At 70.1% G+C, this 56,117-nt stretch carries 54 protein-coding genes (1 of these 54 running past the window's edge); 29 read left to right on the top strand and 25 right to left on the bottom strand.

Going from position 1 to position 56,117, the window contains the following annotated elements:
* Positions 1–128 carry the end of an alkaline shock response membrane anchor protein AmaP gene (gene amaP, locus ABZX79_RS27465; protein ID WP_355263119.1) on the top strand. 451 nt of this gene lie to the left of the window's left edge, so only the last 128 of its 579 coding nucleotides appear in the window; its start codon lies off the left edge, out of view; the stop codon is at positions 126–128.
* A 339-nt stretch (positions 129–467) separates the two neighbouring features.
* Here the strand turns inward: amaP and ABZX79_RS27460 are convergent, their stop codons facing one another.
* The 7 genes from ABZX79_RS27460 to ABZX79_RS27430 form a co-directional block, all read right to left on the bottom strand.
* Positions 468–1,223, bottom strand: coding sequence for an SDR family oxidoreductase (locus tag ABZX79_RS27460; RefSeq protein ID WP_355263116.1), 756 nt, complete (start codon positions 1,221–1,223; stop codon positions 468–470).
* A complete protein-coding gene (locus ABZX79_RS27455; protein WP_355263113.1) occupies positions 1,213–3,018 on the bottom strand; it encodes a glycoside hydrolase family 15 protein in 1,806 nt (601 codons plus the stop codon). Before ABZX79_RS27455 ends, ABZX79_RS27460 begins: the two co-directional genes overlap by 11 nt.
* Positions 3,019–3,108: 90 nt before the next feature.
* The gene (locus ABZX79_RS27450; RefSeq protein WP_355263110.1) at positions 3,109–3,906 is read right to left on the bottom strand and encodes an SURF1 family protein; all 798 of its coding nucleotides are present in this window, start codon (positions 3,904–3,906) and stop codon (positions 3,109–3,111) included.
* Between the two features lie 87 nt (positions 3,907–3,993).
* The gene (locus ABZX79_RS27445; protein WP_215132086.1) at positions 3,994–4,227 is read right to left on the bottom strand and encodes a hypothetical protein; all 234 of its coding nucleotides are present in this window, start codon (positions 4,225–4,227) and stop codon (positions 3,994–3,996) included.
* 63 nt (positions 4,228–4,290) lie between these two features.
* Positions 4,291–5,286 carry a DEDDh family exonuclease gene (locus ABZX79_RS27440; RefSeq protein WP_355263107.1) on the bottom strand — a complete coding sequence of 332 codons (996 nt, stop codon included), beginning with the start codon at positions 5,284–5,286 and terminating at the stop codon, positions 4,291–4,293.
* 35 nt (positions 5,287–5,321) lie between these two features.
* Positions 5,322–7,919 (bottom strand): MXAN_6230/SCO0854 family RING domain-containing protein, encoded by a 2,598-nt coding sequence (locus ABZX79_RS27435; protein ID WP_355263104.1) that lies wholly within the window; start codon positions 7,917–7,919, stop codon positions 5,322–5,324.
* Between the two features lie 152 nt (positions 7,920–8,071).
* Positions 8,072–8,704, bottom strand: a complete 633-nt coding sequence (locus ABZX79_RS27430) for a TetR/AcrR family transcriptional regulator (protein WP_355263101.1) — start codon at positions 8,702–8,704, stop codon at positions 8,072–8,074.
* Between the two features lie 119 nt (positions 8,705–8,823).
* Between ABZX79_RS27430 and ABZX79_RS27425 the strand changes: the two genes are divergently transcribed.
* Genes ABZX79_RS27425 through ABZX79_RS27405 form a run of 5 tightly spaced genes read left to right on the top strand, consistent with a single transcriptional unit; the run spans position 8,824 to position 13,771 of the window.
* Entirely contained in the window at positions 8,824–9,624 is an 801-nt protein-coding gene (locus ABZX79_RS27425) for an acetoacetate decarboxylase family protein (RefSeq protein ID WP_355263098.1), read from the top strand.
* Positions 9,624–10,508 (top strand): SDR family NAD(P)-dependent oxidoreductase, encoded by an 885-nt coding sequence (locus tag ABZX79_RS27420; protein WP_355263095.1) that lies wholly within the window; start codon positions 9,624–9,626, stop codon positions 10,506–10,508. Before ABZX79_RS27425 ends, ABZX79_RS27420 begins: the two co-directional genes overlap by 1 nt.
* A 12-nt stretch (positions 10,509–10,520) precedes the next feature.
* Positions 10,521–11,807 (top strand): amidohydrolase family protein, encoded by a 1,287-nt coding sequence (locus ABZX79_RS27415; RefSeq protein WP_355263092.1) that lies wholly within the window; start codon positions 10,521–10,523, stop codon positions 11,805–11,807.
* The gene (locus tag ABZX79_RS27410) at positions 11,804–13,033 is read left to right on the top strand and encodes an amidohydrolase family protein (protein WP_355263089.1); all 1,230 of its coding nucleotides are present in this window, start codon (positions 11,804–11,806) and stop codon (positions 13,031–13,033) included. Before ABZX79_RS27415 ends, ABZX79_RS27410 begins: the two co-directional genes overlap by 4 nt.
* Positions 13,034–13,057: 24 nt before the next feature.
* Positions 13,058–13,771, top strand: coding sequence for a VIT family protein (locus ABZX79_RS27405; RefSeq protein WP_355263086.1), 714 nt, complete (start codon positions 13,058–13,060; stop codon positions 13,769–13,771).
* Here the strand turns inward: ABZX79_RS27405 and ABZX79_RS27400 are convergent.
* Positions 13,768–16,860 carry an NACHT domain-containing protein gene (locus tag ABZX79_RS27400; protein ID WP_355263083.1) on the bottom strand — a complete coding sequence of 1,031 codons (3,093 nt, stop codon included), beginning with the start codon at positions 16,858–16,860 and terminating at the stop codon, positions 13,768–13,770. The two genes, ABZX79_RS27405 and ABZX79_RS27400, sit on opposite strands and share 4 nt — an antisense overlap.
* A gap of 42 nt (positions 16,861–16,902) precedes the next feature.
* Here ABZX79_RS27400 and ABZX79_RS27395 point away from each other — a divergent pair, with 42 nt between their 5' ends.
* The 3 genes from ABZX79_RS27395 (at position 16,903) to ABZX79_RS27385 (ending at position 18,824) form a co-directional block, all read left to right on the top strand.
* Positions 16,903–17,157 (top strand): Clp protease N-terminal domain-containing protein, encoded by a 255-nt coding sequence (locus tag ABZX79_RS27395; protein WP_355263080.1) that lies wholly within the window; start codon positions 16,903–16,905, stop codon positions 17,155–17,157.
* Positions 17,158–17,247: 90 nt separating this feature from the next.
* The gene (locus ABZX79_RS27390; RefSeq protein WP_355263077.1) at positions 17,248–18,138 is read left to right on the top strand and encodes a sterol desaturase family protein; all 891 of its coding nucleotides are present in this window, start codon (positions 17,248–17,250) and stop codon (positions 18,136–18,138) included.
* Positions 18,135–18,824 carry a lysoplasmalogenase gene (locus ABZX79_RS27385; RefSeq protein WP_355263074.1) on the top strand — a complete coding sequence of 230 codons (690 nt, stop codon included), beginning with the start codon at positions 18,135–18,137 and terminating at the stop codon, positions 18,822–18,824. The genes ABZX79_RS27390 and ABZX79_RS27385 overlap by 4 nt, the downstream gene beginning before the upstream one ends.
* 78 nt (positions 18,825–18,902) lie before the next feature.
* Here ABZX79_RS27385 and ABZX79_RS27380 read toward each other — a convergent pair whose 3' ends face one another.
* On the bottom strand, positions 18,903–20,465 hold the full coding sequence (locus ABZX79_RS27380; protein ID WP_355263071.1) for a S8 family serine peptidase: 1,563 nt from the start codon (positions 20,463–20,465) through the stop codon (positions 18,903–18,905).
* Positions 20,466–20,505: 40 nt separating this feature from the next.
* A complete protein-coding gene (locus ABZX79_RS27375; RefSeq protein WP_355263068.1) occupies positions 20,506–22,044 on the bottom strand; it encodes a S8 family serine peptidase in 1,539 nt (512 codons plus the stop codon).
* A 250-nt stretch (positions 22,045–22,294) separates the two neighbouring features.
* Between ABZX79_RS27375 and ABZX79_RS27370 the strand changes: the two genes are divergently transcribed.
* The 3 genes from ABZX79_RS27370 to moaA all read left to right on the top strand — a co-directional run bounded on the left by ABZX79_RS27370 (position 22,295) and on the right by moaA (position 25,472).
* Positions 22,295–22,660 (top strand): DUF485 domain-containing protein, encoded by a 366-nt coding sequence (locus ABZX79_RS27370; protein WP_355263065.1) that lies wholly within the window; start codon positions 22,295–22,297, stop codon positions 22,658–22,660.
* Positions 22,657–24,300: a cation acetate symporter gene (locus ABZX79_RS27365; protein WP_355263062.1), complete on the top strand. Its 1,644-nt coding sequence runs from the start codon at positions 22,657–22,659 to the stop codon at positions 24,298–24,300. The genes ABZX79_RS27370 and ABZX79_RS27365 overlap by 4 nt, the downstream gene beginning before the upstream one ends.
* 182 nt (positions 24,301–24,482) lie before the next feature.
* Positions 24,483–25,472, top strand: a complete 990-nt coding sequence (gene moaA, locus ABZX79_RS27360; RefSeq protein WP_355263059.1) for a GTP 3',8-cyclase MoaA — start codon at positions 24,483–24,485, stop codon at positions 25,470–25,472.
* An 8-nt stretch (positions 25,473–25,480) separates the two neighbouring features.
* Here moaA and ABZX79_RS27355 read toward each other — a convergent pair whose 3' ends face one another.
* On the bottom strand, positions 25,481–25,741 hold the full coding sequence (locus tag ABZX79_RS27355) for a hypothetical protein (protein WP_355263056.1): 261 nt from the start codon (positions 25,739–25,741) through the stop codon (positions 25,481–25,483).
* 183 nt (positions 25,742–25,924) lie between these two features.
* Positions 25,925–26,296 (bottom strand): DUF3099 domain-containing protein, encoded by a 372-nt coding sequence (locus ABZX79_RS27350; protein ID WP_355263053.1) that lies wholly within the window; start codon positions 26,294–26,296, stop codon positions 25,925–25,927.
* A gap of 221 nt (positions 26,297–26,517) precedes the next feature.
* On the opposite strand from ABZX79_RS27350, the gene ABZX79_RS27345 reads away from it, so the two are divergent.
* Entirely contained in the window at positions 26,518–26,796 is a 279-nt protein-coding gene (locus tag ABZX79_RS27345) for a GlsB/YeaQ/YmgE family stress response membrane protein (RefSeq protein ID WP_355263050.1), read from the top strand.
* A gap of 94 nt (positions 26,797–26,890) precedes the next feature.
* Here ABZX79_RS27345 and tyrS read toward each other — a convergent pair whose 3' ends face one another.
* The 3 genes from tyrS to ABZX79_RS27330 all read right to left on the bottom strand — a co-directional run bounded on the left by tyrS (position 26,891) and on the right by ABZX79_RS27330 (position 31,143).
* The gene (gene tyrS, locus ABZX79_RS27340; RefSeq protein WP_355263047.1) at positions 26,891–28,159 is read right to left on the bottom strand and encodes a tyrosine--tRNA ligase; all 1,269 of its coding nucleotides are present in this window, start codon (positions 28,157–28,159) and stop codon (positions 26,891–26,893) included.
* Between the two features lie 72 nt (positions 28,160–28,231).
* Positions 28,232–29,623, bottom strand: coding sequence for a metallopeptidase TldD-related protein (locus ABZX79_RS27335; protein ID WP_355263044.1), 1,392 nt, complete (start codon positions 29,621–29,623; stop codon positions 28,232–28,234).
* Positions 29,620–31,143: a TldD/PmbA family protein gene (locus ABZX79_RS27330; RefSeq protein WP_355263041.1), complete on the bottom strand. Its 1,524-nt coding sequence runs from the start codon at positions 31,141–31,143 to the stop codon at positions 29,620–29,622. Before ABZX79_RS27330 ends, ABZX79_RS27335 begins: the two co-directional genes overlap by 4 nt.
* Before the next feature lie 183 nt (positions 31,144–31,326).
* On the opposite strand from ABZX79_RS27330, the gene fabG reads away from it, so the two are divergent.
* The 3 genes from fabG to ABZX79_RS27315 all read left to right on the top strand — a co-directional run bounded on the left by fabG (position 31,327) and on the right by ABZX79_RS27315 (position 33,396).
* On the top strand, positions 31,327–32,046 hold the full coding sequence (fabG, locus tag ABZX79_RS27325; RefSeq protein ID WP_355263038.1) for a 3-oxoacyl-[acyl-carrier-protein] reductase: 720 nt from the start codon (positions 31,327–31,329) through the stop codon (positions 32,044–32,046).
* Positions 32,047–32,050: 4 nt separating this feature from the next.
* Positions 32,051–32,818 carry an enoyl-ACP reductase FabI gene (fabI, locus tag ABZX79_RS27320; protein ID WP_355263035.1) on the top strand — a complete coding sequence of 256 codons (768 nt, stop codon included), beginning with the start codon at positions 32,051–32,053 and terminating at the stop codon, positions 32,816–32,818.
* Positions 32,819–33,027: 209 nt separating this feature from the next.
* Entirely contained in the window at positions 33,028–33,396 is a 369-nt protein-coding gene (locus ABZX79_RS27315) for a hypothetical protein (RefSeq protein WP_355263032.1), read from the top strand.
* Between the two features lie 35 nt (positions 33,397–33,431).
* Here ABZX79_RS27315 and ABZX79_RS27310 read toward each other — a convergent pair whose 3' ends face one another.
* Positions 33,432–34,106 (bottom strand): FadR/GntR family transcriptional regulator, encoded by a 675-nt coding sequence (locus ABZX79_RS27310; protein WP_355263029.1) that lies wholly within the window; start codon positions 34,104–34,106, stop codon positions 33,432–33,434.
* Between the two features lie 74 nt (positions 34,107–34,180).
* Here ABZX79_RS27310 and ABZX79_RS27305 point away from each other — a divergent pair, with 74 nt between their 5' ends.
* The 4 genes from ABZX79_RS27305 (at position 34,181) to ABZX79_RS27290 (ending at position 36,595) form a co-directional block, all read left to right on the top strand.
* Positions 34,181–35,473, top strand: a complete 1,293-nt coding sequence (locus tag ABZX79_RS27305) for an MFS transporter (protein WP_355263026.1) — start codon at positions 34,181–34,183, stop codon at positions 35,471–35,473.
* A 42-nt stretch (positions 35,474–35,515) separates the two neighbouring features.
* A complete protein-coding gene (locus ABZX79_RS27300) occupies positions 35,516–35,632 on the top strand; it encodes an SGM_5486 family transporter-associated protein (RefSeq protein WP_251060054.1) in 117 nt (38 codons plus the stop codon).
* Between the two features lie 138 nt (positions 35,633–35,770).
* Positions 35,771–35,983 (top strand): hypothetical protein, encoded by a 213-nt coding sequence (locus ABZX79_RS27295; RefSeq protein WP_355263022.1) that lies wholly within the window; start codon positions 35,771–35,773, stop codon positions 35,981–35,983.
* Between the two features lie 93 nt (positions 35,984–36,076).
* Positions 36,077–36,595, top strand: a complete 519-nt coding sequence (locus tag ABZX79_RS27290) for a histidine phosphatase family protein (RefSeq protein WP_355263019.1) — start codon at positions 36,077–36,079, stop codon at positions 36,593–36,595.
* A 66-nt stretch (positions 36,596–36,661) separates the two neighbouring features.
* Here ABZX79_RS27290 and serB read toward each other — a convergent pair whose 3' ends face one another.
* On the bottom strand, positions 36,662–37,888 hold the full coding sequence (gene serB / locus ABZX79_RS27285; RefSeq protein ID WP_355263016.1) for a phosphoserine phosphatase SerB: 1,227 nt from the start codon (positions 37,886–37,888) through the stop codon (positions 36,662–36,664).
* Between the two features lie 326 nt (positions 37,889–38,214).
* Positions 38,215–39,900, bottom strand: a complete 1,686-nt coding sequence (locus ABZX79_RS27280) for a streptophobe family protein (protein ID WP_355263013.1) — start codon at positions 39,898–39,900, stop codon at positions 38,215–38,217.
* A 245-nt stretch (positions 39,901–40,145) separates the two neighbouring features.
* Between ABZX79_RS27280 and ABZX79_RS27275 the strand changes: the two genes are divergently transcribed.
* Complete coding sequence (locus ABZX79_RS27275; protein WP_355263010.1) at positions 40,146–42,743, top strand: FHA domain-containing protein; 2,598 nt, start codon at positions 40,146–40,148, stop codon at positions 42,741–42,743.
* An 85-nt stretch (positions 42,744–42,828) separates the two neighbouring features.
* On the opposite strand, the gene ABZX79_RS27270 is transcribed toward ABZX79_RS27275, so the two are convergent.
* From ABZX79_RS27270 to ABZX79_RS27260, 3 genes are all read right to left on the bottom strand, one after another.
* Positions 42,829–43,557, bottom strand: a complete 729-nt coding sequence (locus tag ABZX79_RS27270) for a transglycosylase SLT domain-containing protein (protein ID WP_355263007.1) — start codon at positions 43,555–43,557, stop codon at positions 42,829–42,831.
* Positions 43,558–43,819: 262 nt separating this feature from the next.
* The gene (locus tag ABZX79_RS27265) at positions 43,820–44,908 is read right to left on the bottom strand and encodes an S-adenosylmethionine:tRNA ribosyltransferase-isomerase (protein ID WP_355263301.1); all 1,089 of its coding nucleotides are present in this window, start codon (positions 44,906–44,908) and stop codon (positions 43,820–43,822) included.
* Positions 44,909–45,480: 572 nt separating this feature from the next.
* Positions 45,481–46,221: an SDR family NAD(P)-dependent oxidoreductase gene (locus ABZX79_RS27260; RefSeq protein WP_355263004.1), complete on the bottom strand. Its 741-nt coding sequence runs from the start codon at positions 46,219–46,221 to the stop codon at positions 45,481–45,483.
* A 220-nt stretch (positions 46,222–46,441) separates the two neighbouring features.
* Here ABZX79_RS27260 and ABZX79_RS27255 point away from each other — a divergent pair, with 220 nt between their 5' ends.
* From ABZX79_RS27255 to chpE, 3 genes are all read left to right on the top strand, one after another.
* Entirely contained in the window at positions 46,442–47,626 is a 1,185-nt protein-coding gene (locus ABZX79_RS27255; RefSeq protein ID WP_355263001.1) for a GAF domain-containing sensor histidine kinase, read from the top strand.
* Positions 47,619–48,284 (top strand): response regulator transcription factor, encoded by a 666-nt coding sequence (locus tag ABZX79_RS27250; RefSeq protein ID WP_355262998.1) that lies wholly within the window; start codon positions 47,619–47,621, stop codon positions 48,282–48,284. Before ABZX79_RS27255 ends, ABZX79_RS27250 begins: the two co-directional genes overlap by 8 nt.
* 137 nt (positions 48,285–48,421) lie before the next feature.
* On the top strand, positions 48,422–48,670 hold the full coding sequence (gene chpE, locus ABZX79_RS27245; protein ID WP_355262995.1) for a chaplin ChpE: 249 nt from the start codon (positions 48,422–48,424) through the stop codon (positions 48,668–48,670).
* A gap of 84 nt (positions 48,671–48,754) precedes the next feature.
* Here the strand turns inward: chpE and ABZX79_RS27240 are convergent, their stop codons facing one another.
* A complete protein-coding gene (locus tag ABZX79_RS27240) occupies positions 48,755–49,540 on the bottom strand; it encodes a hypothetical protein (protein ID WP_355262992.1) in 786 nt (261 codons plus the stop codon).
* Between the two features lie 124 nt (positions 49,541–49,664).
* Between ABZX79_RS27240 and ABZX79_RS27235 the strand changes: the two genes are divergently transcribed.
* The 4 genes from ABZX79_RS27235 to ABZX79_RS27220 all read left to right on the top strand — a co-directional run bounded on the left by ABZX79_RS27235 (position 49,665) and on the right by ABZX79_RS27220 (position 52,846).
* Positions 49,665–50,462 (top strand): ABC transporter ATP-binding protein, encoded by a 798-nt coding sequence (locus tag ABZX79_RS27235; protein WP_355262989.1) that lies wholly within the window; start codon positions 49,665–49,667, stop codon positions 50,460–50,462.
* Between the two features lie 70 nt (positions 50,463–50,532).
* On the top strand, positions 50,533–50,961 hold the full coding sequence (locus ABZX79_RS27230) for an NfeD family protein (RefSeq protein ID WP_355262986.1): 429 nt from the start codon (positions 50,533–50,535) through the stop codon (positions 50,959–50,961).
* A gap of 120 nt (positions 50,962–51,081) precedes the next feature.
* The gene (locus ABZX79_RS27225) at positions 51,082–52,011 is read left to right on the top strand and encodes an SPFH domain-containing protein (protein WP_355262983.1); all 930 of its coding nucleotides are present in this window, start codon (positions 51,082–51,084) and stop codon (positions 52,009–52,011) included.
* Between the two features lie 67 nt (positions 52,012–52,078).
* On the top strand, positions 52,079–52,846 hold the full coding sequence (locus ABZX79_RS27220) for a sulfite exporter TauE/SafE family protein (RefSeq protein ID WP_355262980.1): 768 nt from the start codon (positions 52,079–52,081) through the stop codon (positions 52,844–52,846).
* 60 nt (positions 52,847–52,906) lie between these two features.
* On the opposite strand, the gene ABZX79_RS27215 is transcribed toward ABZX79_RS27220, so the two are convergent.
* The 3 genes from ABZX79_RS27215 to ABZX79_RS27205 form a co-directional block, all read right to left on the bottom strand.
* A complete protein-coding gene (locus tag ABZX79_RS27215) occupies positions 52,907–53,410 on the bottom strand; it encodes an HNH endonuclease (protein WP_355262977.1) in 504 nt (167 codons plus the stop codon).
* 144 nt (positions 53,411–53,554) lie between these two features.
* Entirely contained in the window at positions 53,555–54,091 is a 537-nt protein-coding gene (locus tag ABZX79_RS27210) for a YbhB/YbcL family Raf kinase inhibitor-like protein (RefSeq protein ID WP_355262974.1), read from the bottom strand.
* A gap of 48 nt (positions 54,092–54,139) precedes the next feature.
* Positions 54,140–54,922 (bottom strand): sporulation protein, encoded by a 783-nt coding sequence (locus ABZX79_RS27205; RefSeq protein WP_214980873.1) that lies wholly within the window; start codon positions 54,920–54,922, stop codon positions 54,140–54,142.
* A gap of 148 nt (positions 54,923–55,070) precedes the next feature.
* Here ABZX79_RS27205 and ABZX79_RS27200 point away from each other — a divergent pair, with 148 nt between their 5' ends.
* Positions 55,071–55,712 carry a DNA-3-methyladenine glycosylase gene (locus ABZX79_RS27200; protein WP_355262971.1) on the top strand — a complete coding sequence of 214 codons (642 nt, stop codon included), beginning with the start codon at positions 55,071–55,073 and terminating at the stop codon, positions 55,710–55,712.
* The last annotated feature ends 405 nt before the right edge of the window (positions 55,713–56,117 follow it).

The raw sequence follows: 56,117 nt of genomic DNA, 5'->3' as shown, positions 1-56,117 counted from the left end.
CGGCCGAAACCCTGTCCGGGCTCACGCACGGGGCGCTGGCCCAGGCGCGGGATTCAGCGGGCCTGGACTCCCTCCCGACGGAGGTCCGCCTGCGCGAGGTGAAGCACGGGGCGCGGCGGGTGAGTTGAGCGGGTGCGGCTTGCTGCCCTCGGTCGGCGCGGCCCCGCGAAACCGGGGCAAGCCCCCGGGCCCCCGGGACGCCCTTCGGGCGTGTCCTCAAACGCCGGACGGGCTGGATTTGGCTGCGCTGGATCCGCGGCGTGCGGCAACCGCGAGCTGGGGCGAAGCCCTCGGCTCGGATGAGCCCTCTGGGCACCATCCAGCCCCTCCGGCGTTTGAGGAGCGGGGTCTGGGGCGGAGCCCCAGCTACCCCCGGCCGACTTCAGCCCGTCCGGCGTTTGAGGACCGGGGGGTCTGGGGCAGCGCCCTCCACACGGCGGAGCCGCTCCGCTCGGCCGGGCCGTGGCCTAAAAGCCGTGACGCGCGCCGCCGTCGACCGGGAGCATGATGCCGGTCAGGTACGACGCCGCCGGCGACAGCAGGAACGCCGCCGCCTTGCCGAACTCCTCCGGCCTCCCGTACCGCCGCAGCGGGATACGCGACTCGTTGGCCGCACGCGCGGCCTCCGCGTCGCCGGACAGCGCGTCCAGCTGCCGCACCCGGTCCGTGTCGATCCGGGCCGGGAGGAGCCCCACCACCCGGATGCCCCGCGGGCCCAAGTCGTCGGCGAGCGACTTCGCGAAGCCCGCCAGGCCCGGCCGCAGGCCGTTGGAGATGGTGAGGCCGTGGATCGGTTCGTGGACCGAACCGGACAGGACGAAGCCGATCACGCCGCCCTCGGAGAGCTCCGCCGCCGCCGCACGGGCCAGCCGTACCGCCCCGAGGAAGACGGCTTCGAAAGCCGCCTGCCACTGCTCGTCCGTGTTCTCGGCGGCGACGCCCGGCGCCGGGCCCCCGACGCTGATCAGGATGCCGTCGAAGCGCCCGAAGTGCGCCCGGGCGGCGCCGATCAGGCGCTCCGCCGACGCCGGGTCGGCATTGTCCGCGGCGACACCAACCGCGTTCGGCCCGAGTTCCGCCGCGGCGTCGGCCACCGCCTTCTCGTCCCGGCCGCTCACCACGACCTTCGCGCCGTCCGCGGTCAACTGCCGCGCCGAGGCGAAGCCGAGCCCGCGGCTGGCACCGGTGACGACGTACACCCGGTCCTTCAGTTCAAGATCCATGGGGCCATCCTGCCGCCTCTTCCCCGCCGAGAGCGAGCGCGGACCCCACAAGTCCGATATGACTGAATGCCTGGGGGAAGTTGCCGAGCTGCCGCCCGGTGGACGGGTCGTACTCCTCGGAGAGCAGCCCCACGTCGTTGCGCAGCGTCAGCAGCCGCTCGAAGAGCTCCCGGGCCTCCTTCGCGCGCCCTGTCAGCCGCAGCGCGTCGACGAGCCAGAACGAGCAGGCCAGAAACGTTCCTTCGTCGCCGGGCAGCCCGTCCACCGTGAGGCCGTCCGTGCTGTAGCGGCGAATGAAGCCGCCACGGCCGAGCTCGGCCTGCACCGCGTCGACCGTCCCCACGACCCGCGGATCGTCCGGCGGCAGGAAGCCGACCCGGGGGATGAGGAGCGTGGCGGCGTCCAGCTCCTTGGAGCCGTAGTACTGCGTGAAGGTGTTGCGCTCGGGGTCGTACCCCTTCTCGCAGACCTCCCGGTGCACCTCGTCGCGCATCGCCCGCCACCGGTCCGCGTCGCCGCGCAGTGCCGGGTCGTCCTCCAGGGCGTGTACGGCGCGATCGGCCGCGACCCACGCCATCACCTTGGAGTGCACGAAGTGCCGACGCGGCCCCCGGACCTCCCACAGGCCTTCGTCCGGCTCGCGCCAGTTGGACTCCAGGAAGCCGAGCAGGCTGAGCTGAAGATTCCAGGCGTGCGGTTTGGCGCGCATGCCCCAGGCTCTGGCCAGATGGAGCGTGTCGATGACCTCTCCGTACACATCGAGCTGGAGCTGCTTGACGGCCGCGTTGCCGATACGAACGGGCTTCGATCCCTCGTAGCCGCTCAGCCACGGCAGTTCCGTCTCGGGCAGCCGCCGCTCGCCGGCCAGGCCGTACATGATCTGGAGGTCGGCCGGGTCGCCCGCGACCGCCCGCAGCAGCCAGTCGCGCCAGGCAGCCGCCTCGTCGATGTAACCGGCGGCCACGAGCGCGCCGAGGGTGAGGGTGGCGTCGCGCAGCCAGCAGTAGCGGTAGTCCCAGTTGCGTACGCCGCCGATCTCCTCCGGGAGCGAGGTGGTGGGGGAGGCGACGATGCCGCCGGTCGGGGCGTAGGTGAGTGCCTTGAGGGTGATGAGCGAGCGCACCACGGCCTCGCGGTAGGGGCCCTCGTAGCAACAGAGGGCGGCCCAGTCCTCCCAGTCCTGGAGGCTGTGTTCCAGTCCCTCGTACGGGTCGGTGAAGGCGGGCTGCGGCTCGTGCGACGGATGCCAAGTCAGGACGAATGCCACCTTTTCGCCCTTGGCTACGGTGAAGGACGAGAAGGTGGTGTACTGCTGGCCCCAGCTCTTCACCCGGTCCACGGGGTCACAGCGCAGCCAGACGGCGTCGGGGCCCGCGACGGCCACCCGGTGACCGGTCGTACGCCGCATCCACGGCACGATGTTGCCGTAGTCGAAGCGCAGCCGGAGCGTGGAGCGCATCGTCACCTCGCCGGAGAGACCCTCCACGATCCGTACGACATCGGGGGCCTTGTCGCGCTGCGGCATGAAGTCGGTGACCTTGACCTTGCCGGAGCGGGTCTCCCAGACCGAGTCCAGGATGAGGCTGTTGCCGCGATACGAACGGCGCGAGCAGGCGCCCGCGCCCGCGGGGGCCATGCGCCAGTGGCCGTTCTCCTCGTCACCGAGCAGCGCGGCGAAGCATGCTGCCGAGTCGAAGCGGGGCAGGCAGAGCCAGTCGATGGAACCGTCTTTGCCGACCAGTGCCGCGGTCTGGAGGTCCCCGATGAGCGCGTAGTCCTCGATGCGTTGGGTCACGCACACTCGTGTTCCCGCACTGGCGTGGCATTAAGCCGCCATGAGCTGTGGCGGTGCCGGTGCCGGTGGCGATGCCGCTGGCGCGCCGGGTCAGGCGTCTGCCGTGGCGGGTTCCGCCGACGTGGTGCCGAGGGTCCCGGCGGCCTCCGCGCGGTCGCGCAGTTCGCGGCGTACGAGCACGACCCAGCCGAACGGCACCGCGGCGGCGAACAGCCACCACTGCACGGCGTATGCCATGTGCGGGCCGATGGAGTCGGCGTCGGGATCGGGCACGAGCTCCGGCTTCGGGCCCGCGGGGACGGGCTCGGTCTGCTCGATGTAGCCGCCGAGGACGGGCCGCGCGAGTGTCTTGGCCTGCTGCGCGCTGTTGATCAGCATGACCTGCCGGGGCGGCAGACCGCTCAGGTCCTTGATGCCGCTGCCCGCTGTGGTCTCGTCGGCCTTCAGGCGTCCGGTGACGGTGACTTCGCCCTTGGGAGCGGCCGGGATCTTGGGGAAGGCCTGCTGGTCGGCGTCGAAGGGAATCCAGCCGCGGTTGACGAGAACGGCGCGGCCGTCGTCCATGATCAGCGGGGTCAGAACGTGGTGGCCGACCTTGTCGTCGGCGTTGGTCCTGCGGCGTACGACGACTTCGCGCGCGGTGTCGTACGTGCCCGTGGCGGTCACCCGGCGCCAGTAGTCGGCGCGCGGAACGGTGTGCCCGGGGGAGGTGATGTCGCCGACGGGGAGGGGCTTGGCCCTGAGGTTTCCGGAGATCAGCTTGTTCTGCGCGACCCGGTGCTCGTGGCGATGCAGCTGCCAGAAGCCCAGCTCGGTCATCGTGGGAATGAGGACGAGCATCAGGAGGGTGAGGATCACCCACTGCCGGGACAACAGGAAGCGGTACACGTCCCTGACGTTACCTGGCGCGCGGTGATCCCCGGCGGGTGGGTCCGAGTGGCCGCCCGCCGGGGGCTGTGGCTCGAATCTCGCGGATCAGACCTTGTCGACGATGCCCACCTTCCCTTCCGCGCGTGCGCAGTGAGCGCCGCAGAACCAGCGGCCCTCGACCTCCACGCCCTGGCCGAGGATCTGGACCCTGCAGTGCTCGCAGATGGGTGCCATCCGGTGGATGGCGCAGGCGAAGCAGTCGAAGATGTGCACCGCGCCCTGCGCGTGCACCTCGAACGACATGCCGTAATCATTTCCACAGACCTCACAACGTGCCATGCGCCACAGGGTGGGACTGCGGGCGGCGGCAGGGCGAGCGGTCGGCGGGCGAGTCGCCGCCAATCACCCGTCTGCCTCAGACACGTCCCGCAGCAGTTGCGTGAAGGCGGCCTCGTCGACGACGGGGGTGCCGAAGGACTTGGCCTTGACGGTCTTGGATGTCGCCGAGTCGGGGTCGTTGGTGACGAGCAGACTCGTGAGCCGCGACACACTCGTCGCGATGTGCAGTCCGGCCTCGACCGCCCGGTCCTCCAGCAGTTCGCGGTCCACGGACGTATCACCTGAAAACGCTACTCGCATGCCCTGCTTGAGCAATTTGCCCGGTTCGTACCGCCCGGGGTTCGGGTACGGGCACGCCGGCCGCTTGCGCGACGGGCGCCAGCTCCCGCCGCCCCCGCCCATGCCGCCCCGGTACGAGGCCTGGTAGCCCACGCGCGGCGTCGCGGGGGAGTCCGACCACTCGGTGAGCGGCAGGCATTCGAGCAGCGGCAGTCGTACGCCGCCCTGCGCGGCCGCGTGCAGGCTCGGGCGGAACGCCTCGGCGAGCACGCGCGCGTCGTCGAGCGCGTGGTGCGCACGCTGCTGTACGACGCCGAAGTGCGCGGCCAGCGACTCCAGCTTGTGGTTGGGCAGGGGCAGTCGAAGCTCCTTGGAGAGCGCGATGGTGCACAGCCGCTGCTGGACGGGCGCGGTGCGCTGGGCGCGTGCGTACTCCCGGGCGATCATCGACCAGTCGAACATGGCGTTGTGCGCGACGAGCACGCGGCCGTCGAGCCGCTCGGAGAATTCGGCCGCGATGTCCGGGAACAGCGGGGCGTCCACGAGCACATCGCTGGTGAGGCCGTGGATCCAGACCGGGCCGGGGTCGCGCTCCGGGTTGACCAGCGTGTACCAGTGGTCCTCGACGTCCCCCCGGTAGTCCAGCCGGTAGACGGCAGCGGAGATTATCCGGTCGTCGCGCGCGAGTCCGGTGGTCTCCACGTCGACGACCGCGTACCCCTTGGGGTAGGCGGTCGGCCACGCTGTTGGCGCTGCTGCTGTCTGGCGGTCGTCGAGCATGGTCACAGAGAATACGGGCCCGGACTGACAGTCCCCTATTCACCCAGGTCCGCGCTCATGCCCGGGCTCAGGTCCGGGATCAGCTCCGCGACCAGGTCTCCGGCGGTGACCCGCTCGAATCCGGGGTGCCCGTCGACCGGTCCGGGGAAGAGGCGGTAGACCGTGCCGGTCGCTCCTGCGGGCGCGGCCGAGCCGTGCACCTGGGCGAGCAGCACCCGCCCGCCCTCCGGTGAAGTACCGGTCCCGTCCGGGGTGTTGAGGGCGGATATCCGGGCGGCGAAGGACCGCGGGTCCTCGCCGGGACGCAGGTGATACGTCCACCGCTCACCGTCCCGCCGCACCACGCTGACCACGCGCGTGCGCGCGGCGGCGTGCCAGACGGCGAGGTCCCACAGGGTCGTCCGGCTTCCGGAGCCGAAGTACGCGGACAGGTCGCGGCCGATCCTGCCGAGGTCCCCGGTGTGCGAGTGGATGCTCTGGAAGCCCGCGGCCGACGGCAGATGGAGGTCCGTCCACAGGGCCTCGCGGGTCCTCAGATCGACCAGCATCGGCACACAGACGAGTGACGCTCCGGCCAGGTCGAAGCGCTGACGGACGGTGCGCGGATGGTACGAGGAGTCGCGCGGGCGGTCGGAGTGGAGCTCCATGAAGCCCGCGAACGCGTCGAGCAGCTCGTCGAAGTCCACGTTGTTGAAGCTGAAGACGATCGGCATCGCGTACACCGCGCCGCTCGCGGCGAGCGCGGGCAGGTCCAGATCGACGTACTCGGTCGCGCCGTCGGGTGCGGGCGCCGACGTGAGGTCGCCGGAGTGGACGGCGGCCCGGTCGGCGTGCACCAGGTTCGTGTAGTCGCAGAACCCGGCGAACTTCCACTCCGCGTCGAAGAACGCGACCGACAGGTCAAGGTCGATGCGGGTGCCCGAAGGCTGGGTCCAGTGCAGGAACAGCCGCAGGATGTCGCCGTCGGGCAGCGGCTGCGTGCTCCCCCTCGGTACGGCGACGAGCGTCTTCGCACAGGCGTGCTCGGCGAACGGGACGGTGAGGTCCGCGAGACCGTGGTCGATCACAGCGTGGTCGTACGGTTCGCGGCTGCCGAGTCGCCTCAGCACCTCCGCCTCCAGGAGCGCGCAGGCCTGCTCGGTCAGCGTGCGCGGCAGCGGCGCACGGCTGTCGTCCTGTACGAAGGCGTGGGTGACCTCCCCGCGCGGGAAGAACACCCGCCGCCCGCCGGGGCGGTGGCGTACGCGCAGCGAGCCGAGCGCGGAGAGCAGCGGCCCCACGCCCGCCTTGGGCAGGGCGTGCGCCAGGGCTTCGGCGAGCTCGGTGGGCAGTGCGTCCTCCCCGTACAGCCGCAGGACATGGTCGAGGCGGCGCAACAGCTCGCCGGGCCGCCCGCGCAACAGGCTTACGGCGGTGGACAGCTCGCGCTCGGCCAGGGCGACCTCGAGCCGGCCGTTCCAGGTGACGGCGCGCAACCGGTCGCCCTCCGGCTTCACCCACTGCGGGTGTTCGGCGGCGAGCTCCAGCAGCTCGGGGAAGGCCGTGGTGTCGGTCTCGCGGAGCACGGCGAAGGCGAGCGTGGCCTTGGGGTGGCGGGTGTGCTGCTCGTACGGGTGGAGGCTTTCGGCGGCGCGCTTCCAGACGCGCGGGTGGCGCCCGAGGTCCTCGATGAGCGAGGCGAGGTGCAGTCCGTCGAGCACGGAGAGGAGTTCGCGGCGCAGTGCGCGGGAGAGGCTGCGAAAGCGCGGCGGCTTCAGCAGGGCCGCGGAACCTCCGGAGTGTACGGCGAGGAGCCGGAGCACATCGGTGGCGGTGGTGAGCCGTTCGCGCAGCAGTGGGCGCACGGCGGCCGAGGTGCGGGGGTCGCGGAGCAGGGTGCCGAGGACGAGCGCTTTGGTCTCGCGTACGGGAATGTCGTCCGGCAGCCAGCCGAGGTCCGCCGGCGCCTGCTGGAGCAGTACGGACAGGTCTTCGCTGTCCTGCGCGGAGAGCGGGGTGAGGCGGGCCGCCAACAGGCGCACTTGGGCGGCGGTTTCGGCGGCCCGGTCGGTGCCGAGGGTGAGCAGCCGCAGCGTACGGGCCGGGGCTTCGCTCCGGCGGCCGGTGGGGCGCACGGGGCGCACGGGACGCACGGGGCTCAGGAACGGGTCGTCGCGATGGATCCTGCGGTGGCAGATCGGGCAACCGGAGTAGTCAGATCCGTCCCAGCAGCCGCGGCACACCAGGTGCGCGCAGGGGGACACCGGGTGGACGCTGCCGACCGCGCCGCACAACACGCAGGGCTGCTCCGGAAGCTGGAGGAGCAGGCTGAACACGCGGTCCACGAAGAGCCGGCCGGTGTCGGCCGGGGTGGAGAGCGGGAAGCGCTCGAAGAGCGGGGTGTGGGTGCGGTTGGAGCCGAGGAGGTCGTCGACCTGGGCCAGCAGTCGGCGGCCCGCCTGGGCGAGGTCGAGGTGGTCCAGGGCGGCGAACGCGGCGTGCAGCGGCGCGGTGAACGCATAGCCGCGGTCGAGGAGTTCGGTCTCGAGGACCACCAGGCGGGGCGCGGTGAGCGGGTCCTTGAAGGACGCCGGGCGGTGGTCGAGATGGACAGTCTGGGTGCGTCTGAGCAGCACGGACTGAAGGGTGGGCATGGGGCCTTTCCGCGGGTGAACAGCGAAGAGGGGGGCGGAGAGTGGGCGCGCTACGGTCGTCGGAGGATGAGAAGGAAGCGCGCGGCGGAGCCGCCCCCGCTGCGGTGATTCTAGGCAGGAGTCCGGCGGCGGTTCCAGCGATTTAATGGGGGTTAATCCGGGCTGCTGTCCGGGGTGAGCAGCGCGCTCACCAGGGCGCGTACGGATGTGGTGAACAGCTTCTCAGGATCGGCGGGCCGGGCCAGTGCGCGGGCGAGTGCCGGGTCGTGTTCGGCGGTGACGGCGGACCACAGATCGCCTTCGCCGGGGGACTGCACGGGGGCGCGTTCGCGGTTGCGCTCGACCAGCAGGAAGCCGACGACCTGGAACTGGACGGCGCGTACCGCTTCCGCGGCCCGGGCGCCGCGCAGGCCGGCCGCGTGCACCTCGTGGACCAGGGCCTGCTGGGCCGGGAGGAACATCCGTTCCGTCAGGCCGCGTTCGTGGACCATCGCGATCAGGTGCGGGCGGGCGCGCAGTTCGCGGCGGAGGGTTCGGGCGACGGAGACGACGCGGTCGGCGGGGGTGCGGCCGCGCGGGGTGATGGCGCCCATCTCCTCGACGGTCCGCTCGACGAGGGCGTCCAGGAGCGACTCGCGGTTGCCGACGTGCCAGTAGATCGAGGTGACCGCCGTACCGAGCTCGGCGGCGAGCTTGCGCATGGTGAGGGAGGCGGGGCCGTGCTGTTTGACGAGAGCCGTGGCGGCCTCCAGGACCTCTTCGCGGGTCAGGGCGGTGCGTGGCATGGGGCCCCCAATTCTCGTGCGTGCACGCCTATTTACCCTTCATGTCCCTCGGTGTAACTGTGTTACAGACTACCGAGCTGCAGGCTGCCGACGAGAGCGAAAGCGAAAGGCGGTACGACATGGCACGCGTACGGTACGGCGCGCGGACCGAGGCCGAGATCACGGCGGCGCGCGAATCCAGCACCAAGCTCCCCGACATCTGGTCGACCGGTGTGGTGGCCCTCTGGGAGAGCGACCCGGACGCGGTGGCGGCCGTACTGCCGCCGCCGCTCAAGCCCGCCGAGCGGCCGCTCGTACGGGCCAACATCAGCAAGGTCGACCTGCCCGGCTACCCGCTGGGCGCCGGTTCGGTGGCGGTCGCCGCCGTCCACGACGGGATCACCGGCTGGTACCCCCTGGTCATGCCGATGACCCACGAACGGGCCCTGATCGGCGGCCGCGAGGTCTTCGGTGAGCCGAAGAAGCTGGGCGAGGTGACCGTCGACCGCGACGGCCTGGTCGTACGGGCGGCGCTCGCCCGGCACGGCATCGCCTTCGTCGAGGTGCGGGGCGCTGTGGAAGGCCCCCTGCCGCTGCCCGAACCGGCGGAGAAGGTCGACTTCTACTTCAAGTTCCTGCCGGCGGTGGACGGCCGCGGCTTCGACGCCGACCCGGTCCTCGTGCACTGCGTCCGCAACGAGAAGGTGCGCAAGCTGGAGCGGATCACGGGCGACGTGGTGCTGCGCGAGTCGATGTACGACCCGGTCGCGGATCTGCCCGTACGCCGCGTCGTGGAGATCACCATCGGCGAGAAGACCACCGACCAGAAGGGCAGGGTGGTGGAACGGGTGAGCGCGCAGGCCCTGCTCCCGTACATCCACCAGCGCTACGACGACCCGCAGCAGATCCTCGACGGCCCGCCGGAAGGGAGCGTCGTCTGATGCGGCTGCGCGAGGGGCAGGTCGCCGTCGTCACGGGCGCGGCGAGCGGCATCGGGCTGGCGATGGTCCGGCGGTTCGCGGCCCAGGGGCTCAAGGTCGTACTCGCCGACGTGGAGGAGGGGGCGCTGGACAAGGCCGCCGCCGAACTCCGGGCGGAGGGCGCACAGGTGCTCGCCCGTGTCGTCGACGTCAGCGAACGGGAGTCCGTCACCGCGCTCGCGGACGCGGCGTACGACACCTTCGGCGCGGTGCACGTGCTGTGCAACAACGCGGGGGTCGGCTCCGGCGCGGAGGGCCGCATGTGGGAGCACGAGGTGAACGACTGGAAATGGGCGTTCGCGGTGAACGTCTGGGGCGTGTTCCACGGCATCCAGGCGTTCGTTCCACGGATGCTCGCGGGCGGCGAACCCGGGCACGTCGTCAACACGTCGTCGGGCGACGGCGGAATAGCCCCGCTGCCGACCGCGTCCGTGTACGCCGTCACCAAGGCGGCCGTCGTGACGATGACCGAGTCGCTGTACGCACATTTGCGGGCGGAGAGCGTTCCCGTGAGCGCTTCCGTGCTGTTCCCCGGACCCCACATGCTCCGCACGGGGCTGTGGGAGTCGCACCGGAACCGGCCGTCGCGCTACGCCAAGGAACGGCCGCGCAGGACGCCGTACCGCAGCCTCGGGCAGTGGGAGACGGCGATGAGGGAGGCGGGGCACGAGATCGAGTTCACGCCGGTCGAGGAGGTCGCCGAGACCGTCGTGGAGGGGATCACCGCAGACCGTTTCTGGATGCTGCCGGCGAGCGAGCACAGCGACCGGCAGATCCGCGCGAGGGCGCAGTCGATGCTCGACCGCGCCAATCCGTCGTACCTGGAGAACTTCATTCTCGACTGAGGGGGACATGCGATGACAGAACAGAGCGATCCGTACCTGATCATCTCCTCCGACTGCCACGCCGGTCTGCCGACCGAGCAGTACCGGCCCTACCTGGACAGCGCCTTCCACCGCGACTTCGACGAATTCCTCGGGCAGCGCGACGCCCGCCGCGAGGAGATGACGCGCCTCGGCGTACGCAACGAGGCCTTCGCCGCCAAGTGGTTCCAGGACAACGAGGAGGGGCTGCGCGGCGGCTGGGACACGGCCCAGCGGCTCAAAGAGCTCGACGGCGACGGGGTGGCCGCCGAGGTCGTCTTCCCCGACGCCGATGCCGTAGACAGCCAGACCGCCGCACCCTTCGGCGTCGGCCTCGGCCTCTCCGGCGACCAGGACCCCACCCTGGGCATGGCGGGCGCGCAGGCGCACAACCGGTGGCTCGCCGAATTCGTTTCCCAGAACCCCGAACGGCACTGCGGCGTAGCGCTCCTGCCCATCACGGGCGAAGTGGAGAAGGTCGTCGCAGAGATCCACCGGGCCAAGGAGTCCGGGCTCGGCGCGCTGATGATCCCCTCGATGTGGGTCGACAGGCCGCCGTACCACGACCGCCGTTACGACCCGGTGTGGGCGGCGGCGGCCGAGACGCGCATGCCGATCGTGACCCACTCGGGCGCCGCGCCGCGCCACGAATACGGCGACCACCTGGGCATCTACGTCTCCGAGGTCACGTGGTGGCCCGCCAGGCCGCTGTGGTTCCTGCTGTGGTCGGGCGTCTTCGAGCGCCACCCCGGGCTGCGGTTCGGTGTCGCGGAGTCCGGCTGCTGGTGGCTGCCGAACCAGCTGTGGTTCATGGACCGTCTGTACCTGGGCGCGCACGGGGGCAAGAAACTCTCCCCCTTCGCCGAGCTGAAGCGGCCGCCGAGCGAGTACCTGGACCGGCAGGTCTTCATCTGCGCCACCAACACCAAGCGCCGCGAACTCGCCCAGCGGTACGAGATCGGCGTGGACAACATCCTGTGGGGCAGCGACTTCCCGCACCCCGAGGGCACCTGGCCCGACACGCGCGCGTGGCTGAAGCGCACCTTCCACGACATCCCCGTCGGCGAGACCCGCCGCATCCTGGGCCTGGCGGCGGCGGACGTCTTCGGCTTCGACACGGCGAAGCTCACCCCGCTCGCCCGGCGCATCGGCCCGACGCCGCAGGAACTGGGCCAGCCGGACGACCAGCCGGCCGTCGAGGCGTCCTGGGCGAGGTCGCGCGAGGTGGGCCGGCACTGGCTGACCGACCACGACTTCCCGCAGCTGGGAGTTTCACCATGACCGACGACCGCTACACCGTCATCTCCGCCGACTGCCACGCGGGCGCCGATCTCCTCGACTACAAGCCGTACCTGGAGAAGCGGCACCACGACGACTTCGACGCGTGGGCGGCGACGTACGTCAATCCGTACGAGGACCTCCTCGCCGACACCGCCGACCGCAACTGGAACTCCGCCCGGCGCCTGGCCGAGCTGGAGGCGGACGGCATCGTGGCGGAAGTGGTGTTCCCGAACACCATCCCGCCCTTCTTCCCCAGCGCATCGCTGATGGCCCCCGCGCCCACCCGCGAGGAGTACGAGCAACGCTGGGCGGGCCTGCGCGCGCACAACCGCTGGCTGGCGGACTTCTGCGAGGACGCTCCCGGGCGGCGGGCAGGCGTCGCGCAGATCCTCCTCAACGACGTCGAAGAGGCGGTACGCGAGATCCGCCGCACCAAGGCGGCAGGCCTCACCGGGGGCATCCTGCTGCCGGGGGCACCGCCGGGCTCCGGCATACCGGAGCTCTACTCGTCGACGTACGACCCGATCTGGGCGGTCTGCGAGGAGCTGGAGGTCCCCGTCAACCACCACGGCGGGTCCGCCTCCCCACCGCTCGGTGACGAGCCGGCCGCCCGCGCCGTCTTCATGGTGGAGACGACGTGGTTCTCGCACCGGGCCCTGTGGCACCTGATGTTCGGCGGGGCGTTCCGCCGCCACCCCCGCCTGAAGCTGGTCCTCACCGAACAGGGTTCGGGCTGGATCCCGGGCGTGATCGAGATGCTCGACTACTACCACTCCCGTCTGGTGGCGGCAGCGACCCGCGCGTCCACCGCCGAGTCGAAGTTCGGCGCGGGACTGGCCGCTTCGATGGGCAACAGCCCCAGCGACGTCTGGCGTGACAACTGCTACGTCGGCGCGAGCTTCATGCGGCCCCACGAGGTGCCGCTGCGCGACCGGATCGGCCTCGACAAGATCATGTGGGGCAGCGACTACCCCCACGACGAAGGTACGGCGCCGTACTCCCGCGAGGGCCTGCGGATCGCGTACGCCGGACTGCCGCGCGAGGAGATCGCGGCCATGGTCGGCGGCAACGCGGCCCGCGTGTACGGCTTCGACCTCGCCCTCCTCGACCCGATCGCGGCGAAAGCCGGCCCCACCGTGGGGGAGATCCACGAGCCCCTCACCGAGATCCCGCCCGACGCGACGAGTCCGGCCTTCGCGCCGGGCGGGTCGGTACGCGTCTGGTGACGGCGCGGGTGAGACCCTCCCCGGGTGACCGAGCAGCAGACTCATGACGAAGCCCACGGGGGAGCCCTCGGCGCGCGCCTGAACTGGCTGCGCGCGGGGGTGCTCGGGGCGAACGACGGCATCGTCTCCACCGCCGGCATCGTCGTCGGCGTCGCCGGGGCGACCGACGAACGGTCGGTGCTCCTGACGGCGGGCCTCGCCGGGCTGCTGGCCGGGTCGATGTCGATGGCGGCGGGGGAGTACGTATCGGTGTCGACGCAGCGCGACTCGGAGGAGGCGGCGCTGGCCCAGGAGAAGCGGGAGCTGCGCGAGGAGCCGGAGGCGGAACTGGCGGAGCTGACCGAACTGCTGGCCGCGCGTGGCCTGTCCGAGGAGGTGGCCCGCGAGGCCGCCCAGCAGCTCACCGAACGCGACGCGCTGCGCGCGCACGCGCGCGTGGAGCTCGGCATCGACCCCGAGGACCTCACCACCCCCTGGCACGCGGCGGCCGCCAGCTTCGTCGCCTTCACGGTGGGCGCACTGCTCCCGCTCCTGGCGATCGTCCTCCCGCCCCCGTCCTGGCGACTCCCGGTCACGGTCGTCTCGGTCCTGCTCGCCCTGGCCCTGACGGGCTGGAGCAGCGCCAGGCTGGGCGCCGCGCCGCCGAGGCCGGCGGTGCTGCGGAACATGGCGGGCGGGGCGCTGGCCATGGCAGTTACGTACGGGGCGGGGTCGTTGTTGGGGGCGGCGGGGGTTTAGGGGCGGTGAAGGAGCCGCTCGGGGGGGATGAGGTGCGTACCGTGCACGGTCGTGGCGAGGTTCGTGTGAATCACGAGGTTCTCCAGGCCGGCGAGCGGAGACAGGTCGATGGGACCTGCGCAGTTACCCAGGGAGATCAACGTCAGGTGCGGCAGGTCCCGCAGAGCCTCCAGCCCCGAGACGAGCCGACACTTGTGCAAGCGCAGCATTTCGAGGTCCTGGTAATGCACCACGGATGCTAGGTCGAGGGCGGACTGGTCGGCCATCTGCAAAGTGGTCAGTCGGATCGGGGTACGTCGCCGGGCCAGTTGTGCGCCCTGCGTGTCGCCCGTGATGCTCAGCGTTTGAAGGCGGGGCCACCGTTCGAGCCCGTCGAGCCCGATGGTGCCCGCCTCTCCGAGAAGGTTGAGAGACCGGAGTTCGGGACCGGCCGGGATGTCCCCAACCCTCCCGACTGCAGGGAGGAAGAAGGAGATCACCAAGGAATGCAGCGAGGGGAGTCCCGCAAGCGGGGCCAGCGACAGTCCTTCGGAGAGCCGGATGAGCATCAGTTGCTGGAGAGGTAACGACCTGAGTGGCGCGAGATCCGTCACCGACAGGCACTCCTCGATGCCGAGCGACTCCAGGCGTGGCAGTGCGGCGAGGGGGGACAGGTCGCGCAGCCCGTGGTCCCTGTTGAGGAACAGCGCTTCGAGTGAGGTGTGAGCGGTGAGCTCCGCCGGGAGGCCGTGATCGCCTTCGAGCCAGACGTAGGAGAGGTGACGCAGCCTGGGAAGCTCCGCCACCTGTGCGGGCGTACGCACCTTGAGGTACGTCTTCGGCAGTGTGGCGCCGGACAGCACCTCGTCCACGTACTCTCCGGTGTCGAAGGCGCTCCACTGGCTGGAGATCTCGAACGCGACCGGGAACCGACCGTCCTCGCGGAACCTGGCGATGACCTCCAGTGCCGCGTCACCGCCGACCAGCCCCGCCGTCCGGATGACCGCGCCGGCACTTGCCTCGTCCAACCCCTCCGGTCCGGGCAGCAGCTCCAGTACCAGCTCCCCTACTTTGGCCAGTTCCTCCGCCTCCTCCACCCGGCGCGGCGGCAGCAACTCCTCCGTCCTGGCTTGCACATCGGCCCGCACCACCGGATCCAGCTCCGGCGCATGCTCCAGACACGCCGCCGCCAGCAGCACCAGCCGATGCCGCCACCGCTTGGCCTTGTCCGCTCGGCGCAGTAACTGCCGCAGCAGCCGTGCCCGTTCCTCTACGCGCGCGTGACCGACCGCCATCCGGACCACGTCGTCCCACTGGTCGTCGTGCGCGTTGCTCACCAGCACACCGAAGTCCCGAGCCTCTACCGCCGCCTTCGCGCCCAGGTAGTCCTGGAAAGTGCGGTGTACGAACTCCCACTGGCCCGGAATCGGTTCGCGCAGTAACCCGCTGCGGATCAGCAGATGGGAGAAGACCTGGTCGGCGTCCCCCTGGATCTGCGGCATGGCGGTCAGACACTCGCCGATCACGTGCATGCCGTCCTGGCGAGCCACCTCAGTCAGGCCGTTACGGATCAGCCAGTACGCGAGCCGTTGCAGCAGTAGCGTCTGTTCGTCGCGGGAGAGGTCGACGCCCTCGGTGCCCGTGATCTCGCGTTCCGTGTCGCGCCGTACGAGCAGCATGTCCAGCGCCGCGTCGTACAGCTCCTTCCGCGCACGCGGGAGCTGCATCCGGCGGTCGCGGTTCAGGGCGCACAGCAGAGCGCACATCAGCGGGTTGGTGGCGATCCGGCTCAAATCCCGGCGACTGGTGATGGCCCGCACCAAGGACTGCTCGTACGTGTCGAGCCGACCCCGTTCCGCGTCCGACACGCACTCCTCGCGTGCCGCGTCGTGCCAGTGCACGACGAACGCACGGATGTCCTCACGCTCCATGGGGAGCAGGGTGTGCGCGACGAAGTCCTGGCCTGCCAGCCAGTCCTCCGGTACGGCCGACGGCCGCGTCGTCACCACGTACCGTGCGCGCGGGAAGGCCGCGATCAGCGACTTCAGCCATGTTGCGGTATGGCTGCGCAGCCGCATAGGGACCTCGTCCACGCCGTCGACCAGCACAAGCGCCCGCCCGCTGCTCAGCAGGGATTCCGCCCACCCTGTCGGCGCGGAACCGTGCAGTGGCACTCCCGCCGCCCGTAGGAAATCCTCCGGCATCGGCAGCGTGTCCGGTGTGTTGAAGGACCGCAGCCGCAGTACGAACGGAACGCACCGGTTCCAGTTGTCCAGCTCCTGGCCGAAGGTGCGCCGCGCCGCGTTGAGTGCCAGCCACTGCACCAGCGTGCTCTTCCCGGATCCGGCGGGCCCGCGCAGGAGCAGCCGGTCCGTTGCGGACAGTGCCTGCTCGGCCTTCACCACGCTCTGGCCCGGGTGCGGGATTCCCAGTTCGCTCCGGTGCTCAGTACTCACCGCGAGGCTGATGTACGCCGTGTCCAGTGGCCATTCCTTGCGCGACTGGTCGATGGTGAGCCCGAACAGCTCCAGCCGCCCGTGCGTCCCCGCCACGAAGTCCGCGTACCGCTGCTCGAAGGCCAGTGCCTCCGCGTCCGGGCGCGGGCCCACCCTCGCCCGTACGTCCGCCACCAGCTCCCGCGTGCGTCCGGCCGCCCGCGTCTGTTCCACCGCCGCCCGCGCGGGGAACTGGGGGTGCGCCGTCAGTTGCTCCACCAGATGCGCGCAGCACAGGTCGAGCAGCTCGCCGTACAGGTCCTCGGCCCGCGAGCCCAACCCGGCCACCGGCCGTCGTAACTCGGCCGCCAGCCGCACCGGGTCCAGGTCCAGCGCGAACAGCCGCTCGGGGCCGATCTCACCCGCCGCCTCGAACGCGTCCCGTACCGCGTCCGCCGCCGCCAGCCGCTCCGCCTCCGGCAGTCCGGCGTACGAGGAGTCGGACAGCCGGCGCCCCAGCACCTTCGCCAGCCTCTCCGGGCTTGCCGGGCGCGGCAGCGGGCGGACCGGGGCGCTGACCAGGCCCGCACCGGGGCGAGGGATCAGGAGGGACTTGGCCGCCGCGCCGGCGACCGTTCCCGCGAGCCGGGCGAGGACTAATTCGAGACCCTGCAACGGTGTTCCTCCCGGCGTACGTCTCGGCGGACAATGCATCGTATGCCGAATGACCTGACTGACACCGGCCCAACTCCCTACCACACACCCCGCTTTGATGCCCTCGTCGCCGAGGCGGGCCGCATCGCGACCGGCCTCGGCCACGGGCACACCGGCGCCGAGCATCTCCTCCTCGCCGTCGTGCGCGACCCCGACGCCGTACCGACGCGGGTGCTCGCCGAGCTCGTCGAGCCCGCCGACATCGAGAAGCGGCTGCTGGCGCTCATGACGTCACCGGCGTACCACGAGAACCGCTGATCGCCCCTGGCCGGCGCTGACGGATCGTCTTACATACTTGTGGGTAACAACCCCTAGCCGAGCGCTCACCTGCGCCTCTATCGTGCGGGCATGCCGAACCTGCCCGATGTCGTGCTGTGGTCGATACCCGCCTTCGTACTGCTCACCCTTCTCGAAATCGTGAGCTACCGCCTCCATCCCGACGAGGACGCCGCCGGGTACGAGACCAAGGACGCCGTCACCAGCGTCAGCATGGGGCTCGGCAGTATCGCGTTCGATCTGCTCTGGAAGATCCCGATTGTCGCGATCTACATGGCGGTGTACGAGCTGACGCCCGCCCGCGTCCCCCTCCTCTGGTGGACGATTCCGCTGATGCTGCTCGCGCAGGACTTCTTCTACTACTGGTCCCACCGCGGCCACCACGTCATCCGCATCCTCTGGGCCTGCCACGTCGTCCACCACTCCAGCCGCAAGTTCAACCTCACCACCGCCCTGCGCCAGCCCTGGACGACGCTCACCGTCTGGCCGTTCTACCTGCCGCTGATCGCGTGCGGCGTGCACCCGGCCGCGCTCGCCTTCTGCTCGTCCGCGAACCTCGTCTACCAGTTTTGGGTGCACACCGAGCGCGTCGGCAAGCTGCCGCGCCCCTTCGAGTACGTCCTGAACACGCCGTCCCACCACCGCGTCCACCACGCCTCCCAGGGCGGCTACCTGGACCGGAACTTCGGCGGCATCCTCATCCTCTGGGACCGGCTCTTCCGCTCGTTCGCCGCCGAGACCGAGCGGCCCGTCTTCGGCCTGACGAAGAACATCAGCACCTACAACCCGCTGCGCGTCGCCACCCACGAGTACGCCGCCATCGCCCGCGACGTACGCGCGGCAACCACCTGGCGCGAGCGCGCGGGCCGGATATTCCGCGGCCCGGGCTGGCAGCCGCGCCGCCCGGCGGAGTCGGGAGTCACCGGGCAGACGCAGGAAGCCGCTGCGGGAGGCACCGCGTGAGCGCCACCAGCGGGTGGTCCCGGGGGCTGCTCGCCGCCTTCGTCGTCGCGGCCCTCGCCGACCTCGGCTCGCTCATCGCAGGGGCCGACCCCGGCCACATGATCGCCAAGCCACTGCTGATGCCGCTGCTCGCGGCGTACGCGGCCGTGCGCGGCGCACCGCGCCTGCTCGTCGTCGCGCTGCTCTTCGGCTGGGGCGGCGATGTGTTCCTGCTCGCCGACGCGGACTGGGCCTTCCTCGTCGGTATGGCGTCCTTCGCCGCCGGACACGTCTGCTATCTCCTGCTGTTCGGACGCGACAGCCGTACCAGCCGTACGTCCAAAGTCCTCGGCGCCGGGTACGCCGTCGCACTCCTCACCACCGTCGCCCTCCTGTGGCCCGACCTCCCCGCCGAACTGCGCATCCCGGTGGCCGGATACAGCCTGTTGCTCACCGCCATGGCATGGCGAGCGAGTGGCCTCGGTCTGTACGCCGGACTCGGCGGCGCACTCTTCCTGCTCTCCGACACCCTCATCGCCACGGGCGTCGCCGAGTGGCCCCAGCTGCCCGCACCCGACTTCTGGATCATGCTCACCTACGCGGCCGCGCAGTATCTGCTGGTCACAGGGGTGCTGGGGCGGCGGCAGGAGGCCCCGGCCGCTCCGTCGGCGTACCATCAAGGCCGCACAACCGGTACAACCGTCTGAGCACCAGGTCAGTGACGCCTGACATGCGAACGGGCCGCCCGGATGGAGTCCGGGCGGCCCGCTCGCACGCGTACGTGCCTACTTCTTGGTCACGGCGTCCAGCGCGTCGGCGATGCCGACCCCGTAGAAGCCGTTGTAGTTCTTACCGCCCTCGCACACCGCGTCGATCTTGCCGTCGCCGTTGATGTCGTACGGGTCGGTGCACGGCGCCGCGTCCGCCTGGCTCGCCAGGAGGGACTTGACGCGCTTCGCCGAGGCGTGCGGGTGTGTGCTCTTGATGAGCGCCGCCACACCCGCGACGTGGGGGGAGGCCATCGACGTACCGGCCATGTAGCCCCACGTGCCGCCCGGAACCGGGCCCAGGATCAGACCGCTCACCGCTGGAGGCGCCGGCCGCTGGTACGCCGTGCTGTCGCCGCCCGGAGCCGCGATGTCGATGACACCGTGACCGTAGTTCGAGAACGACGACTTGATGCCCTTCGCGCCGGTCGAAGCGACGGTCACGACGCCCGGCAGCTGCGTCGGAGCGTCGAGGCACTCGCTCGGGTCGATGTCGCGCGGCACCGGGGTGGTGTCGTTCGGGCTCGTCGTGTCATTGATCGAGTCGGCCGCGAGGTCGTAGTTCGAGTTGCCGGCTGCGGCGACGTTCACCGCGCCCTTCTTCTCGGCGTACCGCGAGGCCCGGACGATGGCGTCGACGAGCGCCTTCTGGTCCGGGTCGTCCTTGCAGTTGAACATCCACGGGTCGGTGTAATAACTGTTGTTCGTTACGTCGACACCGTGCTCGGCCGCCCACACGAAGCCGCAGACCACCGACTCGGTGTAGAAGAAGCCGGCCGTCGTGGACACCTTGATGCCGGAGACCTTGACGCCCGGCGCGACACCGGTGACGCCGACACCGTTCTTCGCGGCGGCTATCTCGCCCGCCACGTGCGTGCCGTGCGGGCTCTCCTCGGCCGACGGGCGCCAGGCGCCGTCCGCCGTATCGGGCTTGCCCGTCACGCAGTTGACCGACGCCTCGCGGTCGAAGTTCGGCGCCAGGTCCGGGTGCGTGTCGTCGACACCCGTGTCGATCACGGCGACCGTGACGTCCCTGCTGCCGAGCGTCTTCTCGTGGGCCTTGTCCGCCTTGATGGCGGGCAGGTCCCACTGCAGCGGCTGCAACGGGTCCTGGCCGGCGACCGCGAGCGCGGACGCCGCCTCGACCTCGGCGCCGGTGAGGGCCTTCGGCGTACCGACATCCTTCGTCGACTGGGCGGGCAGCGGCGCCGTACGGGTCGCACCCGCCGACTGCACGCCCTTGACTCCCCGCATCGTCTTCGCGAACGCGTCGTTCGACGAGTGGACGACGATCACGCCTATCTGGTCGTACGCGTGGACAATCGTGCCGCCGGCCCGGCCGATGGCCTTCTTCACCCTGTCCGAATTGCCCTTGCCGGGGCGTACGTTGACGACGTAACTCAGCGGCGTGCCCGCTGTCTCGGCGAGCGCCGGCCTGGCATCGAGCGTGCCCGGCGTACCGAGCGCGTCGGCCGACGTCGCCGACGCGGTGCCCGGCAGGAACGCGAGCGCGGCGGTGATGGCCATGCCCGCGGATATGGCCACGGTGCGGCGGGACCGCGGGGTGCGGTGCGGCGTCATAAAGCCTCCGGTTCGCTGAAGCGGTCGGGTACTCGGGCGGTCACCGCTTGACGGCGTCGAGAGCGTCGACGACACCGGAGCCGTAGTAGCCGTTGTAGTTCTCGCCGCCCTCACAGGTGGTGGCCTCGACCCACTTGCCGGCCGAGTCGTAGACGTGCGTCGGGCAGCCCGGGTTGTCGGCCTGCGCCTTGAGCAGCGCCTGGAGCTGCGCCGGAGTCGCCTTCGGGTACGTGCTCTTCAGCAGCGCGGCTACGCCCGCGACGTGCGGGGTGGCCATCGAGGTGCCCTGCTTGTAGCCGTAACCACCGTTCAGGACGGTCGACAGGACCCGGCCGTTGGCGTCCGGCGTGGCCGGGATCTGCCACTTGTCGCCGCCGGGGGCCGCGACGTCGGCGACGCCGTACCCGTAACTGGAGTAGTACGACTTGACGTTCTTGTCGCCCGTCGCGGTGACCGTCATGACGCCCGGCAGCTGCGTCGGGATGTCGAGGCACTCCGACGGGTCGATGATCCGGTCGCTCGGGGTGGTGTCATTGGGGCTGGAGTTGTCGAGGATCTCGTCGGCCGACAGGTCGAAGTTGGAGTTGCCCGCCGCCGCGACATTCAGGGCACCCTTGCGCTCCGCGTACTTCGTCGCGCGCGTCAGGGCGTCCAGGAGCGCCTTCTGGTCCGGGTCGTCCTCGCAGTTGAACATCCATGGGTCGACGTAATAGCTGTTGTTCGTTACGTCGATGTCGTTCTCCGCGGCCCACACGAAGCCGCACACGACCGCCTCGGTGAAGAAGAGGCTGGTGCCCGGCTCGCTGACCTTGATGCCCGCGAGCTTCACGCCCGGCGCGACACCGGCGACGCCAAGACCGTTGCGCGGAGAGGCGATCGTACCGGCGACATGCGTGCCGTGGTCGCTGCCGTCGGCGTACGGACGCCAGGCGCCCTCCGAGGAGTCCGCGACGCCGCCGACACAGTTGGCCGACTGGGACTTGGAGAAGTTCGGCGCCAGGTCCGGGTGGGTGTCGTCGACACCCGTGTCGATCACGCCGACGGTGACCTTGCTGCTGCCGTCATTGACCTTGGCGGCCTTGTCCGCACCGATGGCGCGGATGTCCCACTGGTTGGCCTCCAGCGGCTCCTGGCCGGGCGCCGCGGCGGCCTCGGCCTTCGCGGCCTCGGCCGCGGACAGCTTCTGGGTGGTGCCTTCCTCGGTGATACCGACCGGCGTGAGCGGCGCGGTGCGGGTCGCGCCCGCCGAAGCCACGCCCCTGGCGGCACGTATCTGCTTGCCGAAGTCCGGGTTCTGCGAGTGGACGACGATGACACCTATCTGGTCGTAGGCGTGCACCACGGTGCCACCGGCAGCGGCGATCGCCCGCTTCACCGACGCGCTCGTGCCGTGGCCACCCTTGGTGTTGACCACGTACGACAGCTTCGGACCTGTGGCGGTCGAGGCCGCCGTCACGGCGGGGCCGTCCAGCGGTGCGGCCGAGGCGGCCGCTCCGGGCAGGAAGCCGAGCGTAGCCGTGAGAGCCAGTCCGACGGGCAGGGCCAGTGTGCGCTGCCGTCTGGATCCCAGATGAGCCATGGGTTCTCCACATCATCCGTAAGAGCCGCCCCTGCGCGGGTGCACATGAGCGGGTACATGACGAGTGAAGCTAGCGCCGATCATGCGTTCGTATCAACGTGTTGGGAAAAGAAATGGCGGATGCCGAACCGAGTCGTGATGCGATCCGTGCCGTTGTCAGGGGGACGAGCATCACAAGCCCCCCACCTGTGAGGTCACTTTGTCCACCCCACCCACCCCACCCGTCGCACCCGCGTCGCGAGGAGATTCCGTGGCAACCGATGCACCACCGCCCCAGGGCGGCCCGGGCCTGATCCGGACAGGGCACACGACAGAGGAATTCGTCGAGGTGCAGGAGAGCGCCGAATTCGGTGAACTGCGCCGTGCCCACCGTTCCTTCGCCTTCCCCCTGACGATCGCCTTCATCGCCTGGTACCTGCTGTACGTCCTGCTGTCCAACTACGCGGGCGGCTTCATGGGAACCAAGCTCTTCGGCAACATCAACGTCGCTCTCGTCCTCGGCCTCGCCCAGTTCGCGACCACCTTCCTCATCGCCTGGTTCTACTCGCGGCACGCCGCCACACAGCTCGACCCGAAGTCCGAGGCGATCAAGTCCCGTCTGGAGAGCGACGCATGAGCCCCGCGCTGACCACGGCGACCACGCTCCAGTTCGCCGCCGCCGGCGACGCCAGCGAGCACCGGCCGCTTATCATCACCCTTTTCGGTCTTTTCGTCGTCGCCACCCTGTTCATCACGGTTTGGGCGGGTCGTCAGACCAAGAGCGCCTCCGACTTCTACGCCGGCGGGCGCCAGTTCACCGGTTTCCAGAACGGCCTCGCCATCTCCGGCGACTACATGTCCGCCGCGTCCTTCCTCGGCATCGCCGGCGCCATCGCCCTCTTCGGTTACGACGGCTTCCTCTACTCCATCGGCTTCCTGGTCGCCTGGCTGGTCGCGCTGCTCCTCGTCGCCGAGCCGCTGCGCAACTCCGGCCGCTACACGATGGGCGACGTCCTCGCGTACCGCATGCGCCAGCGCCCCGTGCGCACCGCCGCGGGCACCTCCACCATCGTCGTGTCGATCTTCTACCTGCTCGCGCAGATGGCGGGCGCGGGCGTACTGGTCTCGTTGCTCCTCGGCATCACCAGCGACGCCGGCAAGATCCTTATCGTCGCCCTGGTCGGCGTCCTGATGATCGTGTACGTCACCATCGGCGGCATGAAGGGCACGACCTGGGTCCAGATGGTGAAGGCCGTCCTGCTCATCGCGGGCACCCTGCTGATCACTTTCCTGATCCTGCTGAAGTTCAACTTCAACCTCTCCGACCTGCTCGGTACGGCGGCCTCCAACAGCGGCAAGGGCTCCGCGTTCCTGGAGCCGGGCCTCAAGTACGGCCTCACCGCCACCTCGAAGCTCGACTTCATCTCGCTCGGCATCGCCCTGGTCCTCGGCACCGCCGGCCTGCCGCACATCCTGATCCGCTTCTACACGGTCCCCACGGCCAAGGCCGCCCGTAAGTCCGTGAACTGGGCGATCGGCATCATCGGCGCCTTCTACCTCATGACGATCGTGCTCGGCTTCGGCGCCGCCGCGATCCTCAAGCCCGGCGACATCATCGCGTCCAACAAGGCAGGCAACACGGCGGCCCCGCTCGCAGCCCTGGAGATCGGCGGCGGCGCCGGCTCCGCGGGCGGCGCGATCCTGCTCGCCGTGATCTCCGCCGTCGCGTTCGCCACCATCCTCGCGGTGGTCGCGGGCCTCACCCTGGCGTCCTCGTCGTCGTTCGCGCACGACATCTACGCCAACGTCATCCGACGCGGCAAGGCCACCGAGAAGGAAGAGGTACGGGCCGCACGCTGGGCGACGGTCGCCATCGGCGTCGTCTCCATCGCGCTCGGCGCCCTCGCCCGCGACCTGAACGTGGCCGGTCTGGTCGCCCTCGCCTTCGCGGTCGCCGCCTCCGCCAACCTGCCGACGATCCTCTACAGCCTCTTCTGGAAGAAGTTCACGACGCAGGGCGCCCTGTGGTCCATCTACGGCGGCCTGGTCACCTCCGTGGGCCTCGTGCTCTTCTCGCCCGTCGTCTCCGGCAAGCCCTCGTCGATGTTCCCGAGTGCGGACTTCGCGTGGTTCCCGCTGGAGAACCCCGGACTGATCTCGATCCCGCTCGGCTTCCTGCTCGGGTGGCTCGGGTCCGTACTGTCGAAGGACGAGCCGGACAAGGGGAAGTACGCGGAGCTGGAGGTCAAGTCACTCACCGGCATCGGCGCGCACTGAGCGTACTGAGGGCACGGAGCGCACCTCTTTTCCCACAGCGGGGGCTTTGTGGCCGCGTCGTAGAGTCATACGACGCGGCCACACCGCTCCCGTGGTATCGGAGCCCTGTTGTTGTCAGAGGTGTCGCGTAGGCTCGACAACGTTCGAGAAAGACGAATCCCGGATCGGGGAGTGGGTCGAGGATGCTTATCGACACTTATGGCCGAGTAGCCACTGACCTGCGTGTTTCGCTCACCGACCGCTGCAATCTGCGCTGTACGTACTGCATGCCCGAGGAGGGTCTGCAGTGGCTGGCGAAGCCGGATCTGCTCACCGACGACGAGATTGTCCGGCTGATCGGCATCGCGGTGACCGACCTCGGCGTGACCGAGGTGCGCTTCACCGGCGGCGAGCCGCTGCTGCGCCCCGGTCTGGTCGGGATAGTCGAGCGTTGCGCCGCACTCGCGCCGCGCCCCAAGATGTCCCTCACCACCAACGGAATCGGCCTCAAGCGCACCGCCGTCGCCCTCAAGGCGGCCGGCCTGGACCGGGTCAATGTCTCGCTCGACACCCTGCGCCCCGACGTCTTCAAGACCCTCACCCGCCGCGACCGTCACCACGACGTGATCGACGGCATGGAGGCCGCCCGCGACGCGGGCCTGACCCCGGTCAAGGTCAATGCCGTCCTGATGCCCGGGCTCAACGACGACGAGGCTCCCGACCTGCTCGCCTGGGCCGTCGAGAACGCGTACGAGATGCGCTTCATCGAGCAGATGCCGCTCGACGCACAGCACGGCTGGAAGCGCGACGGCATGATAACCGCCGGTGACATCCTGGAATCCCTGCGTACGCGCTTCACGCTCACGGCCGAGGGCGAGGACGAGCGCGGTTCGGCGCCCGCCGAGCGCTGGGTCGTCGACGGCGGCCCGCACCGCGTCGGCGTCATCGCCTCCGTCACCCGGCCGTTCTGCCGGGCGTGCGACCGGACCCGGCTCACCGCCGACGGTCAGGTACGGACGTGCCTGTTCGCCCGCGAGGAGTCGGACCTGCGCGGGGCCCTGCGCTCCGGCGCCCCGGACGAGGAGATCGCCCGGCTGTGGAAGCTGGCGATGTGGGGCAAGAAGGCGGGCTCCGGACTCGACGACCCGTCCTTCCTGCAGCCCGACCGCCCCATGTCAGCTATCGGAGGCTAAAGCGTCCATTAGTCGCCTCCGGCGACGGAACCCTCCCACTCCTCCAGCGTCACGACGTCCTTCAGGAAGCCGCGCACGCCGAGGAATTGGGACAGGTGCTCCCGGTGCTCGTCGCACGCGAGCCACGTCTTGCGGCGCTCCGGCGTGTGCAGCTTCGGGTTGTTCCAGGCGAGAACCCACACGGCGGCGGAGCGGCAGCCCTTGGCGGAGCAGACGGTGGCGCCGACATCGGACGAACCGGGAAAAAGAAGGGAATCAGGGGAGTTCACGCACTCAACCCTAGGTCAAAAAGGCGACGCCGAGCAGCCACGGGGGGAGCTGCCCGGCGTCGGTCCGTCGCTCCGACGGGGGATGCGGAGCGCCTACGAAGTATGTCACGCGACACGGGGTGTGGTGCACCGGAACTTCATGATTGATCTGAGCTTTTATTGAGCTTTGCAGACCGGGCGGGATCAACTCTGTTCATGCGCCTGTTGTTCACGGCCCGGTCCCGAGGCCTCCGGAGCCGGTTCGTCGGCGGCCGGTTCGGCGGGGCGCTCCAGGGCCGGGCGGACGGGCGTCGGAATGTAGGCCGAGGGCAGCGAAGGCCTCTCCCGGCCACCGTTGGCGATGACCACGGCGATGTACGGGAGGAGAAGGCCCAGAGCCAGGGCCACGATCGCGACGTGCCGCTGCACGTCCCACAGGACCGCGGCCAGGATCACGGCGACCGTCCGTATCGACATCGAGATCACATACCGGCGCTGCCGGCGGCGCACATCGTCGGCCAGCCCCTGCCGGGCTCCGGTGATCCGGAAGACCTCGGTTCCGCTGTGCTTCCGCATCACGTTCCACCACCCGATTCCGCGCCGGACGCTCCCTGACCGGACGCCTTCCACGGTACGCCGAGGGTCCGCCGCGTTCGAGATCGGGGCATCCCTTACCTGCGCGTACCTGCGCGCACGCCCACCGCCGGATCACGTATGGCGGTGTCCGGCATGCGCTGTACGGGCGACCGCCCGAGACTGGGCAACACATGCGCACACCGCGCCGATGAGGAGGCGACATGAGTTGGTTGTGGGCAATCATCGTGGGTCTGGTCCTCGGTCTGCTCGCCAAGGCGATCATCCCCGGCAAGCAGCAGATCCCGCTGTGGCTGACGGTGGTGTTCGGCATCCTCGGCAGCATCGTCGGCAACTCTGTCGCCGCGGGCATCGGCGTCGACGACACCAAGGGGATCGACTGGATCCGGCATCTGCTGCAGCTGATCGGCGCCATCGTGATCGTCGGAGTCGGCGACATGCTGTGGGCATCGATGAAGGGCAAGAGACGCCGGACGACCTGAGCGACGTGCGCCTGTACGTACAGCCATATGGGCAAAGAGAAGCGGCCGGGCGTGGAATCCCACGCTCCCGGCCGCTTCTGGGCGCGTAAGCGACTCAGCCGGCCGCGACCTCGATCGCCGCCAGGTTCTTCTTGCCCCGCCGCAGCACCAGCCAGCGGCCGTGCAGCAGGTCGTCGGGCGCCGGTACGGCGTCCTCGTCGGCGACCTTGACGTTGTTCACGTAGGCCCCGCCCTCCTTGACCGTGCGCCGGGCGGCCGACTTGCTCGGGGCCAGCCCGACCTCCACGAAGAGGTCCACGACGGACCCGAGCTCCGCGACCTTGGCGTGCGGCAGCTCGGACAGCGAAGCGGCCAGCGTCGCCGCGTCCAGACCGGCGAGCTCGCCCTGCCCGAACAGCGCCTTCGACGCCGCGATGACCGCCGCGCACTGCTCGGCGCCGTGCACCAGCGTCGTCAGCTCCTCGGCCAGCGCACGCTGGGCGGCGCGGGCCTGAGGCCGCTCCTCCGTCAGCTTCTCCAGCTCTTCGAGCTCGGTGCGGCTCTTGAAGCTGAGGATGCGCATGTACGGCGCGATGTCCCGGTCGTCCACGTTCAGCCAGAACTGGTAGAACGCGTACGGCGTGGTCATCTCCGGGTCGAGCCAGACGGCGCCGCTCTCGGACTTGCCGAACTTGGTCCCGTCCGCCTTGACCATCAGCGGCGTCGCCAGCGCGTGCACGTTCGCGTGCGGCTCCAGGCGGTGGATCAGGTCGAGACCCGCCGTGAGGTTGCCCCACTGGTCGCTGCCGCCCTGCTGGAGCGTGCAGCCGTAGCGCCGGTACAACTCCAGGAAGTCCATGCCCTGAAGCAGCTGGTAGCTGAACTCCGTGTAGCTGATGCCCTGGTCGGACTCCAGCCGCCGGGCGACGGAGTCCTTCGCGAGCATCTTGCTGACGCGGAAGTGCTTGCCGATGTCCCGCAGGAACTCGATCGCGGACATGCCCGCGGTCCAGTCCAGGTTGTTGACCATGACGGCCGCGTTCGGCCCCTCGAAGGACAGGAAGGGCTCGATCTGGCCGCGCAGCCGCGTCACCCAGTTCGCGATCGTCTCCGGGTCGTTCAGCGTGCGCTCCGCGGTCGGCCGCGGGTCACCGATCTGGCCGGTGGCCCCGCCCACCAGGGCGATCGGCCGGTGCCCGGCCTGCTGGAGCCGGCGCACGGTGAGGACCTGCACCAAGTGCCCCACGTGCAGGCTGGCCGCTGTCGGGTCGAAGCCGCAATAGAACGTGACCGGACCGTCCGCGAGCGCCTTACGCAGTGCGTCCTCGTCAGTGGACTGGGCGAACAGCCCGCGCCACTTCAGCTCGTCGACGATGTCCGTCACGGTCTTGAGTCTCCTTGAACGATGTGAACAGTGTTTGAACGCTGAGGATTGCTCTCGGCCAGTCTATGGGCGTCATACGCCCTTACTGACCGAACTCATATTGAAGTCCGGGATGCGCAGCGCGGGCATCGAGGCCCGGGTGAACCAGTCGCCCCACTCACGCGGCAGTGTTTTCTCCACTCGCCCGGCCTCGGCGGCCCGCGACAGCAGGTCGACCGGCGACTCGTTGAACCGGAAGTTGTTCACCTGGCCGACGACCTCGCCGTTCTCGACGAGGTAGACGCCGTCCCGGGTCAGTCCCGTCAGCAGCAGCGTCGCCGGGTCGACCTCGCGGATGTACCAGAGGCAGGTCAGCAGCAGCCCGCGCTCGGTACCGGCCACCATCTCCTCCAGCGACCGCTCGCCCCCGCCGTCGAGGATGAGATTGCCGATCCCCGGGGCCACCGGCAGCCCGGTCAGCCCCGCGCTGTGCCGCGTCGAGATCAGCCGCTCCAGCCTGCCGTCCCGCATCCAGTCCGTCGGGGAGAGCGGCAGCCCGTTGTCGAAGACGGACGAGTCGTCCCCCGAGGAGTGTGCGACGACGAAGGGCGCCGACTCCAGCCCGGGCTCGTTCGGGTCGCTGCGCAGCGTCAGCGGCAGCTCGGACAATGTCTCCCCCACCCGAGTCCCTCCGCCGGGCTTGCTGAACACCGTCCGCCCCTCCGCGGCGTCCCGGGCCGCCGACGACCACATTTGATAAATCAGCAGGTCGGCGACGGCGGTGGGCGGCAGCAGCGTCTCGTACCGCCCCGCCGGGAGCTCGATCAGACGCTCGGCCCAGCCGAGCCGCGTGGCCAGATCGGCGTCGACGGCCGCCGGGTCCACGTCCTTGAAGTCCCGCGTGGAGTACCCGGCCCAGGCGGAGCGCGTACGGTCCGGTGACTTGGCGTTGATCTCCAGCGTGCCGTTGGGCTGGTCGTGCCGCAGGCGCAGACCCGTCGACGTACCGAGGTAGGTCGACGTCATCTCGTGGTTCGCGAAGCCGTACAGCTCGCGGCCCCCGGCGCCGGCGCGGGCGAAGGCCTCGCCGAGTGCGGGCGCGAAGTCGGTGAAGACGCTGGAGGAGGTCTCGGCGGGCGCGTCCCTGAAGTCCGGGGAGTCCGGCACCCCGGACACCAGCGGCTGGGCGTCCTCCGCCGGCCCGGCGCCACGTGCCGCGGCTTCGGCGGCCTGTACCAGCGGCTCAAGATCATCAGCGGTCACGGCAGACCGCGACACCACCCCGGACGCGGTCCCTTCCGTACCGTCGACGGTCGCGATGACGGTGAGGGTGCGCCCGCGAGTGACGCCGTTGGTCGTCAGCGCGTTGCCCGCCCAGCGCAGATTGGCGGAGGAATTCTCGTCGGCGATGACGACGCAGCCGTCGGCCGTGGACAGCTCCAGCGCCCGCTCGACGATCTCGTACGGCTTGGCTGTGCGGCTCATCGACCGGCCTCCTGCGTCGTGTTGAGGATGTTGACCCCGCGGAAGAGAGCCGAAGGACACCCGTGCGAGACGGCCGCGACCTGGCCCGGCTGGGCCTTGCCGCAGTTGAAGGCGCCGCCCAGGACGTACGTCTGCGGGCCGCCGACCGCGGTCATCGAGCCCCAGAACTCGGTGGTCGTCGCCTGGTACGCGACGTCGCGCAGCTGGCCCGCGAGCCGCCCGTTCTCGATCCGGAAGAAGCGCTGCCCGGTGAACTGGAAGTTGTAACGCTGCATGTCAATGGACCACGACCGGTCCCCGACCACGTAGATACCGCGCTCGACGCCCCCGATCAGGTCCTCGGTCGAGAGCCCGCCCGGATCAGGCTTCAGCGACACATTGGCCATCCGCTGCACCGGCACGTGCCCGGGCGAGTCGGCGTACGCGCAGCCGTTCGAGCGCCCGAGCCCCGTCAGCTTCGCGATGCGCCGGTCCAGCTGGTAGCCGGTGAGCGTGCCGTCCTTGATCAGGTCCCAGGACTGCGCCTCGACACCCTCGTCGTCGTACCCCACCGTGGCGAGCCCGTGCTCGGCGGTCCTGTCACCCGTCACATTCATGATCGACGACCCGTACGCCAGCTTCCCCAGCTGGTCGAAGGTGGCGAAGGAGGTCCCGGCGTACGCCGCCTCGTACCCCAGCGCACGGTCCAGCTCGGTCGCGTGCCCGATCGACTCATGGATGGTCAGCCACAAATTGGAGGGGTCCACCACCAGGTCGTACGTCCCCGACTCCACACCCGGCGCGCGCATCTTCTCGGCGAGCAGCGACGGAATCCGCTCCAGCTCGCCGTCCCAGTCCCACCCCGTCCCGAGCAGGTACTCCCACCCCCGCCCGACCGGCGGCGCGATCGTCCGCATCGAGTCGAACTCACCACTCGTCGCGTCCACCGCGACCGCGGTGAGCTGCGGATGCAGCCGCACCCGCTGCTGGGTGGTGACGGTGCCGGCGGTGTCCGCGTAGAACTTGTTCTCCTGCACGGTCAGCAGCGAGGCGTCCACATGCGCGACGCCGTCGGCCGCCAGCAGCCGCGCGCTCCAGTCCGCGAGCAGCCCCGACTTCTCCTCGTCCGCCACGTCAAAGGGATTGATGTCGTACGACGAGACCCACGTCCGGTCCGCGTGCACCGGCTCGTCGGCCAGCTCCACCCGCTCGTCGGACCCGGCCGCCTTGATCACCTTCGCTGACAGCTTGGCCATCGCCACGGCCTGCCCCGCCACCCGCGCGGCGGCGTCCATGCTGAGGTCCACCCCGGACGCGAACCCCCAGCTGCCGCCGTGCACGACCCGTACCGCATACCCGAGGTCAGTGGTGTCGGAGGAACCCGACGGTTTGGCGTCACGCAGCCGCCACGCCGCGCTGCGCACCCGCTCGAAGCGGAAATCGGCATGGTCGGCGCCCAGCGCCCGGGCACGCGCGAGCGCCGCGTCGGCGAGCGCGCGCAACGGCAGCGCCGTGAACGCTTCGTCGATGGAATGAGGCACAGAGACTCCTGTCGTCGGGACCGGTCCCTCAGATCATGTCGCGCCCGGCTGCCCGTTGCCCACCGCTTTCTGTAGAGACCCGACAGCGACTTCTCCGTGGCGCTGTCAGGGGTCGATTCTCCGTACGTGGTCCGGTACCGATAGTTTCGGTCAGTACCAGACCGCTATCGAAAGGGTGATCCGTTGAGCCGCTCGGTTCTCGTCACCGGAGGAAACCGGGGCATCGGCCTCGCCATCGCCCGCGCTTTCGCCGACGCCGGCGACAAGGTCGCGTTCACGTACCGTTCCGGCGAACCGCCGGCCGCCCTCACCGAACTCGGTTGCCTCGCCGTCAAGTGCGACATCACCGACACGGAGCAGGTGGAGCAGGCCTACAAGGAGATCGAGGAGAAGCACGGTCCCGTGGAGGTGCTGGTGGCCAACGCCGGCGTCACCAAGGACCAGCTCCTCATGCGCATGTCCGAGGAGGACTTCACGTCCGTCCTCGACACCAACCTCACCGGCACCTTCCGGGTCGTCAAGCGCGCCAACCGCGGCATGCTGCGCGCCAAGAAGGGGAGGGTCGTACTGATCTCCTCCGTCGTCGGACTCCTCGGCTCGGCCGGGCAGGCGAACTACGCCGCGTCCAAGGCCGGTCTGGTCGGCTTCGCGCGTTCCCTCGCCCGTGAGCTGGGCTCGCGCAACATCACCTTCAACGTCGTCGCGCCCGGGTTTGTCGACACCGACATGACCGGCGTGCTCACGGACGAGCAGCGCAAGGGCATCGTCGCCCAGGTGCCGCTCGGCCGTTACGCGCAGCCGGAGGAGATCGCCGCCGCCGTGCGCTTCCTCTCCTCCGACGACGCGTCGTACATCACTGGAGCCGTCATCCCGGTTGACGGCGGATTGGGCATGGGTCACTGATCACATGAGTGGAATTCTCGACGGCAAGCGCATCCTCATCACGGGTGTGCTGATGGAGTCCTCCATCGCCTTCCACACCGCCAAGATGGCCCAGGAGCAGGGTGCCGAAGTCATCCTGACCGCCTTTCCCCGCCCCACGCTGACCGAGCGCATCGCGCGGAAGCTGCCGAAGCCGGCCAAGGTCATCGAGCTGGACGTCACGAACACCGAGCACCTGGACCGGCTGGAAGGCCTGGTCCGCGCGGAGCTCGGCGGCCTCGACGGCGTCGTCCACTCCATCGGCTTCGCGCCTCAGGACGCGCTCGGCGGCAACTTCCTCAACACGCCCTTCGAGTCCGTCGCCACCGCGATGCACGTCTCGGCGTTCTCGCTGAAGTCGCTCACCATGGCGTGCCGCCCGCTGATGGGCAGCGGCAGCTCGGTCGTCGGCCTCACCTTCGACGCCCAGTTCGCCTGGCCGCAGTACGACTGGATGGGCCCCGCCAAGGCCGCGCTGGAGGCCACCTCCCGCTACCTCGCCCGCGACCTGGGCCCGGACAACATCCGGTGCAACCTCATCTCCGCCGGACCGATCGGCTCCATGGCCGCCAAGTCCATCCCCGGCTTCGCGGAACTCGCGAGCGTCTGGGACAACCGCTCCCCGCTGAAGTGGGACATGTCCGACCCGGAGCCGGCCGGCCGCGGCGTCGTCGCGCTGCTCTCCGACTGGTTCCCGATGACGACCGGTGAGATCGTCCACGTCGACGGCGGCCTGCACGCAATCGGCGCGTAACCCCGCACAGCCCTCACGAAGCCGCGCGACCGTCCAGCAGACGGCGCGCGGCTTCCGTGCGCTGCGGCTCGCCCGCAGGGCGATGTACGCAGGGAGCCTGTCCACCCTCTGTGCGTGATCCGTCGCTTCAAGTCGAAAAGACGGGCTACTCCCCTCAGACTGAGGGAACCGGGACATACCCGGCGCTCTGTGGGGAGGAGGTGGCGCATGTGCGCCCGTCGAACCGTCGAGCGGCAGCATTCGTGCTGGCCTCGGTCGCAGTGGCCGGAATCGCTGCCCCAGCCGTTGCCCAGCGAGCAGCGGATCCCGAGCAAAGGCCCACAAAGAAGGTCGCCGAGAAGGTCACGCTTTTCGGTTCCACCTGCCGGACGACCATCGAGGGCTCGCGTGTCGTCGCGTACTGCCACAACCCGTTCCCCGAGTCCGACCTGGTCCAGCTGCACACCGAATGCGACCGCTGGTGGGACATCGACGCGGACGGCTCACCCGTCGAGGTCGGTCCGGCGCAGACAGTGCGGCTGACCGACCGCTGCTGGAAGGAAGTCCGAGCGGCCTGGGTCAGCCACCACCGGATGTAGCGCCGCGTACGGGCCGTTATGCAGCCCGTACGGGGCTACACCCGGTCCCCGAGGCACTTGAGCGAGTAGCCCGCCGCCTCGGTGGCCGCCGTCTCCGCGTCCCGCGCCCGGATCGCCTCGATCAGCCGCCCGTGATCCATGTGGTCCTCGGGGCGCAGCTCCTGCCCCACGTCGTCGCGCAGCCAGTCGCGCAGCAGGTCGCCGAGGTCGGCGTAGAGCCCGATGAGCACGTCATTGTGCGAGGCGGCGACCACCGCCAGGTGCAGCGTCGCGTCCGCGCGGACGAACAGCTCCGCGTCGCCCGAGGCCCACGCCTCCTCGCGCCGCGCGAGCACCGCGTCCAGCTGCCGCACATCACGCTCGGTACGCCGCTCCGCCGCCAGCCGGGCCGCCGACGACTCCAGGGTCGAACGCAGCTCCGCGATATGGCGCGGGTCGGCGCCCGCGAACCGGCGGTGCATGACGCCGGCCAGCTCGCTGGTGGCGATGACGTACGTACCGGATCCCTGCCGGATGTCCAGCAGCCCGTTGTGCGCCAGCGCGCGCACCGCCTCCCGGACGGTGTTGCGGGCCACGCCCAGCTGCTCGACCAGCTCGGGCTCGGTCGGGATGCGCGACCCCACCGGCCACTCGCCCGAGGTGATCTGGTTGCGCAGCTCAGTGATCACCTGATCGGCGAGAGCCGAACGCCGGGGAGAGGTCAGCGCCATGGTGCTCGTGCTCCTAGTTCAGGATTGGACAACCGATTGGACAACCAATCATCCCATGATTCTATGATGGTCCCATGGCCCAAGACGAGACCCGAGCCCTGAGCCCCTTCCCCGCAGCCCCAGCAGCCTCCGTACCACAGGAGGAGCCAAGCTCGCGGTCGGTCTGGGTGACCCGGCTCGTGATCCTCGGACTCGTCCTGGCGGCGCTCAATCTCCGCCCGGCCATCACCAGCCTCGGTCCGCTCCTCGAAGAGGTCCGCACCGACCTCGGCATGAGCGGCAGCGTGGCCGGCCTCCTGACCTCCGTACCGCCGCTCTGCTTCGCCGTCTTCGGCCTCACCGCACCCCGGCTCGCCCGCCGCTTCGGCCCCGGCGCGATCGTCTGCGCGGGCATGGCGGCCATCGCGCTCGGCCTGCTCATCCGCCCCTACCTGGGCGGCACGGCCGGATTCCTCGCGGCCAGCGCGCTCGCGCTCATGGGCATCGCCGTGAGCAACATCCTGATGCCGGTCATCGTCAAGCGCTGGTTCCCCGACCGCGTCGGCCAGATGACCGGCCTCTACTCGATGGCCCTCGCACTCGGCACCGCGCTCGCCGCGGCCGCCACGGTCCCCATGACGCACGCGCTGGGCGGCAGTTGGCAGACCGGCCTCGCGGTGTGGGGCACCCTGGCCGCCGTCGCCGTACTGCCGTGGCTGGTCCTGACCCGCCACCCCAGCACCCGGTCGCCCAAGAAGCACACCCCCGCCGCCCAGGAGCAGGGGAGCGGCGCCCCGGCCCCCACCTTCAGCATCACCCGCAGCCGTACGGCCTGGGCGCTCGCCTGCTTCTTCGGCCTCCAGGCCACCGCGGCGTACATCACCATGGGCTGGATGCCGCAGATCTTCCGCGACGCGGGAGTCTCCGCCGGCACGGCCGGTGTGCTGCTCGCCGTGACCATGGCGATGGGCATACCGCTCGCGTTCGTCATCCCGCGCGTCGCCTCCCGCATGCGTAGCCAGGGCCCGATCGTCGTCGTCCTCGGCCTATGCGGCCTCATGGGTTACGCCGGCCTTTACGTCGCCCCCGCCTCCGGCGCCTGGGCGTGGGCCCTGCTGCTCGGCGTCTCCAACTGCGCCTTCCCGCTGGCCCTGACCATGATCGGCATGCGGGCCAGGAGCGGCGCGGGCGTCGTCCGCCTCTCCGCGTTCGCCCAGAGCACCGGCTACCTGTTCTCGATCCCGGGGCCGCTGCTGGTCGGCGTGCTCTACCAGCACAGCGGCAGCTGGGGCCTGCCGATCGGCCTCATGGCGGGCCTGATGGTGCCGCAGATCGTGGTCGGCGTGCTGGCCGGGCGCAACCGCACGATCGAGGACGAGCTGCGCTGACCCGGCCGGAGCCGGGCGTACAAAGGGTGCGAGACTGGCCGTATGCCTGTACTCGACCCCAATCCCCAGAACGGCCAGAAGAAGCTGCTGCTCGTGCTCGGCTCGATGATGGCCATCACGGTCATCATCTCGATCATCGCGACGCTGGCCTCCCCGTAAGCGGCGATGGTGGGGCTGGCCCCACCATCCCCTAGGGGGCCAGGGTCAGGGTGAAGTGGGTGGGTCACCGGATGGGTTCCCGCGCGCGCACTCCGTAGGTTCGACGTACATCAGTCGAACAGTAAAACGGAGGCGGTCATGGCGGCCCGCGCGCACCCCCGGACCCACACCCCGGTTGCCGGGCCCTCCGGCGTCGGCATCCGCCTCCCGTGGTGGGCCGTCGCACTCCCCGCCCTCGCTTTCGCCGTCCTGCTGCTCCTGATCGCGGGGCCGGGCGAGGCGCACGCGGCGACCGGCGATCCGACGGTCGCGTACCTCGTGGAACGCATCCAGCAGGCCCTGTCCCACTAGGTCCCGCTGGTCGCCGGAACCCCATTCACCCGTGCTGGGGGAGCCCGCCAACACCCTGCGCCCCGTGGCGCGATTCGTGCGAAGCTGGGATGCATGAGCGTCGATACACCCCGCAGGATCGTCCTACTCCGGCATGCGAAGGCCGACTGGCCGCAAGTGTCCGACCACGATCGGCCGCTCGCCGACCGCGGCCGCAAGGACGCCCCGGTTGCCGGCCACCGGCTGGCGGACACGGGCATCACCTTCGACCTGGCTCTTTGCTCGACCGCGGCCAGGACCCGCGAGACCTGGAAGCTGGCCGTGCACGAACTGCCGCAGCGTCCCAAGACCGTCTACGAGGAGCGGCTGTACGAAGCCACTCTCGGTGACCTCCTCGCGCTCCTGAACGAGACCCCGGACGAGGTGAACGACCTCCTCGTCATCGGACACAACCCCAGCATTCACGCGGCCGCCGACGCGCTCTCGGGCAGCAGCGAGGGTGACGCGATGGCCCGGATGACCAAGAGCGGCTTCCCGACCGCGTCGTTCGCGATCGTCGGCTTCAACGGCTCCTGGAAGTCCGTGGAGCACGGCGTGGGCAAGCTGGTCGACTACTGGGCCCCACACGACTGAGTACGTACGAAAAAGGCCCCGGTGCGATCCGCACCGGGGCCCAGACGTACTCACGCACTCACGCACTCACTCTGTGAGCCCGTCGGCAGCCTCGACCTCTTCCCGGGTGATGCCGAGCAGATACAGCACGGTGTCCAGGAACGGCACATTCACGGCGGTGTCGGCGGCCTCGCGCACGACGGGCTTGGCGTTGAAGGCGACACCGAGGCCGGCCGTGTTCAGCATGTCGAGATCATTGGCGCCGTCGCCGATCGCGACGGTCTGGGCGAGCGGTACGCCCGCCTCGGCGGCGAAGCGGCGCAGCAGCCGGGCCTTGCCCGCACGGTCCACGACCTCGCCGATGACGCGGCCGGTGAGCTTTCCGTCGACGATCTCCAGCGTATTGGCGGACGCGAAGTCCAGCCCGAGCCGCTCCTTCAGGTCGTCCGTGACTTGCGTGAACCCGCCGGAGACGACGCCCACTTGGTAGCCGAGCCGCTTGAGTGTACGGATCAGAGTGCGCGCCCCGGGCGTGAGCCGCACCTCCTCCCGGACCTTGTCCACGACATCGGCGTCGAGCCCGGCGAGCAGCGCGACGCGCGCGTGCAGCGACTGCTCGAAGTCCAGCTCGCCGCGCATCGCCTGGGCTGTCACCTCGGCGACCTTGTCCTCGCAGCCGGCGTGCGCGGCGAAGAGCTCGATGACCTCGTCCTGGATGAGCGTGGAATCGACGTCCATCACAACAAGGCGCTGGGCGCGCCGGTGCAGCCCCGCCGACACCACGGCCACATCGATCCCGAGCTCGGCCGCCTCCAGCGCGAGCGCGGTGCGCAGGGGCTCGGTCTCCGTACCGGATACGGCGAACTCCACTGCGGTGACCGGGTACTTGGCCAGCCGGAAGATGCGGTCGATGTTGCCGCCGGTCGAGGTGATCGTGGCCGCTATGGCGGCGGTCGACTGCGCGGTGAGGGGGTGCCCGAGCACGGTCACGTGCGAACGCCCACTGCCGCGCGGCCGGTTGTCGCCCGTACCCGAGATGATCTCGGCCTGGAGCCGGAGGGAGTCGGCCCAGCTGTGCACGGTGGCACGCAGCTCACCGGCGGTGCTCACGGTGGGCTCGGTGACGAGGGCGCACAGGACGATGCGGCCACGGGTGACGACCTGCTCGATGTCGACGACGTCGACGGAGTAGGCGGCAAGCGTGTCGAAGAGCCCGGCGGTGATGCCGGGGCGGTCCTTCCCGAAGATCTTGACGAGAAGGGTGGGGGCAGCGTCAGGGGACTGACTGGGCTGACTGGGCTGAGAAGCGCTCATGATGCCTCTACCGTATCGGGCCCCCTGCCCCCGCTCACCTCCTGTCCCGAGGACCGGACACGCCACCGGCTCCCCCGCCGTTCCCGATCCCACCTCACCCGGCAAATCCAGCCCCTCCGGCGCTTGAGGAGCGGGGTCTGGGGCGGAGCCCCAGGTGCCCACCCCCTGGCCACTTCGGCCCCTCCGGCATTTGAGAAGCGGGGTCTGGGGCGGAGCCCCGTTGCCACCCCCTGGCCACTTCAGCCCGTCCGGCGTTTGAGGACCGGGGTCTGGGGCAGCGCCCCAGTTCGGGAAGGGGCGGGTAGGGGAAAGCCCCGCAGGGACGGTCACCCCCGCCAGCTCGGCGGCCCCGGCGGCGGAGGCCCCTCCTCCGGAGGAGCGGGCGCAGGCCCCGGCCGCGCCCGAGGCCCCGGCGGCGGAACCACCGGCCCCACCACAGTCGGCGCCCCATGCACATCCTCCGGCGCCCGCAGATAAGGATTCGTATCCCGGTGCGACGGCCGATACGCGGGGGACGGCCGATACGGCCCCGGCACATAAGCCAGATCCGGATACGTCCTCCCACCCGCACCACCCACCCCACCACCCCCCACAGCGAGCGCAGCCACCCGACTCCCCGCCGCCCCAAACGCACACGCCAGCAGCGCCCCCAAGCCCCCCGCCCCCGCCCCCCACGCCGCACCCAGCAGTAACGCCATCGGCACGCTCCCGTGCAGCTCGATCCCCGCGCCGAACGCGTCGAACCCCAGCACCGACAGCGACGCATCAGCCGATACGTCGGTCAGCCACACCAGCAGCGGCAGCGCGACCCCCGTCGCCACCCCCAGCCGCACCGCGCACCGCCCCGCGAACCCCAGCACCGAAAGGGGCGCGCCGCGCCCCCGAGGCGTCCGCGCCGCCGTGAGCACCCCGGCGTACAGCATCATCACCGCGACCGCGACGCCCAGCAGCCACACCCGCCCGTCCAGCCCCGCCAGCCTCCCCAGCGTCACCGGCTCCGCGGCGTTCACCCGCAACAGCTCATCCAGCGGATCCGGCAGCACCTTCGCCAGCCCGCCCGTCGCCCGCCCGTCCCACGGCACGAGCAGCCCGAGCGGGATCCCCAGCCACACCCCGTTGGGTGCGCCGAGCAGCGCCGCACCAGCGATCCGCTTCGGATGGTCGCCCCCGAGGTCCCCGACCTCCCCGACCTCCCCGGCCGCCGCGTACGCCGCCGCGGCGAACCCCGCGAGAACCGCGACCACGAGCACCGTGACCAGAGCGGACACGGCCGGCCGTACGACCCGGTGCACCGCGTCCCACCCGCGCGGCAGCGGCGTACGACGCGACGCGAGCAGCGCGACGACCAGTACCCCGAGCACCCAGCACGCCGCGCCCACCAGCGACTCGCCGGTGTTGACGCTGAAGCCGACCGACGCCTTCGCGCCCGCGAGGTCGGCCAGCCGGTCGGGCAGCAGCCCGCCGATGTCCCCGAGCCCGTCGGGCAGCAGCTCGCCGATCCCACCGGGAGCGTCACTGCCCGGCACCTCGCCGAGCCCGGACCCCGCCCCGGCTCCGAGCGCATCCCCGTCGATGGTGATGACGTCGTGCCCCGCCCAGGCGAGCCCGCCCATCGTGGCGACGAACAACACCGCCACCGCTCCCGCCCTGGCGGCCAGTTCGCCCCCGGAGATCACTTTCCCCGCGCCACGCAAGGACCGCAGGAAGAAGAACGACAGGAGGAGCGCACCGGCCAGCCCCACTCCAAGTGGCGTGATGTCGACGGCGGTCGTCGCCTCCGCGCCGTCGAGACCGAACGCCGAGACATCGCCGGACGGACTGACCGAACCACCCGCCCCCAGCACCACAACAGCCGCCGTCATCGGCCCCAGCGACCCCGCCGAATCCGCCCCCAGCAGATGAAGCCCGAGCGAAGCCACGCCGGCCATGCCCACCAACGCCCAGCTCACCGCGGCAACAGAGGCGAGCAGTACATCGCCCCACCGCACGCCGCCATTGCCGCTCGCACTCATCAGGGCCCCCCGATCCGTGCTGAACTGTCCTAAGTTGTTCTATTCGCACATGATCCGTACGTACTCATGCGTGCTTACCACTCTCCGGAGGTATTTCTCCCGCGTCAACGGGCAGCCCCTGCGCGGTCTTCACAGGGCTCGACTTTCTAATTCGGGACTGGGCCTGAAATAGTTCCTCCCGATGTTCAGCATCCCTAGACTCCCTGCGACGGGGGTAACTCGGGGGACAACTAGTGGGGCGCGGAGTGCCGGAACTCGTACTGGAATTGAATGGAAGGACCTGGACGCTCGATCCGTCCCGGTCGTACACCCTCGGGCGTGATCCGCAGGGTGATCTGGTGATCGACGACGCCAGGGTCTCGTGGCGGCATGCCACCGTCAGCTGGGGCGGCCGCAGTTGGGTCATCGAGGACCACGGCAGCACCAACGGCACGTACGTGCAGGGCCAGCGGATCCACCAGATGGAGATCGGCCCCGGCTCCGCCGTGCACCTGGGCAACGCCACCGACGGCCCGCGGCTGAGCCTGTCCGGCGCGGGGGTGCCCAGCGGGCAGGGCGCCATGACTGCCCACCAGCAGGCACCGCATCAGCAGGCGCCTCAGCCACAGCAGCCGGCACCGCACCAGCAGGGCGCGCCCGGCTGGGCAGCCCAGGCACCGCACCAGCCGCAGGACGCGGCGCAAAAGCAACAAAACCACCAGCAGCCGCACCAGCCCCAACAGCCCCAGCAGGCATGGCAGCCGGCGCCCCACCAGCCGCAGGTGCCCCACCAGCAAGGAGGCCAGGGCGGCGCCCCGGCCGGCGGTGTCGCGGGGGCTCCGCCGGTGTACGGCGACCGCAGCCCGACGACGTTCCACCACGTGGCCATGGGCCGCGTGATGCGGATCGGCCGTGCGCTGGAGAACGAGCTGGTCGTCTCCGACCTCCAGGTCTCCCGCCTCCACGCCGAGTTCACCGCCACCCCCGACGGCCGGTTCCAGATCCGCGACCTCGGCAGCCACAACGGCACGTACGTCAACGGCCAGCCCATCCCCAAGTCCGGCACCGCGCTGCTGGGCCCGGCCGACATCGTCGGCGTAGGCCACTCCACCTTCCGCCTGGTCGGCGACCGGCTCGAAGAGTTCGTCGACACCGGCGAGGTCTCCTTCTCCGCCCGCCACCTCACGGTCACGGTCGACGGCGGCAAGCAGATCCTCAAGGACGTCTCCTTCGGCGTACCGGAGAAGTCGCTCATCGCGGTCATCGGCCCGTCCGGCTCCGGCAAGTCCACCCTGCTCAAGGCGCTCACCGGCTACCGGCCCGCCAACCAGGGCGACGTTCTCTACGACAACCGCAATCTCTACAAGCAGTTCGCCGAGCTCCGCCAGCGCATCGGTCTGGTCCCGCAGGACGACATCCTGCACAAGGAACTGACCGTCAAGAAGGCCCTCAAGTACGCCGCCAAGCTCCGCTTCCCCGCGGACACCACGGAGGCCGAGCGCGAGCAGCGCATCAACGAGGTCCTCGGCGAGCTCAAGCTGGACATCCACAAGGAGAAGAAGGTCACCTCCCTCTCCGGTGGCCAGCGCAAGCGCGTCTCGGTGGCCCTGGAGCTGCTGACCAAGCCGTCGCTGATCTTCCTCGACGAGCCGACCTCCGGCCTCGACCCGGGCATGGACCGCGACGTCATGCAGCTGCTGCGCGGCCTCGCCGACGACGGCCGTACGGTCCTCGTCGTCACGCACTCCGTGGCCGAGCTGGCGATCTGCGACAAGCTCCTCGTCATGGCACCCGGCGGTTCCGTCGCCTACTTCGGCCCGCCCGAGGAGGCCCTCAACTTCTTCGGCTACAGCACCTGGGCCGACGTCTTCTCCGCCTTCGAGAACTACCGCGACTACGACTGGGCGGGCCGCTGGCGCGGCTCCCAGCACTACCAGATGTACGCCGCGGACATCGACGCCGTCGCCGCGCAGCCCGTACACATGCCGCCCGCGCAGCAGATGCGCCCGCCCAAGCCGCAGAGCTGGGGCTCCCAGCTGTGGACCCTGATCCGCCGCTATGTGTCGGTCATCGTGTCCGACAAGGGCTTCATCGGCCTCATGCTGATCCTCCCCGCCGTCCTCGGCATCGTCAGCACCGTCATCCCGGCGGACAGCGGCCTGGGCTTCGGCCCCGAGAAGAACCGCCTCGTCAACAAGGACGTCGGCACGATCCTGCTGATCCTCGCGGTCGGCGCGTGCTTCTCCGGCGCCGCCAACTCCGTGCGTGAGCTGATCAAGGAACGGGTCATCTACGAGCGCGAAAGGGCCACCGGCCTGTCCCGCTCGGCGTACCTCATGTCCAAGGTCATCGTCCTCGGGTTCATCACCGCCCTCCAGGGCGTGATCATCGCGGCGATCGGTTTCGGCGCCCGCTCGAAGCTGCCGACCGAGGGCGTGATCTTCGAGGAGTATCCGGTTGTCGAGATGACGATCGTCATCAGCGCGCTCGGATTCACCTCGATGATGTTCGGCCTGATCATCTCCGCCCTGGTGAAGACCGCGGAGAAGACCATGCCGCTGCTGGTCATGTTCGCGATCATCCAGGTCGTTTTCACCGGAGTCCTCTTCCAGCTCCACGACAGCCCCGGCATCGAGCAGGTCGCCTGGCTGATGCCGTCACGCTGGGCCGTCGCGGCGCTCGGCACCACGGCGCAGCTCAACGTCACCATGCCGTGGGACCCGCTCAACCTCGACGGGCTGTGGGACCACAGCGCCGGCCAGTGGGTGCTCGACATGGGCGTACTGCTCGGCATCGGCGTCCTCTGCGGCCTCCTGGTGGTGCGCCTGCTGCGCCGCCACGAGCCGGAAGTCATGCGCAAGTAACGGCGCCGGGCACCGGGCACCGGACACGCCGAAGGGCGGCACCCCACGGGGGTGCCGCCCTTTCGCGCACTCTCGGACGTCAGGCTCAGTAGGCGCTGTTGACGTTGTCCATGGAGCCGTAGCGGTCGGCCGCGTAGTTGCAGGCGGCGACGATGTTGGCGACCGGGTCGTACTGGTCGTGCTTCGTGCCGGGGACGTGGTACGCGTCGAAGGTCGGCTTGATGACCTGGAGCAGCCCCTTGGACGGGATGCCGTTGATGGCGTTGATGTCCCAGTTGTTGATCGCGCGCGGGTCACCGGCGGACTCGCGGATGATGTTGCGGTGGATGCCCTCGTACGAGCCGGGGATGTTGTGCTTCTTCATGATGGACATCGCCTCACGGATCCAGCCGTCGAGGTTGTTCGCGAAGACCGGCTTGCGCGCGGCGGCGCGGCTCGCGGCCGCACGCTCGTCGGCGCGCTTCTTGGCCTCGGCCTTGGCCTTCGCGTCGGCTGCGGCCTTCGCCTTGGCGGCAGCCTCGGCCTTGGCGTCTGCCTTCGCCCGAGCCTCGGCCACAGCCTTGGCCACCTTGTCGGCGCCGACCTGCTGCTGCGTGATGCTCGTGTGCACTGTCTTGGCCTGGGCGCTGTCGGCGGCCGCGGCCCACGCCACCGGGGCGACGGCGTCGACAGCGTGCGTGTCGGCCTCGGCCGACGCGTTGCTGGGGACGAGCGAGAACGTGAGGGCGGCGGCGCCGAGAGCGGCGACACCAGCGATCGAGAACTTGTGGTTCTTGTTCAGGCGGCTATAGCCAGGGGTGCGAGACGCGGACATGCAGACGTACCTCTTCGAATAGCGGAAGCCGCGGAGTCCGCGACGGCAGCCATTGTTAGCGTCCGCAAAATCCTGTGGCAAAGGTGTGACGTACGATCCCCGGTAGTGGACGTATGCCCTCGCACAAGTGCCGGGCGCGGGGCGATACCCAGCCCATACGGCCCTTATTCATCAACTACGGCCCTTCGTAAGTGACGTGTGTCCTATGCGCGGGCTCACATCGGGCACGTAACAAACTCACCAATAGTTGCTCCTGCGATGCTCAGAGTGAGCGCCCTTTTCCGGTCTGCTCCGGCAGGAGGAGGTGTACGTCGCCGAACTCGTGCCAGAGGTAGCGATGCCTCAGTGCCTCGGCGTATCCGCGGCGCAGAGCGGCCCGCCCGGCGACCGCCTCCAGCATCAGCAGATGCGACGCCTGCGGCTCGTGCAGCCCGGTCAGCAGCCCGTCCACGACGCGTACGCCGCGCTCCGGCGTGACCACGAGCCCGGTCCACCCCGCCGCCTCCCGCACCACCCCGTCGGGCCCGGCCGCCGACTCCAGCGCCCGCACCGCCGTCGTCCCGACGGCGACGATGCGCCCGCCGCCCGCGCGCGCCGCGTTCACGAGCCAGGCCGTGGCGGCCGGCACCTGGAAGCGCTCCGGGTACGGCGGCTCGTGCGCCTCGGCCGAAGCGACCCCTGTATGAAGGGTGAGCGGCGCGAACTGCACACCCCGGCTCACCAGCTCCGCCACCATCGCCGCCGTGAAGGGCCGCCCGGCACTCGGCATCTCCGCCGAGCCACCGCCGTCGGCGGACGGCAGGGCGAAGACCGTCTGGTACGCCGCCAGCGGCTGGTCCCGCTCCGTATACCCGTACCGGATGGGCCGCCCGTACCGCTCCAGCAGGCCCGGCACATCCCTTACAGACACCCGCGCCCACCACAACCGCTCCCCGCCCGCCCCGACGGGCTCCTCCAGCACCAGCCACCCACCCCCGGCCAGCCGCACCACGGTTCCGGCGGGCCCGCCGCGACGGGGCAGGGTGGCCCCCGTCTCCAGAGGACTACGCAGCTCTACGGCCCAGCGCAGGTCGTCCCCAAGGCTGGAGAAGTGCACCACCACCCGCTCGCCGGCCCCACGGCCGGCGGCCGCCGCCTCCACCCGTCCGTCCACCGCCGCCGGCAGCGTGGCGGACGTGTTCACCACCAGCACGTCTCCGGCCCGCAGCAGCCCCGCCAGCTCCCGGAAGGCGTGGTGCGAGACCTCCGTACCCCGCGAAACGAGCAGCCGCACATCGTCACGCCCCGCACCACGCTCCTCAGCGGGCACCCGCGCAGCCAGCTCCCCCGGCACCCCCAACCCGCAAAACACCCCCGCCACCCCATCCACGTCAGCCACCACCTGCCCCAACCCGGCACTCGCACTGACCGCCTCCGCACCGCCCCGCAGGTCCAGCCCGGGCCCTGGCCCACCTGCTCCGGCCTCCGCCGCCCCGGCCCGTGCACTGTCCGCCGACGCCCATGCGTCGCCCTCCACCGCCGCCGTGGCGTCCGCGTCGGGCATGGCCTGTCCCGGCAGGGCGCTCGCATTGACCGTCTCCTGGCCGGCCTGTGGGGCCAGCCCCCGTCCTGGCCCGCTTGCTCCGTCATCCACGGCCCAGCGGTTAGCGCCCAGCGTCGCCCGCCCTGATCCGGCGCTCGCACTGTCCGCCGACGCCCATGCGTCGCCCTCCACCGCCGCCGTGGCGTCCGCGTCGGGCATGGCCCGTCCCGCCGAGGAACTCGCACTGACCGCCTCCGCGCCGCCCCGCGGGTCCAGCCCGGGCTCTGGCCGGCCTGCTCCGGCTTCCGCCGCCCCGGCGTTCGCGCGGTCCGGCCCCGAGACCTCTATTCGGCGGCTTCGCTCCGCCGCCCCGGCGTCCGGCCGGCGAGTGGTCGCGTCCCTCACCGGTCCTCCTCCCGCTCCAGCAGCGCCGACGCCACATAGCGCCCGCTCGCGGGCCGTGGCCGCTCGTCGAGCAGCCGCAGAAACGCCGGAACCACAGAAGCCGGCTCCGGCCGCCGCGCGTCGTCGTCCGGTACCGCCGCCGCGTACAGATCGGTCCGCATGTCGCCCGGGTCGACCGCCCACACCCGCAGGCCCGGCTCCTCCGCCGCCAGCACCGCCGACAGGTGGTCGAGGGCCGCCTTCGAAGCCCCGTACCCGCCCCACGTCTCGTACGCCTCCACCGCCGCGTCCGAACTCACCGAGACGACCGCGCCGCCACGGCCGCCGCCATCCCCCGGTACGCCGCCCCCGGCCGCCCGCAGCAGCGGCAGTGCTTCCCGTACGAGACCGAGCGCGGCCACCACGTTCGTCTCCAGCGCCGCCCGCAGCCCCTCCAGCGGCAGCTCCTCCAGCCGTACGAGCGGCTCCGCACCCAGCGCGCTCGCGTTGTTCACCAGCAGATCCAGTCCGCCGAGCCCCCGCGCGGCGGCCACCAGCTCCGCCCGGTGCGCGGCGTCGGTGACATCACCGGCCACGGCCACCACACGCGTCCCGTACTTACGCGCTTCCCGCGCCGCGTCCTCCAGTACGGGACCGGTCCTGGCATCCAGCACCAGGTCCCAGCCCCGCTCCGCGAGCGCCGTCGCCAGCGCCCGCCCCAGCCCCTTCGAAGCCCCCGTGATGATCGCAACCGGCATGCCAACCGTCCCCTTCACGTCTACGTCGCACGACACCGCCTCGGTGCCTCCAACGTAGGAACCCGCCCCCGCCCCGCGCCTCAGCCGCGCGTCCCCCCCGCACCAGGGCACTTCGGCCTACGCCCACCGCACCAGGCACTTTCGACCTAGGCCCTGCGCCCTAAGCAGTGGCCGCCCCCGGCCCGATACGCGGCCCCACACCCGCCGGTACCGTGACCACATGAGCAATCCCCAAGCTCTCAACTGCGTTCGAGCAGGGGAGACGCCATCTCAGCGCTCCGGCCTGACGGCCGTCAGCACCGCGCTGCTCGCCATGAGCCGGCACCTGGAAGTGCGCGACGTCCTCAAGACGATCGTCGCCTCCGCCCGCGAGCTGCTCGACGCCGAGTACGCCGCACTGGGCGTCCCCGACGACCACGGCGGCTTCGCCCAGTTCGTGGTCGACGGCGTCAGCGACGAACAGTGGAAGGCCATCGGCCCGCTGCCCCGCCAGCACGGCATCCTCGCCGCGATGCTGCACGGCGCCGAGACCGAGCGCCTCGCCGACGTACGCAAGGACCCGCGCTTCGAGGGCTGGCCCTCCGCGCACCCCGAGATGTCCGACTTCCTGGGCCTGCCCATCCGCGACGGCGACGACGTCATCGGCGCGCTCTTCCTCGCCAACAAGCGCTGCCCCAAGCCCGACGGAGCCTGCGGTTTCACCGAGGAGGACGAGGAACTTCTCGGCATGCTCGCCCAGCACGCCGCGATCGCCCTCACCAACGCCCGCCTGTACGAGCGCAGCCGCGAGCTCACCATCGCCGAGGAACGCTCCCGCCTGGCGCACGAGCTCCACGACGCCGTGAGCCAGAAACTCTTCTCCCTGCGCCTCACCGCCCAGGCCGCCGCCGCCCTCGTCGACCGCGACCCGGCCCGCGCCAAGGGTGAGCTCCAGCAGGTGGCCGCACTGGCCGCCGAGGCGGCCGACGAACTGCGCGCCGCAGTCGTCGAGCTCCGCCCCGCCGCCCTCGACGAGGACGGCCTGATCGCCACCCTGCGCACCCAGATCCAGGTCATGGACCGCGCCCACACGGCCAGGGTCACCTTCCACAGCCTGGGTGTACGGGCACTGCCCGCCGCCCAGGAGGAAGCCCTCCTGCGGGTCGCCCAGGAGGCACTGCACAACGCGCTGCGCCACTCCGGCGCGGCCCACGTCGACGTCGTACTGGAAAAGAGCGGCCAGGGCGCCCGCCTGAAGGTCAGGGACGACGGCAGCGGCTTCGACCCGAAGACCGTGCGCCGAGCGGGCCGCCACCTCGGCCTGGTCTCGATGCGCGACCGCGCCGGCGGGGCGGGCGGCACACTCACCGTGGATTCGGCGCCCGGCAAGGGCACCACGATCGAGATGGAGGTCCCCGGTGGCTGAAGCGGCCGCACGACCGGCGAAAAACCGCATCCGCGTACTGCTCGTCGACGATCACCAGGTCGTACGCCGGGGCCTGCGCACCTTCCTGGAGATCCAGGACGACATCGAGGTCGTCGGCGAGGCCGGCGACGGCGCCGAGGGCGTGGCCCGCGCCGAGGAGCTCCGCCCCGACGTCGTACTCATGGACATCAAGATGCCGGGCACAGACGGCATCGACGCACTGCGCAAACTCCGCGAACTGGCCAACCCCGCCAAGGTCTTGATCGTCACCAGCTTCACCGAGCAGCGCACGGTGGTCCCCGCCCTGCGCGCCGGTGCCTCGGGTTACGTCTACAAGGACGTGGACCCGGACGCCCTGGCCGGCGCCATCCGCTCCGTACACGCGGGCCACGTCCTCCTCCAGCCCGAGGTGGCGGACGCCCTGCTCTCCCAGGAGGAAACGAACAGCGGCACGGGCCGGGGGAGCACGCTCACCGACCGGGAGCGGGAAGTGCTGACGCTGATCGCCGACGGCCGCTCCAACCGGGAGATCGCCCGCGCCCTGGTCCTCTCCGAGAAGACCGTCAAGACGCATGTTTCGAACATCCTGATGAAGCTGGATCTCTCCGACCGCACCCAGGCGGCGCTGTGGGCCGTCCGACATGGGATTACGGGTTAATCGGACGGTCTACGTCCGGTCCGAGATTCATACCGTCGGGTGTATGTCCCCCACATGGCGCATCCTGATCGACGCCGGGGCGTTCTTCATGGCGTGCTGCGGCGGCTGGCCGCAGCGACGTCTAGGAGGATCCTGAAGTGAAGAACCTGAAGAAGGCCGCTGCCGTCACCATGGTCGCGGGTGGCCTCATCGCCGCCGGAGCCGGTGTTGCCTCCGCCACCGACAGCGGTGCGCAGGCCCAGGGCAAGGCCGTCCACTCGCCGGGCGTCGGTTCCGGCAACCTGGTCCAGGTCCCGGTCCACGTCCCGGTGAACGCCTCCGGCAACAGCGTCAACGTCATCGGCGTCCTCAACCCGGCCTTCGGGAACCACGCCGTCAACCACTGACGACCCCCCGGTCGAGCGGTGACCACCGGCCCCCAGGCGCCCAGCGCCTGGGGGCCGGTCGCGTACTGCTTCAAGCGGGGGCCCTCACCGCTCCCGCTCCCGCTCCTCCACCCACGCGTTGTACGCCGCCACCTGCGCCCGCCGGGCCACCCGCTCCACCGGCCGCAGCGCCTCCCCCCGAGCCGCCATCTCGGACGCACTCACCGCGCCCCCGTGCCCGTTCTCGTACGCCAGCGAGATGAGCAGCCCCACCCGCTGCGCCAGCTCCAACACCCGTACCGCACGCGGCGGATACCCGGGCGCCAGCACCTCGCGCCCCGCCTCGGCCCGCGCCCGGTACGCGTCCAGCGCCGCCTCCGCCACCGGACCCGACCCGGCCACGTCCAGCCGCGACAGCACCGCCGTCGCATCCCGAAGCCCCTCCGCGAGCTCCCGCTCCGCCTCCCCGAGCGAGGGCACGTCGGCGGGCGGCGCCTCCCGTACGGCCAGGCAGTGCCACGTCACCTCGACCCGCACATCCCCGGCCGGCCCCACCTCGTACATCTCCGGCACCAACCCCACCGCCGCCCCCGAGCAGACCACTGCCTCCTCCGCCTCCAGCGCCCGGGCGTTGAACTCCGGCGGCCCGCTGAGCCCCAGCGGATGCCCGGGCGCGGGCAGCGCGACCCGGAAGCCGGTCACGCCCAGCGCACGAAGCCGCCCCAGGGCCAGCGTGAGCCCGACCGGCCCCGCCTCCCCGGGGACACCTTCCACCCGGTGCACCGCGTCCTCCCCGACAATGGCGAGCGCGACATCATCCGGCGAAGCAAGTCCGGCCAAAAGGGCATTTCCCCATGCGGCCAGTCGTCCTGAGCGAGGTTCGGAAAGCATGCCCCCAGCCTAGGCAACGGACCTACCAACCGGATCACCCGACCGGTGGCGTAGGTTTTCCCCTGGAGCTGTGCCTACAGGCACGCCCGACATTCTCGAGACTGCATGGGGAGACAACGCGCTCATGAGCGATGTACTGGAGCTGGTGGACGTATCCGTGGTCCGCGACGGACGCGCTCTGGTGGACGACGTCTCCTGGTCGGTCAAGGAGGGCGAGCGCTGGGTGATCCTGGGCCCGAACGGCGCCGGCAAGACCACCCTGCTGAATGTCGCCTCCAGCTACCTCTTCCCGTCCACCGGCAGCGCCAAGGTCCTCGGTGAGACGCTCGGCAGCCCCGGCACGGACGTATTCGAGCTCCGCCCCCGCATCGGCATGGCCGGCATCGCGATGGCCGACAAGCTGCCCAAGCGCCAGACCGTCCTCCAGACGGTGCTCACCGCCGCGTACGGCATGACCGCCACCTGGCACGAGAACTACGACGAGGTCGACGAGCAGCGCGCCCGCGCCTTCCTCGACCGCCTCGGCATGACGGACTTCCTCGACCGGAAGTTCGGCACGCTCTCCGAGGGCGAGCGCAAGCGCACGATGATCGCCCGCGCGATGATGACCGACCCCGAGCTGCTGCTCCTCGACGAGCCCGCCGCCGGTCTCGACCTCGGTGGCCGCGAAGACCTCGTCCGCCGCCTCGGCCGCCTCGCCCGTGACCCGTACGCACCCTCGATGATCATGGTTACGCACCATGTCGAGGAGATCGCCCCCGGTTTCACCCACGTCCTCATGATCCGGCAGGGCAAGGTCCTCGCCGCGGGTCCCGTGGAGACGGAACTGACCTCCCGCAACCTCTCCCTCTGCTTCGGCCTCCCGCTCGTCGTCGAGCGCAGGTCCGACCGCTGGACGGCCCAGGGCCTGCCGCTCGCCTGACAGTCCGCCCCAACGCCCGCACCACGTCCGCGCCCTGTCCGCGAAGACCACCCGCACCTACCATGACCATGTGGACATCGACGCATGGGTGTGGTGGCTGATCGGCGCTGTCGGGCTGGGAATTCCGCTCGTGGTGACCGCGATGCCCGAGTTGGGAATGCTGTCGGCGGGCGCGGTCGCCGGTGCTGTGACGGCCGGGCTGGGCGGCGGAATCGTCGCCCAGGTACTGGTCTTCGCCGCGGTCTCGGTCGCGCTGATCGCGGTTGTACGTCCGATAGCGGCCCGCCACCGCTCCGACCGGCCGGAACACCGCACCGGCGTAGACGCGCTGAGAGGCCGTCAGGCGGTAGTGCTGGAACGGGTCGACGGCAGCGGCGGCCGGATCAAACTCGCGGGCGAGGTGTGGTCCGCGCGGTCTCTCGACGCGAGCCAGAGCTTCGAACCGGGCCAGCAGGTCGACGTAATCGAGATCGACGGAGCGACAGCGGTAGTGATGTAGCCCGACGCAACCCGGCCAGGTAAGCCGAACACCCCGCACACCGACCGGCGTTCTGGGAAGATTGATCATCAGATCAAGGTCTCTCCCGAGAAGCACAACACGAAGGGCACGGAACACGCGATGTCATCCGTCATCATCGTCCTGATCATTCTGGTGGTGCTGGTCTTCATCGCCCTGATCAAGACGATCCAGGTCATCCCGCAGGCGAGTGCCGCCATCGTGGAGCGCTTCGGCCGCTACACGCGCACGCTCAACGCCGGCCTGAACATCGTCGTCCCGTTCATCGACTCGATCCGCAACCGGATCGACCTCCGCGAACAGGTCGTGCCCTTCCCGCCCCAGCCGGTGATCACCCAGGACAACCTCGTCGTCAACATCGACACCGTCATCTACTACCAGGTCACCGACGCCCGGGCCGCGACGTACGAAGTCGCCAGCTACATCCAGGCGATCGAGCAGCTCACCGTCACCACGCTGCGCAACATCATCGGTGGCATGGACCTGGAGCGGACCCTGACCTCCCGCGAGGAGATCAACGCGGCGCTGCGCGGCGTCCTCGACGAGGCCACCGGCAAGTGGGGCATCCGCGTCAACCGCGTCGAGCTCAAGGCGATCGAGCCGCCCACCTCCATCCAGGACTCGATGGAGAAGCAGATGCGCGCCGACCGCGACAAGCGCGCCGCGATCCTCACGGCCGAGGGCATCAGGCAGTCCGCGATCCTCACCGCCGAGGGCGAGAAGCAGTCCGCGATCCTGCGCGCCGAGGGTGAGGCCAAGGCGTCCGCGCTGCGCGCCGAGGGCGAGGCCCAGGCCATCCGTACGGTCTTCGAGTCCATCCACGCGGGCGACGCTGACCAGAAGCTCCTCGCGTACCAGTACCTCCAGATGCTCCCGAAGATCGCGGAGGGTGACGCCAACAAGCTCTGGATCGTGCCGAGCGAGATCGGCGACGCACTCAAGGGCCTCAGCGGCGCCTTCGGCAACTTCACGGATGGCGCCCCGGGCTTCAAGACCGGCCAGGAACGCCGCCAGGAACCCCCCATCGACTGACGCGGGCCTGTGGTCGTGCATGATCGGTGCACCAAGCACCGATCATGCACAGGAGCAGGGGCACACCGTGACCATCTGGGAGATGCTCGCCGTCTTCGCCGCGGGCGTGGGCGCCGGGACCATCAACACCATCGTCGGTTCCGGAACCCTCATCACCTTCCCGGTCCTGCTCGCCACCGGCCTGCCGCCGGTCACCGCGACCGTCTCCAACGCCCTCGGCCTGATCCCCGGCTCCATCAGCGGCGCCATCGGCTACCGCAAGGAACTCACCGGCCAGCGCCGCCGCATCCTGCGCCTGAGCGCGGCCGCCGCCGTCGGAGGCCTCTGCGGAGCCGTACTGCTCCTCGCACTCCCGCCGACCGCCTTCGAAACGATCGTGCCGGTCCTGGTCGGCCTCGCCCTCGTCCTGGTGATCCTGCAGCCCCGCATCACCAAGGCCGTCCAGCGCCGCCGCGAACGCAACGGCACCCACAGCGACGCCGACGGCGGCCCGCTCCTCATCACCGGCCTCCTCCTCGCCAGCGTGTACGGCGGCTACTTCACCGCGGCCCAGGGAATCATCTACGTCGCCCTGATGGGCATGCTGCTCACCGACACCCTGCAACGCCTGAACGCCACCAAGAACGTCCTCGCCGCCGTCGTCAACACCATCGCCGCGACGTTCTTCCTCTTCGCCGCGGAATTCGACTGGACGGCCGTAGCACTCATCTCGGTCGGCTCCACCCTCGGAGGCCAGCTCGGCGCCAAGATCGGCCGCCGACTGCCACCCGCCGCCCTACGCGCACTGATCGTGGCCGTAGGCACGGTGGCGATCGTCCAACTCCTGCTGCGCTGACACACACAAGCCCGCCCCCGAACAACGAAGGCGGGCTCTTACTGACCGCTTTACCGACTGCTAAGCGGACTGCGCCAGCCACTCCGGCAGCGCCGACCGCTCGTCCGCGCCCAGCGCCAGCAGCATCGCGTCGGCGGGTGAAGGTACGAACGGCTTGCGCAGCAGCGGCATCGCCGCCTCGTCCGGCGTACGGTCCGCTTTGCGGTGGTTGTCCTCCGCGCAGGACGCCACCGTATTCAGCCAGCCGTCCCCGCCGCCCTGAGCTTTCGGCACCACGTGGTCGACGGTCGTGGCCCGCCGCCCGCAGTACGCGCATCGGTGCTGGTCCCGTATCAGCACACCGCGCCTCGACCACGGTGCCTGTCTTCGGAAGGGCACCCGGACATAACGGCACAGCCTGATCACCTGTGGCACCGGAAGCTCCACGGCGGCCGCACGCATCAGCAGTCCGGGATGGGCCTGTTCGACGACGGCCTTGTCCGTCAGGACAAGCACCACCGCCCGGTTCAGTGTCACCGTAGACAGCGGCTCGAAGCTCGCGTTCAGTACCAGCGTGTCCCGCATCCCGCCCACCCTCCCTGCGCCGGCCCACCTCATGGCGGGCTTGGATCAACTCTGACCGGGCACACCGAGATGGACAACGCAATAAAAAGATGCCCGTCCCTGATCTCTTCCAAGACCAGGGACGGGCAAACAGAAAGTGAACGCTCAACTCGCCGCGGGAGCCTCGTATTCGGCGACCAGCTGCGCACGCCCGAGGGTGTGGAACCGGAGGTTGAATCCCACAGCGGCGGGGGAGGCGTCGGCGTCAGGACCGAGCTTCTCCGTGTCCACCGCGTACACGGTGAACACATAGCGGTGCCTCTCGCCGGCCGGCGGTGCCGCTCCGCCGAAGTCCTTCGACCCGTAGTCGTTACGGACCTGTACGGCGTCCGGCGGCAACCCCTCGAATTTCCCGCTGCCCGCCCCCGCCGGCAGCTCCGTCACCGACGCCGGAATGTCGAAGACGGTCCAGTGCCAGAACCCGCTGCCGGTCGGCGCGTCGGGATCGAAGCACGTCACGGCGAAACTCTTGGCCTCGGCGGGAAACCCTTCCCACCGCAGGTGCGGCGACGTATTGCCGGCCGCGTACACCTGAGCGTCCTTCAACACCCCACCATCAACGACATCCTCACTCACCACAGTGAACGAGGGCACGGGCGGATGGAAGTCATGGGGAAGCGGCGGCCTCTTCGCCTCTGACACGTCTGAACCTCCGATGTGAACTGTGCTGCTACCTGACGGCTCCCGAGCCTAGAGCCAGTTGCGCTGACCGCCGACCTGCGCAAGCCACTGGTTGAGGTAGGCGACCCAGTCGGTTCCCTGGAAGTCGTTCAGCCCGACCTTGAAGGCCCGGTACGAGTCGCTGCTCTCACTGAACAGCCCCGGCTTCTTGTCCATCTCCAGGACGACGTCCATCTCGCGGTCGTCCGCGACGAAGGTCAGCTCGACCTGGTTCAGCCCGCGGTACTGCTGCGGCGGCTGGAACTCGATCTCCTGGTAGAAGGGCAGCCGCTGACGCGTCCCCCGGATGTGACCGCGCTCCATGTCCGCGCTCTTGAAACGGAAGCCCAGCTGCACGAAGGCGTCCAGGATCGCCTGCTGCGCCGGCAGCGGGTGCACATTGATCGGGTCAAGATCACCCGAGTCGACGGCCCGGGCGATCTCCAGCTCGGTCGTCACGCCGATGTTCATGCCGTGCAGCTGCTGACCGGCGATGCTGGTGACCGGGGTCTCCCAGGGAATCTCCAGTCCGAACGGCACGACATGCACGGCGCCCGCCTTGACCTCGAAGGCACCACCGAGCCGCTGCTTCGTGAACTCGATGTCCTGCTTGACCTCCTGGTCACCGCCCTCGACCTCGACGCGCGCCTGCAGGCCGACGGAGAGCCCCTCGATCTGCTGATCGACCGAACCGCCCTGGATGCGCACCTCGCCCTGAACCACACCACCAGGCACGACATTCGCCTCGGTCAGCACCGTCTCCACCGACGCGCCACCGGCACCCAAGCTCGCAAGCAACTTCTTGAAGCCCATGACTTCTCCCAGATCTTTGGTTCTGACTCTGACTCTGACCAGTACAAACGCGGAAGGGCCATGCCCGGTTCCGTGGCCCTCACCCTGGCAAAGCGCACGCCTCAAGGCCACCTACCCGAACGCGCGACTTCCACTACGCTCGGAGGGCATGATCACGGACCCCGACCGTACGCCGCTCCCCAGGACGTTCTTCGACCGCCCCGTGCTGGAGGTCGCACCCGACCTACTGGGGCGCACCCTCGTACGACTGACCGACGACGGCCCGATCGAGCTCCGCATCACCGAGGTCGAGGCCTACGACGGCCCGGGCGACCCGGGATCGCACGCGTACCGCGGAAAGACCCAGCGCAACGCGTCAATGTTCGGCCCACCCGGTCACGCGTACGTCTACTTCATCTACGGCATGTGGTTCAGCCTCAACCTCGTCTGCGGCCAGGAGCACACGGCGAGTGGCGTCCTTCTGCGAGGAGGAGAGGTGACGCGCGGCCAGGACCTCGTGCGTAAACGACGACTCTCGGCCCGAAGCGACAAGGAACTGGCCAAAGGCCCGGCCCGCCTCGCCACGGGACTCGCCATCGACCGCACCCTGGACGGCACCGACCTCTGCGCCGGCCCCGAGTCCGCTCTGTCTGTACTGCACGGCGCCCCCGCCCCCGCTGACCTGGTGCGGAACGGACCACGCACGGGAGTGGGCGGCGAAGGCGCGGACCACCCCTGGCGATTCTGGATCGAAGGCGACCCGACAGTGAGCCCATTCAGGGCCCACACACCACGCCGCCGACGAACTTGACGTGGCCCCGGCGGACGCCTAATGTGGCCCGAGCCGCTTGAGACGGGCACTGCTGTCGGTAAGGCTTACGAGTCGACCGAGGCGGACCCCGAAGCGGCCAAACCACTACCTACGACTTTCCCTGACGGGTTCGATTTCGGCATGCCCGAATTCCGACTCACCGGCTCGATTATGAGCCGCAAGGGGAATCCGCTAAAGTAGTGACCACGCCGAAAGGGAAACGCGAAAGCGGAAACCTGAAAGCAGCCCCGCCGACGGGGAATCGGACACGAAAGAGTCTGATAGAGTCGGAAACACGAAATACCGAACGAAAGCCCGGAGGAAAGCCCGAGAGGGTGAGTACAAAGGAAGCGTCCGTTCCTTGAGAACTCAACAGCGTGCCAAAAGTCAACGCCAGATATGTTG

Origin of the sequence: Streptomyces sp. NPDC002994 (assembly GCF_040611155.1) — a bacterium.
Classification (GTDB): domain Bacteria; phylum Actinomycetota; class Actinomycetes; order Streptomycetales; family Streptomycetaceae; genus Streptomyces.
The sequence above is the reverse complement of the archived record's forward strand: the minus strand, read 5'-3'. Positions and strand labels throughout refer to the sequence as shown.

Bases quoted from the DNA above. Each gene is read 5' to 3' on its own strand.
- ABZX79_RS27380 (WP_355263071.1), bottom strand. From the start codon at position 20,465: ATGACGCCGCACCGCACCCCGCGGTCCCGCCGCACCGTGGCCATATCC.
- ABZX79_RS27390 (WP_355263077.1), top strand. From the start codon at position 17,248: ATGCCGAACCTGCCCGATGTCGTGCTGTGGTCGATACCCGCCTTCGTA.
- ABZX79_RS27300 (WP_251060054.1), top strand. From the start codon at position 35,516: ATGCCTGTACTCGACCCCAATCCCCAGAACGGCCAGAAGAAGCTGCTG.
- ABZX79_RS27200 (WP_355262971.1), top strand. From the start codon at position 55,071: ATGATCACGGACCCCGACCGTACGCCGCTCCCCAGGACGTTCTTCGAC.
- ABZX79_RS27215 (WP_355262977.1), bottom strand. From the start codon at position 53,410: ATGCGGGACACGCTGGTACTGAACGCGAGCTTCGAGCCGCTGTCTACG.
- ABZX79_RS27260 (WP_355263004.1), bottom strand. From the start codon at position 46,221: ATGCCGGTTGCGATCATCACGGGGGCTTCGAAGGGGCTGGGGCGGGCG.
- ABZX79_RS27305 (WP_355263026.1), top strand. From the start codon at position 34,181: ATGGCCCAAGACGAGACCCGAGCCCTGAGCCCCTTCCCCGCAGCCCCA.
- ABZX79_RS27295 (WP_355263022.1), top strand. From the start codon at position 35,771: ATGGCGGCCCGCGCGCACCCCCGGACCCACACCCCGGTTGCCGGGCCC.
- ABZX79_RS27255 (WP_355263001.1), top strand. From the start codon at position 46,442: ATGAGCAATCCCCAAGCTCTCAACTGCGTTCGAGCAGGGGAGACGCCA.
- serB (WP_355263016.1), bottom strand. From the start codon at position 37,888: ATGAGCGCTTCTCAGCCCAGTCAGCCCAGTCAGTCCCCTGACGCTGCC.
- ABZX79_RS27205 (WP_214980873.1), bottom strand. From the start codon at position 54,922: ATGGGCTTCAAGAAGTTGCTTGCGAGCTTGGGTGCCGGTGGCGCGTCG.
- ABZX79_RS27435 (WP_355263104.1), bottom strand. From the start codon at position 7,919: ATGCCCACCCTTCAGTCCGTGCTGCTCAGACGCACCCAGACTGTCCAT.
- ABZX79_RS27335 (WP_355263044.1), bottom strand. From the start codon at position 29,623: ATGAGCCGCACAGCCAAGCCGTACGAGATCGTCGAGCGGGCGCTGGAG.
- ABZX79_RS27440 (WP_355263107.1), bottom strand. From the start codon at position 5,286: ATGCTCGACGACCGCCAGACAGCAGCAGCGCCAACAGCGTGGCCGACC.
- ABZX79_RS27225 (WP_355262983.1), top strand. From the start codon at position 51,082: ATGTCATCCGTCATCATCGTCCTGATCATTCTGGTGGTGCTGGTCTTC.
- ABZX79_RS27460 (WP_355263116.1), bottom strand. From the start codon at position 1,223: ATGGATCTTGAACTGAAGGACCGGGTGTACGTCGTCACCGGTGCCAGC.
- ABZX79_RS27410 (WP_355263089.1), top strand. From the start codon at position 11,804: ATGACCGACGACCGCTACACCGTCATCTCCGCCGACTGCCACGCGGGC.
- ABZX79_RS27415 (WP_355263092.1), top strand. From the start codon at position 10,521: ATGACAGAACAGAGCGATCCGTACCTGATCATCTCCTCCGACTGCCAC.
- ABZX79_RS27425 (WP_355263098.1), top strand. From the start codon at position 8,824: ATGGCACGCGTACGGTACGGCGCGCGGACCGAGGCCGAGATCACGGCG.
- ABZX79_RS27395 (WP_355263080.1), top strand. From the start codon at position 16,903: ATGCCGAATGACCTGACTGACACCGGCCCAACTCCCTACCACACACCC.
- ABZX79_RS27235 (WP_355262989.1), top strand. From the start codon at position 49,665: ATGAGCGATGTACTGGAGCTGGTGGACGTATCCGTGGTCCGCGACGGA.
- ABZX79_RS27350 (WP_355263053.1), bottom strand. From the start codon at position 26,296: ATGCGGAAGCACAGCGGAACCGAGGTCTTCCGGATCACCGGAGCCCGG.
- ABZX79_RS27365 (WP_355263062.1), top strand. From the start codon at position 22,657: ATGAGCCCCGCGCTGACCACGGCGACCACGCTCCAGTTCGCCGCCGCC.
- ABZX79_RS27240 (WP_355262992.1), bottom strand. From the start codon at position 49,540: ATGCTTTCCGAACCTCGCTCAGGACGACTGGCCGCATGGGGAAATGCC.
- ABZX79_RS27280 (WP_355263013.1), bottom strand. From the start codon at position 39,900: ATGAGTGCGAGCGGCAATGGCGGCGTGCGGTGGGGCGATGTACTGCTC.
- ABZX79_RS27420 (WP_355263095.1), top strand. From the start codon at position 9,624: ATGCGGCTGCGCGAGGGGCAGGTCGCCGTCGTCACGGGCGCGGCGAGC.
- fabI (WP_355263035.1), top strand. From the start codon at position 32,051: ATGAGTGGAATTCTCGACGGCAAGCGCATCCTCATCACGGGTGTGCTG.
- ABZX79_RS27430 (WP_355263101.1), bottom strand. From the start codon at position 8,704: ATGCCACGCACCGCCCTGACCCGCGAAGAGGTCCTGGAGGCCGCCACG.
- ABZX79_RS27310 (WP_355263029.1), bottom strand. From the start codon at position 34,106: ATGGCGCTGACCTCTCCCCGGCGTTCGGCTCTCGCCGATCAGGTGATC.
- moaA (WP_355263059.1), top strand. From the start codon at position 24,483: ATGCTTATCGACACTTATGGCCGAGTAGCCACTGACCTGCGTGTTTCG.
- ABZX79_RS27290 (WP_355263019.1), top strand. From the start codon at position 36,077: ATGAGCGTCGATACACCCCGCAGGATCGTCCTACTCCGGCATGCGAAG.
- ABZX79_RS27375 (WP_355263068.1), bottom strand. From the start codon at position 22,044: ATGGCTCATCTGGGATCCAGACGGCAGCGCACACTGGCCCTGCCCGTC.
- ABZX79_RS27345 (WP_355263050.1), top strand. From the start codon at position 26,518: ATGAGTTGGTTGTGGGCAATCATCGTGGGTCTGGTCCTCGGTCTGCTC.
- ABZX79_RS27445 (WP_215132086.1), bottom strand. From the start codon at position 4,227: ATGGCACGTTGTGAGGTCTGTGGAAATGATTACGGCATGTCGTTCGAG.
- ABZX79_RS27270 (WP_355263007.1), bottom strand. From the start codon at position 43,557: ATGTCCGCGTCTCGCACCCCTGGCTATAGCCGCCTGAACAAGAACCAC.